The sequence below is a fragment of the Streptomyces sp. NPDC048718 genome (assembly GCF_043198875.1).
Lineage (GTDB): Bacteria > Actinomycetota > Actinomycetes > Streptomycetales > Streptomycetaceae > Streptomyces.
On record NZ_JBICVG010000020.1, the window covers coordinates 1 to 56,476 of the forward strand.

The 56,476-nt window shown below is 72.8% G+C and carries 51 protein-coding genes (1 of these 51 cut by a window edge); 26 read left to right on the plus strand and 25 right to left on the minus strand.

Translation table 11 applies throughout. The features are described 5' to 3' along the window. Positions 1–205: 205 nt before the first annotated feature. Positions 206–397, minus strand: coding sequence for a hypothetical protein (locus ACGFRB_RS29565; protein ID WP_363003766.1), 192 nt, complete (start codon positions 395–397; stop codon positions 206–208). A 521-nt stretch (positions 398–918) separates the two neighbouring features. Here ACGFRB_RS29565 and ACGFRB_RS29570 point away from each other — a divergent pair. Beyond that, positions 919–2,226 carry a M18 family aminopeptidase gene (locus ACGFRB_RS29570; protein ID WP_393247398.1) on the plus strand — a complete coding sequence of 436 codons (1,308 nt, stop codon included), beginning with the start codon at positions 919–921 and terminating at the stop codon, positions 2,224–2,226. 125 nt (positions 2,227–2,351) lie between these two features. On the opposite strand, the gene ACGFRB_RS29575 is transcribed toward ACGFRB_RS29570, so the two are convergent. Then, positions 2,352–4,220 carry a thioredoxin-like domain-containing protein gene (locus tag ACGFRB_RS29575; RefSeq protein WP_393247400.1) on the minus strand — a complete coding sequence of 623 codons (1,869 nt, stop codon included), beginning with the start codon at positions 4,218–4,220 and terminating at the stop codon, positions 2,352–2,354. 262 nt (positions 4,221–4,482) lie between these two features. Here ACGFRB_RS29575 and ACGFRB_RS29580 point away from each other — a divergent pair, with 262 nt between their 5' ends. Genes ACGFRB_RS29580 through ACGFRB_RS29590 form a run of 3 tightly spaced genes read left to right on the plus strand, consistent with a single transcriptional unit; the run spans position 4,483 to position 7,347 of the window. Continuing rightward, entirely contained in the window at positions 4,483–6,057 is a 1,575-nt protein-coding gene (locus ACGFRB_RS29580) for a hypothetical protein (RefSeq protein ID WP_393247402.1), read from the plus strand. A gap of 17 nt (positions 6,058–6,074) precedes the next feature. Continuing rightward, positions 6,075–6,827, plus strand: coding sequence for a hypothetical protein (locus ACGFRB_RS29585; RefSeq protein WP_393247404.1), 753 nt, complete (start codon positions 6,075–6,077; stop codon positions 6,825–6,827). Between the two features lie 28 nt (positions 6,828–6,855). Continuing rightward, a complete protein-coding gene (locus ACGFRB_RS29590) occupies positions 6,856–7,347 on the plus strand; it encodes an LURP-one-related/scramblase family protein (RefSeq protein ID WP_393247406.1) in 492 nt (163 codons plus the stop codon). An 80-nt stretch (positions 7,348–7,427) separates the two neighbouring features. Here ACGFRB_RS29590 and ACGFRB_RS29595 read toward each other — a convergent pair whose 3' ends face one another. Beyond that, on the minus strand, positions 7,428–8,291 hold the full coding sequence (locus tag ACGFRB_RS29595) for a carbon-nitrogen family hydrolase (RefSeq protein ID WP_393247408.1): 864 nt from the start codon (positions 8,289–8,291) through the stop codon (positions 7,428–7,430). A gap of 172 nt (positions 8,292–8,463) precedes the next feature. On the opposite strand from ACGFRB_RS29595, the gene ACGFRB_RS29600 reads away from it, so the two are divergent. Beyond that, entirely contained in the window at positions 8,464–9,291 is an 828-nt protein-coding gene (locus ACGFRB_RS29600) for a maleylpyruvate isomerase family mycothiol-dependent enzyme (RefSeq protein ID WP_363003754.1), read from the plus strand. A gap of 195 nt (positions 9,292–9,486) precedes the next feature. On the opposite strand, the gene ACGFRB_RS29605 is transcribed toward ACGFRB_RS29600, so the two are convergent. From ACGFRB_RS29605 to ACGFRB_RS29615, 3 genes are all read right to left on the minus strand, one after another. Next, a complete protein-coding gene (locus tag ACGFRB_RS29605) occupies positions 9,487–10,833 on the minus strand; it encodes a nitrate/nitrite transporter (protein WP_393247409.1) in 1,347 nt (448 codons plus the stop codon). Then, a complete protein-coding gene (locus tag ACGFRB_RS29610; protein ID WP_393247411.1) occupies positions 10,830–11,513 on the minus strand; it encodes a GntR family transcriptional regulator in 684 nt (227 codons plus the stop codon). Before ACGFRB_RS29610 ends, ACGFRB_RS29605 begins: the two co-directional genes overlap by 4 nt. 211 nt (positions 11,514–11,724) lie before the next feature. After that, positions 11,725–12,135, minus strand: a complete 411-nt coding sequence (locus ACGFRB_RS29615; protein ID WP_393247413.1) for a hypothetical protein — start codon at positions 12,133–12,135, stop codon at positions 11,725–11,727. A 234-nt stretch (positions 12,136–12,369) separates the two neighbouring features. Between ACGFRB_RS29615 and ACGFRB_RS29620 the strand changes: the two genes are divergently transcribed. Then, positions 12,370–12,693: a hypothetical protein gene (locus ACGFRB_RS29620; RefSeq protein ID WP_393247415.1), complete on the plus strand. Its 324-nt coding sequence runs from the start codon at positions 12,370–12,372 to the stop codon at positions 12,691–12,693. Between the two features lie 108 nt (positions 12,694–12,801). Here the strand turns inward: ACGFRB_RS29620 and ACGFRB_RS29625 are convergent, their stop codons facing one another. From ACGFRB_RS29625 to pdhA (ACGFRB_RS29635), 3 genes are read right to left on the minus strand one after another with little or no spacing between them, the layout of a single operon-like run. Next, positions 12,802–14,226: a dihydrolipoamide acetyltransferase family protein gene (locus ACGFRB_RS29625; RefSeq protein ID WP_393247531.1), complete on the minus strand. Its 1,425-nt coding sequence runs from the start codon at positions 14,224–14,226 to the stop codon at positions 12,802–12,804. 31 nt (positions 14,227–14,257) lie between these two features. After that, positions 14,258–15,238 (minus strand): alpha-ketoacid dehydrogenase subunit beta, encoded by a 981-nt coding sequence (locus ACGFRB_RS29630; RefSeq protein ID WP_363003744.1) that lies wholly within the window; start codon positions 15,236–15,238, stop codon positions 14,258–14,260. Between the two features lie 2 nt (positions 15,239–15,240). Next, positions 15,241–16,551, minus strand: a complete 1,311-nt coding sequence (gene pdhA, locus ACGFRB_RS29635; protein ID WP_363003742.1) for a pyruvate dehydrogenase (acetyl-transferring) E1 component subunit alpha — start codon at positions 16,549–16,551, stop codon at positions 15,241–15,243. Between the two features lie 366 nt (positions 16,552–16,917). Here pdhA (ACGFRB_RS29635) and ACGFRB_RS29640 point away from each other — a divergent pair, with 366 nt between their 5' ends. From ACGFRB_RS29640 to ACGFRB_RS29650, 3 genes are all read left to right on the plus strand, one after another. Then, a complete protein-coding gene (locus ACGFRB_RS29640) occupies positions 16,918–17,577 on the plus strand; it encodes a response regulator transcription factor (protein WP_361229144.1) in 660 nt (219 codons plus the stop codon). A 215-nt stretch (positions 17,578–17,792) separates the two neighbouring features. After that, complete coding sequence (locus tag ACGFRB_RS29645; protein WP_363003812.1) at positions 17,793–18,266, plus strand: pyridoxamine 5'-phosphate oxidase family protein; 474 nt, start codon at positions 17,793–17,795, stop codon at positions 18,264–18,266. 28 nt (positions 18,267–18,294) lie between these two features. Beyond that, on the plus strand, positions 18,295–19,356 hold the full coding sequence (locus ACGFRB_RS29650; protein WP_393247417.1) for a phosphotransferase: 1,062 nt from the start codon (positions 18,295–18,297) through the stop codon (positions 19,354–19,356). A 210-nt stretch (positions 19,357–19,566) separates the two neighbouring features. On the opposite strand, the gene ACGFRB_RS29655 is transcribed toward ACGFRB_RS29650, so the two are convergent. Further along, positions 19,567–21,270: a protein kinase gene (locus ACGFRB_RS29655; RefSeq protein WP_363003737.1), complete on the minus strand. Its 1,704-nt coding sequence runs from the start codon at positions 21,268–21,270 to the stop codon at positions 19,567–19,569. 382 nt (positions 21,271–21,652) lie between these two features. On the opposite strand from ACGFRB_RS29655, the gene ACGFRB_RS29660 reads away from it, so the two are divergent. The 6 genes from ACGFRB_RS29660 to ACGFRB_RS29685 all read left to right on the plus strand — a co-directional run bounded on the left by ACGFRB_RS29660 (position 21,653) and on the right by ACGFRB_RS29685 (position 29,748). After that, a complete protein-coding gene (locus ACGFRB_RS29660; protein ID WP_393247419.1) occupies positions 21,653–23,311 on the plus strand; it encodes a protein kinase in 1,659 nt (552 codons plus the stop codon). Positions 23,312–24,130: 819 nt separating this feature from the next. After that, positions 24,131–24,322: a hypothetical protein gene (locus ACGFRB_RS29665; RefSeq protein ID WP_393247421.1), complete on the plus strand. Its 192-nt coding sequence runs from the start codon at positions 24,131–24,133 to the stop codon at positions 24,320–24,322. A 109-nt stretch (positions 24,323–24,431) separates the two neighbouring features. Then, positions 24,432–25,058 (plus strand): PadR family transcriptional regulator, encoded by a 627-nt coding sequence (locus ACGFRB_RS29670; RefSeq protein ID WP_363003731.1) that lies wholly within the window; start codon positions 24,432–24,434, stop codon positions 25,056–25,058. 281 nt (positions 25,059–25,339) lie between these two features. Beyond that, on the plus strand, positions 25,340–26,083 hold the full coding sequence (locus ACGFRB_RS29675; protein WP_393247423.1) for an ABC transporter ATP-binding protein: 744 nt from the start codon (positions 25,340–25,342) through the stop codon (positions 26,081–26,083). After that, positions 26,080–29,034 carry an ABC transporter permease gene (locus ACGFRB_RS29680; protein WP_393247425.1) on the plus strand — a complete coding sequence of 985 codons (2,955 nt, stop codon included), beginning with the start codon at positions 26,080–26,082 and terminating at the stop codon, positions 29,032–29,034. The genes ACGFRB_RS29675 and ACGFRB_RS29680 overlap by 4 nt, the downstream gene beginning before the upstream one ends. 162 nt (positions 29,035–29,196) lie before the next feature. Next, on the plus strand, positions 29,197–29,748 hold the full coding sequence (locus ACGFRB_RS29685) for a bacterial proteasome activator family protein (RefSeq protein WP_363003727.1): 552 nt from the start codon (positions 29,197–29,199) through the stop codon (positions 29,746–29,748). Between the two features lie 135 nt (positions 29,749–29,883). Here the strand turns inward: ACGFRB_RS29685 and ACGFRB_RS29690 are convergent, their stop codons facing one another. From ACGFRB_RS29690 to pdhA (ACGFRB_RS29720), 7 genes are all read right to left on the minus strand, one after another. Continuing rightward, positions 29,884–30,873 carry an NAD(P)H-quinone oxidoreductase gene (locus ACGFRB_RS29690; RefSeq protein ID WP_393247427.1) on the minus strand — a complete coding sequence of 330 codons (990 nt, stop codon included), beginning with the start codon at positions 30,871–30,873 and terminating at the stop codon, positions 29,884–29,886. A gap of 147 nt (positions 30,874–31,020) precedes the next feature. Next, the gene (locus tag ACGFRB_RS29695; protein ID WP_393247429.1) at positions 31,021–32,106 is read right to left on the minus strand and encodes a potassium channel family protein; all 1,086 of its coding nucleotides are present in this window, start codon (positions 32,104–32,106) and stop codon (positions 31,021–31,023) included. Then, on the minus strand, positions 32,103–33,575 hold the full coding sequence (locus ACGFRB_RS29700; RefSeq protein ID WP_393247431.1) for a molybdopterin molybdotransferase MoeA: 1,473 nt from the start codon (positions 33,573–33,575) through the stop codon (positions 32,103–32,105). The genes ACGFRB_RS29695 and ACGFRB_RS29700 overlap by 4 nt, the downstream gene beginning before the upstream one ends. Beyond that, a complete protein-coding gene (locus ACGFRB_RS29705) occupies positions 33,572–34,555 on the minus strand; it encodes a DUF6457 domain-containing protein (protein WP_393247433.1) in 984 nt (327 codons plus the stop codon). The genes ACGFRB_RS29700 and ACGFRB_RS29705 overlap by 4 nt, the downstream gene beginning before the upstream one ends. Before the next feature lie 183 nt (positions 34,556–34,738). Beyond that, the gene (locus tag ACGFRB_RS29710; RefSeq protein WP_393247435.1) at positions 34,739–36,115 is read right to left on the minus strand and encodes a dihydrolipoamide acetyltransferase family protein; all 1,377 of its coding nucleotides are present in this window, start codon (positions 36,113–36,115) and stop codon (positions 34,739–34,741) included. Next, on the minus strand, positions 36,115–37,146 hold the full coding sequence (locus tag ACGFRB_RS29715; protein ID WP_393247437.1) for an alpha-ketoacid dehydrogenase subunit beta: 1,032 nt from the start codon (positions 37,144–37,146) through the stop codon (positions 36,115–36,117). Before ACGFRB_RS29715 ends, ACGFRB_RS29710 begins: the two co-directional genes overlap by 1 nt. Further along, positions 37,147–38,307, minus strand: coding sequence for a pyruvate dehydrogenase (acetyl-transferring) E1 component subunit alpha (gene pdhA, locus ACGFRB_RS29720; RefSeq protein ID WP_393247533.1), 1,161 nt, complete (start codon positions 38,305–38,307; stop codon positions 37,147–37,149). Between the two features lie 177 nt (positions 38,308–38,484). Here pdhA (ACGFRB_RS29720) and ACGFRB_RS29725 point away from each other — a divergent pair, with 177 nt between their 5' ends. Next, positions 38,485–39,102, plus strand: coding sequence for an Lrp/AsnC family transcriptional regulator (locus ACGFRB_RS29725; protein ID WP_393247439.1), 618 nt, complete (start codon positions 38,485–38,487; stop codon positions 39,100–39,102). Between the two features lie 151 nt (positions 39,103–39,253). On the opposite strand, the gene ACGFRB_RS29730 is transcribed toward ACGFRB_RS29725, so the two are convergent. Next, positions 39,254–39,847: a TetR/AcrR family transcriptional regulator gene (locus ACGFRB_RS29730; protein ID WP_363003712.1), complete on the minus strand. Its 594-nt coding sequence runs from the start codon at positions 39,845–39,847 to the stop codon at positions 39,254–39,256. Beyond that, positions 39,847–41,454, minus strand: a complete 1,608-nt coding sequence (locus ACGFRB_RS29735) for a 3-hydroxyacyl-CoA dehydrogenase (protein WP_393247441.1) — start codon at positions 41,452–41,454, stop codon at positions 39,847–39,849. The genes ACGFRB_RS29730 and ACGFRB_RS29735 overlap by 1 nt, the downstream gene beginning before the upstream one ends. Before the next feature lie 124 nt (positions 41,455–41,578). On the opposite strand from ACGFRB_RS29735, the gene paaN reads away from it, so the two are divergent. Beyond that, complete coding sequence (gene paaN / locus ACGFRB_RS29740; protein WP_393247442.1) at positions 41,579–43,276, plus strand: phenylacetic acid degradation protein PaaN; 1,698 nt, start codon at positions 41,579–41,581, stop codon at positions 43,274–43,276. Positions 43,277–43,361: 85 nt separating this feature from the next. Here the strand turns inward: paaN and ACGFRB_RS29745 are convergent, their stop codons facing one another. The 3 genes from ACGFRB_RS29745 to ACGFRB_RS29755 are packed head-to-tail and all read right to left on the minus strand — an operon-like array spanning position 43,362 to position 46,050. After that, positions 43,362–44,030, minus strand: a complete 669-nt coding sequence (locus ACGFRB_RS29745) for a TrmH family RNA methyltransferase (RefSeq protein ID WP_393247444.1) — start codon at positions 44,028–44,030, stop codon at positions 43,362–43,364. Continuing rightward, positions 44,027–45,316 (minus strand): HTTM domain-containing protein, encoded by a 1,290-nt coding sequence (locus ACGFRB_RS29750; RefSeq protein WP_393247446.1) that lies wholly within the window; start codon positions 45,314–45,316, stop codon positions 44,027–44,029. Before ACGFRB_RS29750 ends, ACGFRB_RS29745 begins: the two co-directional genes overlap by 4 nt. Then, on the minus strand, positions 45,313–46,050 hold the full coding sequence (locus ACGFRB_RS29755) for a DUF5819 family protein (RefSeq protein WP_363003702.1): 738 nt from the start codon (positions 46,048–46,050) through the stop codon (positions 45,313–45,315). Before ACGFRB_RS29755 ends, ACGFRB_RS29750 begins: the two co-directional genes overlap by 4 nt. Positions 46,051–46,163: 113 nt before the next feature. Between ACGFRB_RS29755 and paaA the strand changes: the two genes are divergently transcribed. From paaA to ACGFRB_RS29785, 6 genes are all read left to right on the plus strand, one after another. Continuing rightward, complete coding sequence (gene paaA, locus ACGFRB_RS29760; RefSeq protein ID WP_363003700.1) at positions 46,164–47,168, plus strand: 1,2-phenylacetyl-CoA epoxidase subunit PaaA; 1,005 nt, start codon at positions 46,164–46,166, stop codon at positions 47,166–47,168. Then, entirely contained in the window at positions 47,165–47,452 is a 288-nt protein-coding gene (gene paaB / locus ACGFRB_RS29765; RefSeq protein WP_359876504.1) for a 1,2-phenylacetyl-CoA epoxidase subunit PaaB, read from the plus strand. The genes paaA and paaB overlap by 4 nt, the downstream gene beginning before the upstream one ends. A gap of 92 nt (positions 47,453–47,544) precedes the next feature. Next, entirely contained in the window at positions 47,545–48,207 is a 663-nt protein-coding gene (paaC, locus tag ACGFRB_RS29770; protein WP_361237919.1) for a 1,2-phenylacetyl-CoA epoxidase subunit PaaC, read from the plus strand. After that, positions 48,201–48,722 (plus strand): 1,2-phenylacetyl-CoA epoxidase subunit PaaD, encoded by a 522-nt coding sequence (gene paaD, locus ACGFRB_RS29775; protein WP_393247535.1) that lies wholly within the window; start codon positions 48,201–48,203, stop codon positions 48,720–48,722. Before paaC ends, paaD begins: the two co-directional genes overlap by 7 nt. Next, positions 48,723–49,811: a 2Fe-2S iron-sulfur cluster-binding protein gene (locus ACGFRB_RS29780; RefSeq protein ID WP_393247449.1), complete on the plus strand. Its 1,089-nt coding sequence runs from the start codon at positions 48,723–48,725 to the stop codon at positions 49,809–49,811. 165 nt (positions 49,812–49,976) lie between these two features. Continuing rightward, positions 49,977–51,110: an acyl-CoA dehydrogenase family protein gene (locus tag ACGFRB_RS29785; protein ID WP_393247451.1), complete on the plus strand. Its 1,134-nt coding sequence runs from the start codon at positions 49,977–49,979 to the stop codon at positions 51,108–51,110. Positions 51,111–51,185: 75 nt separating this feature from the next. Here the strand turns inward: ACGFRB_RS29785 and ACGFRB_RS29790 are convergent, their stop codons facing one another. The 3 genes from ACGFRB_RS29790 to ACGFRB_RS29800 form a co-directional block, all read right to left on the minus strand. Next, entirely contained in the window at positions 51,186–51,530 is a 345-nt protein-coding gene (locus tag ACGFRB_RS29790) for a rhodanese-like domain-containing protein (protein ID WP_393247453.1), read from the minus strand. Positions 51,531–51,586: 56 nt separating this feature from the next. Beyond that, the gene (locus ACGFRB_RS29795) at positions 51,587–52,399 is read right to left on the minus strand and encodes a hypothetical protein (protein ID WP_393247455.1); all 813 of its coding nucleotides are present in this window, start codon (positions 52,397–52,399) and stop codon (positions 51,587–51,589) included. Positions 52,400–52,561: 162 nt separating this feature from the next. After that, positions 52,562–53,530, minus strand: a complete 969-nt coding sequence (locus ACGFRB_RS29800; protein ID WP_393247457.1) for a LuxR C-terminal-related transcriptional regulator — start codon at positions 53,528–53,530, stop codon at positions 52,562–52,564. Between the two features lie 535 nt (positions 53,531–54,065). Between ACGFRB_RS29800 and ACGFRB_RS29805 the strand changes: the two genes are divergently transcribed. The 3 genes from ACGFRB_RS29805 to ACGFRB_RS29815 form a co-directional block, all read left to right on the plus strand. Continuing rightward, positions 54,066–55,448: a glutamine synthetase beta-grasp domain-containing protein gene (locus tag ACGFRB_RS29805; RefSeq protein ID WP_393247459.1), complete on the plus strand. Its 1,383-nt coding sequence runs from the start codon at positions 54,066–54,068 to the stop codon at positions 55,446–55,448. Positions 55,449–55,825: 377 nt separating this feature from the next. Further along, entirely contained in the window at positions 55,826–55,984 is a 159-nt protein-coding gene (locus ACGFRB_RS29810) for a hypothetical protein (protein ID WP_363003685.1), read from the plus strand. 70 nt (positions 55,985–56,054) lie between these two features. Then, positions 56,055–56,476 carry the beginning of an ATP-grasp domain-containing protein gene (locus tag ACGFRB_RS29815; protein WP_393247461.1) on the plus strand. 865 nt of this gene lie beyond the right edge of the window, so 422 of the gene's 1,287 nt are visible here — the first part of the coding sequence; its start codon is at positions 56,055–56,057; its stop codon lies beyond the right edge, outside the window.

Sequence of the window (56,476 nt, forward strand, 5' to 3'; positions counted from 1 at the left end):
CAGCACCGATCGTGCTCGGCCCACTCGTTCCTCGCGGGCCTGCGCGCGTTCGGCACTGTTCCCCCGACGCACCCCTTCGGCTCACTCGGCCATAGACCAGCCCGCACTCACAGTGCCTCCAGGGCCCGGGCACACAAGAAAGGGTTCCCTCATCCGAATACGGAACGGGGAACCCTTTTCGTCTGCCCGGCAACAGAGGAGGCGGCTACACCGGGGAACTCCCGGAGCCGCCTTCGCTCCTGCCACGCCTGTGATGGCGCACCACGAAGAAGAGGGACGCGACGAACGCCACGAACCACACCACGATCTCAAGGTCGCCGAAGTTCGCACCCAGCGCCACGAGAACAAGGAGGAACAGAAGAACAACGGCGACGATTGACCCGATGAGCGATTTCACTTGTCCACCTCTCAGACCCTGACCTGGAGCCAGGGGCGGGGCTTCTTCGGGGCCCCGACGGATTCGGACACTACACAGAGCAGCCCGGCCCATGCGAGAGGGCCGGGCTTTACCTGAGGAACATCTGAGGTCCACCGGAACCTGGAATCAGACTCATGAATGCAGACCAGAAGTACCCATTTCCTGCCTGAAGCCACGATTCAGACCCCGGGACGTCCCGGCGAAATTCCCGGCCGGCCCGTCTCGAGTACATCAGAATTCCCGCCCGGAAAAGGGAATTATCGATTCCGGTTTCGCTCGCGCGCGGCACGGCCGGCACGGGCGCGGGGAAGAGGAACGTGGTCGTCCATGGGGCATCCACAGCGCATCCGAGGTGAGGGGAGACCGGGGTCGAGACAGGGGCCGGGACTGGGAGGGAAGTCGGAAGCCTCTCGTCGCCACCGCGCCCCGCGCCGGCCCCTTCCCCCGAGGTGTGACAACACCCCACGTCCACATACCGAGAGCTGCGTAAGGTGAACGACATGAGTAGCGCACCCGTCCGCTTCGACCGCGGCCACACCGATGACCTCATGACCTTCCTCGCGGCCTCGCCCTCGCCGTACCACGTGGTGGCGAGCACCGCCGCGCGGCTGGAGGAGGCCGGCTTCCGCAAGGTCGAGGAGACCGATGCCTGGGACGGGACGGCCGGCGGGAAGTACGTGGTCCGCGGCGGCGCGATCATCGCCTGGTACGTGCCCGAGGGCGCCGCCCCGCACACCCCGTTCCGCATCATCGGCGCCCACACCGACTCCCCCAACCTGCGGGTCAAGCCCCGGCCCGACTTCGGCCGCGAGGGCTGGCGCCAGGTCGCCGTCGAGGTCTACGGCGGGCCGCTGATGAACAGCTGGCTCGACCGCGACCTCGGCATCGCCGGCCGGCTGACCCTGCGCGACGGCAGCCACCACCTGGTGAACGTCGACCGGCCGCTGCTGCGTGTCCCCCAGCTCGCCATCCACCTGGACCGGGGCGCCAACGACGGCCTGAAGCTGGAGCGTCAGCGCCACATGCAGCCGATCTGGGGCCTGGGCGAGGTGAACGAGGGCGACTTCGTCGCGTTCGTCGCCAAGGAGGCCGGCCTGGACGCCGAGGACGTCACCGGCTGGGACCTGATGACCCATCCGGTCGAGGCGCCCGCCTACCTGGGCCTGGACGGCGAACTGCTGGCCGGTCCGCGGATGGACAACCTGCTGTCCGTGCACGCCTGCGCCGCCGCGCTCGCCGCCGTCGCGGGCACCGGGGCCGAGGGCCGGGACACCCTGCCGTACATCCCCGTCTTCGCCGCCTTCGACCACGAGGAGAACGGCTCCGAGGCCGACACCGGCGCCCAGGGCCCGCTGCTCGGCAACGTCCTGGAGCGTTCGGTGTACGCGCGGGGCGGCGGTTACGAGGACAAGGCGCGGGCGCTCGCGGGCTCGGTGTGCCTGTCGTCCGACGTCGGTCACGCCGTACACCCCAACTACAGCGAGCGCCACGACCCGACGCACCACCCGCGCCCCAACGGCGGCCCGATCCTCAAGGTGAACGTCAACCAGCGGTACGCCACCGACGGCAACGGCCGCGCGATCTTCGCCGCCGCCTGCGACAAGGCGGGCGTGCCGTGGCAGTCGTTCGTCTCCAACAACGACATGCCCTGCGGCACGACGATCGGCCCGATCACCGCCGCCCGGCACGGCATCACGACCGTCGACATCGGCGTCGCCTGCCTGTCGATGCACAGCGCCCGTGAGATGTGCGGCTCGGACGACCCGCACCACCTCGCGAACGCGCTCGTGGCGTTCCTGGCGGGCTGAAGCCGAGGCCACACCACCGGGCCCGACCACCGGGAAGGGTGGTCGGGCCCGTTCATGTCCGGTTCGAGTCCGGCTCGGGTCCGGGTCCGGGTCCGATGCGGGCTTGAACCTGACGCTGGCTCGGGTCAGCCGTCCATGCCCGCCAGGATCAGCGGCAGCCGGGCCGTCCCCGCGTCGGTGATCCGCACCGGCACACCCCAGTCCTGCTGGTGGACATGGCAGGCCGGGTACTCGTTCGCCGGGTCGTCGTCGCAGGACGCGGCCATCGCCGAGACGTGCAGGACGCCCTCGGTGAGTTCCGGGTTCAGCTCCAGGTCCCGGAACAGGTCCGTGCCCGTGCCCTCGCCGGACAGCAGCAGTTCCGGCGGCGTCGAGGAGACGAGGAGCCGGGTCGACGGCCCGTAGCGCTGATCCAGCTTCTGGCCCTTCGGCGCCTGGAACACCACGTCGAGACGCAGCCGGCCCGGGGCGACCTCGGTGGCCTCGCGCCGGGTGCGGTGGGCGACGGCCTCGACCCGTACCGCCTCCTCCGGCAGCCGCAGCCGGGTCAGCCGGTGCCGGGCCGACTCGACGACCACGACGTCCTCGCCGACGACGACCGCGTCGCTCGGCTCGCGCAGATCCGTGGCCAGGGTGGTGACCTCGCCGCTCGCCGGGTCGAAGCGGCGCAGGGCGTGGTTGTACGTGTCGCAGACGGCTACCGAGCCGTCGGGCAGGACGGTCACGCCCAGCGGGTGCTGGAACAGTGCCTGGTCCGCCGCGCCGTCGCGGTGGCCGAAGTCGAACAGGCCGGTGCCGACGGCGGTGTGCACCACGTCGTCGGTGTCGATGTAGCGCAGGGCGCTGGTCTCCGAGTCCGCGATCCACAGCCGGTCCCCGGCGGCGGCGAGCCCCGACGGCTGCGCGAACCACGCCTCGGCGGCGGGCCCGTCGACCAGGCCCTCGTTGGTGGTGCCGGCCGCGACTTCGACGGTGCCCGTCTCCGGGTCGTACGTCCAGATCTGGTGCACCCCCGCCATCGCGATCCACACCTTGCCGCGCCACCAGGCCACGTCCCACGGCGAGGACAGGTCCACCTCCAGGGCCGGGCCGGAGGTCGGCGAGCCCTGCCACCACTGGCGGCCGGTGCCCGCGATCCGCTCGACCGTGCCGGTGGCCGGGTCGAACAGCTTCAGCGCGTGGTGGACGGTGTCGGCGACGACGACCTGCCCGGACGGCAGCAGCGCGAGGCCCTGCGGCTCACGGAACCCGCCGTCCACGCCAGTAGTACCGTCCGCGCCCGCCGCCGTGCCGCCCGCGCCGCCCGCGCCGTCGATGCGGCGGACGACGGTCTCGCCGTCCTCCGCCAGCTCGACGAGCTGGTGGCGGGTGGTGTCGGAGACGAGCAGGTTCCCGGACGGCAGCACGACCGCCTTGCCGGGGAAGCGCAGATCGGTGGCGGCCGGCTCCGGCGGCACGTACGGTCCGTCGCCGCGCCGCAGCGTCCCCTTCGCCTCGTGCTCCGCCTCCAGCTCCTCCACCAGGGTCCGGATCGCGTTGGCGTGGCCCTCGCCCGCGTGCTGGGCGACGACGTAGCCCTCGGGGTCGATGACGACGAGCGTCGGCCAGGCCCGTACGGCGTACTGCTTCCAGGTCGTCAGCTCCGGGTCGTCGAGCACCGGGTGGTGCACCTCGTAGCGCTCGACGGCGTCGACGACCGCCTGGTGCTCGGCCTCGTGCACGAACTTCGGCGAGTGGACGCCGACGATGACGAGCGTGTCGCGGTGCTTCTCCTCCAGCTCGCGCAGCTCGTCGAGGACGTGCAGGCAGTTGATGCAGCAGAAGGTCCAGAAATCGAGCAGAACGATCTTGCCGCGCAGGTCGGCGAGGGTCGGTTCGTCCCCGCCGGTATTGAGCCAGCCGCCCTTGCCGACGAGTTCGGGGGCGCGGACACGGACCCGGCGGCGGGCCTCGGGAGCGGGGGCGGCAGCGGACGCGGGGGCGGCATCGTTCATGGTTCAAGCTTGCCATTCGTGTGTGAACGGCGGATCACACGCGGATGGCGGCGGGACTCGGCGCCCAGGCAGAGGACAGCCTCGCAAGAGGGACGGAGCCGAGGGAGGGGCCCCGCGAGGGAAACGGGTGAATGCGCGTGTCGTGCCGGGGGCGGGTGGGACGGAGGCGCACAGCATGGCTGTGCGGCACGATCATCCGACTATTAGGCCGGGAGGCTTTATGCGGGACACGCGGGGACCGTGCCCGGCCCGCACGCCCCGCGTGTCTCTCACGTCCCACACATCTCACGCCCCGCGGCGGCCCCTTGTACCGCATCCGCCCCCCGCATCGCTTCCGCCCCTCCTCCCTCTCGCCTCCGCCGCCCTCGCCCTGGCGTTCGTCCTCGCGCTGTGTCCGTATCTGCCCGCGCAGGCGGGCGGCATCGGCGAGAACGCCCTCGGTCTGACCGTCACCGTCGACACCGTCCCCGGACTGCCCGGGCCGCTCGTGCGGACGGGCGCGGCGGTCGTGAAGCGATATCGGCTGGTCAACGGGGGTGAGGCCGATCTGTACGGGGTGACGGTCACCGACGGCCAAGTGCCCGGCGGGCGGATCAGCTGCCCGGCCCGTACGCTCGCCGCGCTCGGCTCCCTGGAGTGCACCGCCCGCTTCCCGGCCCTCGCGGGAAAGCAGGTGGGTACGGTCACCGCCCAGGGCGACGTCCCGTCGCTCGGCCGGCGGCTCACCGCCTCCGCTCGCGCCGGGTACGAGGGGGTGGGCGGCGCGCTCGCCCTCGCCGAGACCGTACGGGTCGCCGGGGACGAGGCGGTCGTCTCGTACACCGTCACCAACCGGGGCGACCGGCCCCTGTACGAGCTCCGGCTCACCGACACGGCCCTCGGCGCCGCCCCCGGCGCGCCGGGGTGCGTGACGGCGCTGGCGCCCGGGGTGTCCGCCGGGTGCACGGCGACGGTACGGCGCCCCCCGGGGTCGTACCGCAGCACCGGACGGGTCACCGGCACCGACCGGATCACGACCCTGGCCGAGGACGGCAGCCGCGTCCCGCCCCCTCTCCTCACCGCCGACGCCACGGCCGCCTTCCGGATCCCGGGCGGCCGGGAGGCCAGATCCGGTGCCGGGGCGGGGGCAGGGGCCGCCGGTGCGGGTGGTGCGGGGGCCGGTGGAGCGGGGGCCGCGGGCGGCACGGGCGGTACGGGTGCGGGTACGCGTACGGGGCCCGGAGCGGCCGTACCGCCCGCGCCGGGAGCCGGGGCCGTGGCCGGAGCCGGAGCAGGAGCCACAGCGGGAGCCGGAGCCGGAGCCACAGCGGGAGCTGGAGCCGGGGCCGGGGCCGCCGGTGCGGCTCCCCCGGGTGCGGGCGCCGGAGCGGGGGCGGGCGCTGCCACCGGAGCCGCCGCCGCCCTCGCGCGGGCCGCCGCGGCGGCTGCCGCCGCTCTCGCAGCCGCCGCCGAAGAAGCCCTGGCCTCCTCGACCGCTCCCACCGGCACCGGCACCGGCCCGTCCGGCGCCGAGGAAGGCCTGCCGGCGGAGGGTCTGGCGCCGGGCGCCGGGACCGGAAACGGGACCACAGCCGGAACCGGGACCGGGACCGGAAACGGGACCACAACCGGGACCGGGACCGGGACCGGAAACGGGACCACAGCCGGAACCGGGACCGGGACCGCCCGTCCGCCCGGTGCCCGTCCCCCCTCGGCCGCCGGAAACGAGGAGGCCCTGCTGCCCCGGCTGCGCCACCGGGCCCGTCAGATCCCCCACCTCGGCATCGCCTGGATCCTGCTCCTGCTCCTCGTCCCCGCCGCCGTCGCCGCCGCCCTGTTCGGCTCCCGCAACCTCTGAACACCCCTGGGAGACCCATGGCTCTGTCCGAGACCCTCGTCCTCACCTTCGTCGTGGCCCTCGTCTCCGCGCTCGCCGTGGTCGTCAAGAACCGGCTGTTCCCGGTCGGGGAGGACGAGGAGCCGCGCGAGGACGTCGCCGAGTACATCGCGATGATGGTCTCGGTCCTCTACGCGCTCGTACTCGGCCTGTGCCTCGTCTCCGTCTGGGACACCCGCTCGGCCGCGTCCGACGCCGTCCAGGCCGAGGCCAGCGCCCTGCACCAGACGTATCTGCTCGCCGATGTCTTCCCCACCGCGCAGAAGCAGGCCGTCCGCAACGCCGCGACCGCCTACGCCGCCCATGTGGTCCATGTCGAATGGCCGGTGATGATCGCCCGCCAGCCCCTCGGCTCCGAGGGCTGGAACCTGCTGGCGCAACTGCGCGACGCCGCCCGCATCAGCGACAACGGCACCACCGAACAGCAGATCGTCTCGCAGGAGTTGACGGCACAGCTCAGCGATGTGGACGACGCGCGCCGCAGCCGGGAGGCGGCCTCCCAGGAGAGTCTGTCGTCGGTGCTGTGGGCCGGTCTGATCATCGGCGGTGTGCTGACCGTCGCGTTCATGTTCCTCTTCGGGATCGAACGCACCACCACCCATGTGGTGATGGTGATGGGCCTGTCCGGCTTCATCGCCTTCACCGTGCTGCTCATCCAGCAGCTGAACGCGCCCTTCGGCGACCTGTTCGGGGCGAACTCGACCCCGTTCACCCGCTACTTCCCCGTCTGAGCGAACCGGCGTTCCACGAGAGGCCACCATGAAGTACCTGGTACGGGACAAGATCCTCGCCATCGGCGACGACTACTGGATCGAGGACGAGTACGGCCGCCAGGCCTTCCTCGTCGACGGCAAGGCGCTGCGGCTGCGCGACACCCTGGAGCTGAAGGACCCGGACGGGCAGATCCTCGCCACCCTGCGGCAGAAGATGTTCAGCCTGCGCGACACGATGACCATCGAGCGCGACGACCGCCCGCTCGCCACCATCCGCCGCAAGCGGCTCTCGCTGCTGCGCAACCACTTCCGGGTGAGCCTCGTCGACGGCACCGAGCTCGATGTCAGCGGGCGGGTGCTGGACCGGGAGTTCACCGTCGAGTACGAGGACGAACTCCTCGCCCACATCTCCCGCCAGTGGTTCCACGTGCGCGACACGTACGCCGTGAACGTCGTCCGTGACGACGCCGATCCCGCCCTGCTCATCGCGGTCGCGGTGTGCGTGATCCGGATGGCCGAGCGGGAACGGGAGGACTGAGGACCGGGGACGGCCCGGGGCCCGCCCCTACGGGTCCTGCGGGTCCCGGGCTCCGGGGCCCGGGCTCCCGGGCCCGTGTTCTACAGCGCCAGCCCCTGGTTCTGCCCCTGACCCCGACCCAGCACGCGGTCCTTCAGGGCCGGGAACTGCTCCCGCGTCGACGCCACCTTCGCCGGGTCGACGACGACCCGCAGGGTCTCCTCACCGGGACCGGCCTCCGCCAGGACCTCGCCCCACGGGTCCACGACGATCGAGTGGCCGGCCTGTTCGACGTCCGCGTGCGTACCGGCGGTGCCGCAGGCCAGCACGTACGCCTGGTTCTCGACGGCGCGCGCCCGCGCGAGCAGCGTCCAGTGCCCTCGGCGGCGGGCGGGCCAGCCGGCCGGGATCACGAACGCCTCGGCGCCGGAGTCGACCAGACCGCGGAAGAGTTCCGGGAAGCGCAGGTCGTAGCAGGTGGCGACGCCGACGGTGAGCCGCGGCAGGTCGACGGTGACGAGATCCTCGCCGGCCGCCATCAGCACGGCCTCACCCTTGTCGAAGCCGAAACGGTGGATCTTGCGGTAGGAGGCGACGAGTTCGCCGTCGGGGGAGAAGACGAGCGAGGTGTTGTAGAGGGCTCCCGCACCCGGACCGGTCGTACCGCCGCCGCTGCTGCTGGTGCTGGTGCTGGTGCCGGGGACCTTCTCGACGATCGACCCCGCGTGCAGCCACACTCCGGCGTCCCGCGCGGCGGCGGCCATCATCCCGTAGGTGGGACCCTTCAGGGGTTCCGCCTCGGCGGCGAACGCCTCATAGGCGAACGCACCGGTCGGCCACAGCTCCGGCAGGACCACGAGGTCGGCGGCGCCCCGTTCCTCCCGCACCAGCCGGGCCACGCGCGCCCGCCTGTCGTCGACTGGTTCGTCCGGGTCTACCGCGATCTGGATCAGCGAGGCGCGCACACTACCACCGTCCTGGCATTCGAGCCGTCAACACCGGCCTACGATCGTCACACGAAAGCACTGCCGGGGTGCCTTCGGGCAGCGTAACTTAGCGTCCGAGCCTCCCACGCAGCCATGTTCCCAGCCCGCCCGCCACTTCAGCCCGCGCACCGAAGAACCGCCGAGGGGTCCCGTGACCGTCCATCCCAGCCTCCAGAACTACGCCGACGCCTGGACCCATGCCGTGGAAGCGATCGCCGAGTTGGTTCAGCCGCTCGCCGAGGGCGAGTGGAACCGCGCCACCCCCTGCCCGAGCTGGTCGGTGCGCGACATCGTCTCCCATGTCATCGGCATGGAGACCGAGATGCTGGGAGACCCGCGGCCGATCCACAGCCTGCCCCGCGACCTGTTCCACGTACGGACGGACCACGCCCGCTACATGGAGATGCAGGTCGACGTGCGGCGGCACCACACCTCGCCGGAGATGACCGCCGAGCTGGAGTACGTGCTGATCCGCCGGGCGCGGCAGCTGCGCAACGAGAACCGGGCCCCCGACGCCATGGTCCGCGCCCCGCTGAGCGCCGAACAGACCCTCGAAGTGGCCTACCGGACCCGGGCCTTCGACTGCTGGGTGCACGAGCAGGATCTGCGGGCCGCGCTCGGCGTGCCCGGCAATCTGGACTCGCCCGGCGCGTACGTCGCGCGGGACTTCCTGCTGGAGGCGCTGCCGGACGTGGTGGCCAAGGAGGCGGGCGCACCGGCGGGTTCGGCGGTGGTGCTGGACGTGACCGGACCGGTGGAGTTCCTGCGGACGGTACGGGTGGACGCCCAGGGCAACGGCTCGATCGACGGCACGCCGTCGCTCGGCCCCGCGGTGACCCTGGCGATGGACTGGGAAACGTATGTACGACTGGCCTGCGGCCGGGTCCGGGCGGCCGAGGTACCCGACCGGGTGAAGATCGAGGGCGACGAGAAGCTGGCGGAGGCGATCCTGGAGCGCTTCGCGGTCACGCCGAAGTAGCCGAGCGGCCGGCAGCCCAGTAGCCGCGTAGCCGCGACGGCCCCGGGCGGACTCACGGTGGGCGTACGGCATGAGCGGGCCCCCTTCCCTGGCGGATGCAGGGGAAGGGGGCCCGCTGACGCCGGTACGCGCCGTCTCTCGCGGCGCGCGCACCCGTACACGCCCGATACGCGCGGGCTCCCCGCACGCGCCCGCTCACGCCGGTACGTGCACGGCCTCCACACGGCTCGCGACCAGGCGCTCGCGCTCACGGCGGGTGGTGCGCGCCTTGAGCCGGACGATCTGGGTGACGCCCAGCGCCTGGAGGACGAACACCGAGGAGAACGCGATCCGGTAGTTGTCGCCGGTCGCGTCGAGCAGGACACCGATGGCGAGAAGGGTCGTCATCGAGGCGATGAATCCACCCATGTTGACGATTCCCGAGGCGGTGCCCTGACGCTCCGGCGGGTTGGCGGGTCGGGCGAAGTCGAAGCCGATCATCGAGGCGGGCCCGCAGGCACCGAGGACCACGCACAGCACGACGAGCAGCCCCATCGGCGCCCGGTCGCCCGGGTAGACCAGGGTGGTGGCCCACAGCAAGGCGGTGGCGGCGACGGTGCCGAGCGCGAGCGGCGCGCGGGCGGCATGGTGGCGGGCGATGATCTGGCCGTACGCCAGTCCGACCGTCATGTTCGAGAGCACGACCAGGGTGAGCAGCTCGCCCGCCGTGCCCCGGGACAGGCCCTGGTCCTCGACGAGGAACGGCAGGCCCCACAGCAGCAGGAACACCATCGCGGGGAACTGAGTGGTGAAGTGCACCCACATGCCGAGCCGGGTGCCCGGCTCGCGCCAGGAGTCGGCGATCTGCCGGCGCACGAACGCGATGCCGCCCGCGTGCGCGGCGGACGCGACCGGCGCGGGCGCCGGCTCGTAACCCTCGGGGTGGTCCTTGAGGAACGCCAGGAGCAGTACGAGGACGACGACACCGGCGAGGGAGCTGCCGACGAAGGTCTCGGTCCAGCCCAGTCCGTGCAGGGTGCGGGAGAGGAAGATCGTCGAGACGAGGTTGCCCGCCATGCCGCACAGGGCGGCGATCTGGCCGACGAGAGGGCCGCGCCGGGCGGGGAACCAGCGGGCGCCGAGCCGCAGCACGCTGATGAAGGTCATCGCGTCGCCGCTGCCGAGCAGGGCGCGCGAACCGAGCGCCATGGCGTACGACGGGGAGAGCGCGAAGCCCAGCTGGCCGAGGGTGAAGAGCACGACGCCGAGGGTCAGCACCTTCTTGGTGCCGAGCCGGTCGACCATGAGGCCGACGGGTATCTGCATGCCCGCGTAGACGAGCAGCTGGAGTATGGAGAAGGTCGACAGGGCCGACGCGTTGACATGGAACCGGTCGGCGGCGTCGAGGCCGGCGACACCGAGGGACGTACGGAAGATGACGGCGACGAAATAGACCGCGACACCGACGCCCCAGACCAGGACGGCGCGCCGGCCGCCGGGCGGGTCACCGGGCAGACTGACGGCGCCGCCGTATCCGTTACGGCCGCGATCGCGGCGGCTCACCGGGCGTCACCGCGCACCAGGTCCTGGACCCGGCCGAGGTGGCGCCGGACGCAGCGGGCGGCGCCCTCGGCGTCGCCCTCCTTGATCCGGTCGAGGATCTCGTCGTGTTCGGCGATGTTCTGGGCGACGCGGCCGGGGTGGGCCTGCATCACGGCGACTCCCATCCGCAGCTGGCGATCGCGTAGCTGGTCGTAGAGACGGGCCAGGATCTGGTTGCCGGCGTGCCGCACGATCTCGGCGTGGAAGCAGCGGTCGGTCACCGACACCTCGGCCAGGTCACCGGCCTCGGCGCGCCGTTTCTGCTCCGCGAGGAGCCCTTCGAGGCGGGTGATCAGCGTGGCGGGGGCGGGCACGGCCCGCCGGACGGCGAACTCCTCGACGAGCAGCCGGGTCTCGACGACGTCCGCGATCTCCTGGGCGGAGACGGCGAGCACCAGGGCGCCCTTCTTCGGGTAGAGCTTGAGCAGCCCTTCCATCTCCAGCTTCAGCAGCGCCTCGCGCACGGGCGTCCGCGACACCCCGACGGCCTGCGCCAGCTCCCCTTCGGTGAGCAGGGTCCCGCCCTCGTAGCGGCGGTCGAGCACCGCTTGTTTGACGTGGGTGTACACGCGGTCGGCGGCGGGCGGCTGCTTGGCGGAGACGGGAGCGGACTCGGGGGCGGGAGCTGGGGCTGATGGCATGCGTACAGCTTAGATACAACAGGTGGACGAAAAAGAACCCGTCCACGATGCGATACGAGGACGGGCGGCCAGGGCTCTGATCCGGCCACGCGAAACACCCGGCCGGAGGCGAGATTCGCCTCCGGCCGGGTGTGTCACGTGAAACAGACGAGTCGCGCGATCGCGTGCGATCCGGGCTGAAGTCTCCCGTTCCCAAGCCCGGAACGCGCGATCAGCTGATCAGGATCCAGGGGCTCCAGGCGGTCGTGTACGCGTTGGGGCCGGTGGCGCCGTCACGCAGCACCAGGCGGAAGCGGACCTTGCCGTCCTCGCGCATGTCGTAGTTGCAGACGCCGGTGGAGCCGGCCCCACCGGTGTGGTGACACTCACCCAAACGCCCGTAGTCCGTCTCCCAGTCCGCGATCACCCGCAGCCCGTCCGCCTTGTAGTCCCCCATGATGAACTTGTCGCCGTAGGCCTGGAAGCAGGCGATGCCTCCGGCGGCCTCGATGCAGTAGTCGCCGTTGATCGCCGTGGCCGCCTTGACCGTCGGCACGACTTCAGTGGCCTGCGCGGGACCCGCCAGGGCCAGCATTCCGGTGAGGCCCGCGACGCCGGCCAGGGCAGCGATGCGCAACTTCATGGTGTTCCCCTTCGAAGGTGTGGGTGGAAGGTGGGTGGAATCCCTTTCCATGCGAAAGCCAACCGCACGGGACCCGGCACCGACCAGGATTCCCGGGCAACCTGTCGGGTTCCCGACACTCCTTGTGGACAAGGCAAGTTGACTGAGAGGGCCCTGTGCAGAGGCTGTGTGACAGGGGCTACGTTGGGCAGGTACGCCAAGGCCGGGGGGCTGGCGAACTGAAGGAGATCCGTCGTGCACCACATGGGGGAGTACGCGAACATCGTCGCCCTGTTGGTCCAGGGATGGAGCGACGACCGTATCTCGCGGGCGCTCGCGCTCAGCGAGCGCACCGTCCAGCGGCGCGTCCGCATGCTGATGGAGGAGTACGGCTGCACCAGCCGTTTCGCTCTCGGATTCGCCCTGGGGCGCCGCGCCGTACCGGGCACGCAAGGGCACGGCGGCCGGAGCACGGGCCGGTCCCCGGGCCGGTCCCCGGGCGGGACTACGGGCCGGTCCTCGGGCGGGACCACGGGCCGGTCCTCGGGCGGGGCCGACGAGCTGAGACGCACCGCGTGAGGCGGTCCGCGCCAGGGGAGAACGGCAACGCGCCCGGTCGGGGACGGTCTCCGTCCCCGACCGGGCGCATGTTTCACGTGAAACAGGCCGATCCGGCCAACTCGGGTGTCAGCCCCAGGTGATGAGCCGCTTCGGCTGCTCCAGGACCGCGGCGACATCGGCGAGGAACTTGGAGCCGAGTTCGCCGTCGACCAGACGGTGATCGAAGGACAGCGCCAGGGTGGTGACCTGGCGCGCCTTCACCTTGCCCTTGTGGACCCAGGGCTGGAGCTTGATCGCGCCGACCGCGAGGATCGCGGACTCGCCCGGGTTGAGGATGGGCGTACCGGTGTCGACGCCGAAGACGCCGACGTTGGTGATGGTGAAGGTGCCGCCCTGCATGGCCGCCGGGGTGGTCTTGCCCTCGCGGGCCGTGGCGACCAGCTCGCTGAGGGACCGCGACAGGTCCGGCAGGGCCTGCGCGTGCGCGTCCTTGATGTTCGGGACGATGAGGCCGCGCGGGGTCGCCGCGGCGATGCCCAGGTTGACGTAGTGCTTGAGCACGATCTCCTGGGCGGCCTCGTCCCAGGCCGCGTTGACACCCGGGTTGCGCTTGATCGCGACGAGAACCGCCTTCGCGATGAGCAGCAGCGGGTTGACCCGCAGCCCCGCCATGTCCTTGTCGGACTTGAGCTCCTCGACCAGCTTCATCGTGCGCGTGATGTCGAAGGTCACGAACTCGGTGACATGCGGCGCGGTGAAGGCCGAGCCGACCATCGCCGCCGCCGTGGCCTTCCGTACGCCCTTGATGGGGATACGGGTCTCCCGGGCGTCCGCCGCGCCGGCCGGAGCGGGCACCGCTGCCGGGGCCGGAGCCTGGGACTCGGCCACCGGCGCCGGAGCCGGGGTCACCGGAGCCTCGGCCGGGGCCGCGGCGCGGTGCACGTCGTCACGGGTGACGACGCCGTCCGGACCGGTCGGGGTGACCGTCGCCAGGTCGACGCCGAGGTCCTTCGCGAGCTTGCGGACCGGCGGCTTGGCCAGCGGACGGTCGGCGGCCGGGCCGTGACCGTTCAGCCGGTCCTGCGCCACCGGAGCCGGAGCCGCGGCGGGCGCCGGAGCAGCGGCCGGAGCGGCGGCAGCGGGTGCCGGGACCGTCTTGCGGGCGCGGCGCTTGGTGGACGTCGCGGCCACGCCGTACCCGACCAGAACAGGCTGGCGGCCCTCCGGCTCGGCCTCCTCGGCGGCGGGCGCCGGGGCGGGGACGGCAGCGGGCGCGGGGGCCGCGGCGGCCGGAGCCTCGGCGGCAGGCGCGGGCGCGGGGGCCGCTTCGCCGCCCACGTTCACCGAGATGATGATCTCGCCGACGTCGACCGTCGTGCCCTCGGGGAAGCGCAGCTCGTGCACCGTCCCGTCGAACGGGATCGGCAGCTCCACCGCCGCCTTCGCCGTCTCCACCTCGCAGACGACCTGGCCGTCGGTGACGGTGTCACCGGGCTGGACGTACCACTTGAGGATCTCGGCCTCGGTCAGGCCCTCGCCCACGTCGGGCATCTTGAATTCGCGGATCGTCACGATGCTCTCCTCAGAACGCCAGCGAGCGGTCGACGGCGTCGAGCACGCGGTCCAGACCCGGCAGATACTCCTCTTCGAGGCGCGCCGGCGGGTACGGCGCGTGGTAGCCGCCGACCCGCAGGACCGGGGCCTCCAGGTGGTAGAAGCAGCGCTCGGTGATCCGGGCGGCGATCTCCGCGCCGGAGCCGAAGAAGACCGGGGCCTCGTGGACCACGACCAGGCGGCGGGTCTTCTCGACCGAGGCCTGGATGGTGTCGAAGTCCAGCGGGGAGATCGAGCGCAGGTCGAGGACCTCGACCGACTTGCCCTCCTCGGCGGCGGCCGCGGCCGCCTCCAGGCAGGTCTTCACCATCGGGCCGTACGCGGCGAGGGTCAGGTCCGTGCCCTCGCGGGCGACCCGGGCCTTGTGCAGCTCGCCGGGGATGGCCTCGGTGTCCAGCTCGCCCTTGTCCCAGTAACGGCGCTTCGGCTCGAAGAAGATCACCGGGTCGTCGCTCTGGATGGCCTGCTGGAGCATCCAGTAGGCGTCCGAGGAGTTCGCCGGGGTGACCACCTTGAGGCCCGCGACATGCGCGAAGAGCGACTCGGGGGACTCGGAATGGTGCTCGACCGCGCCGATGCCGCCGCCGTACGGGATGCGGATGACGATCGGCATCTTCACCTTGCCGAGCGACCGGGCGTGCATCTTGGCGAGCTGGGTGACGATCTGGTCGTACGCGGGGAAGACGAAACCGTCGAACTGGATCTCGACGACCGGCCGGTAGCCGCGCAGGGCCAGACCGATCGCGGTGCCGACGATGCCGGACTCGGCGAGCGGGGTGTCGATGACCCGGTCCTCGCCGAAGTCCTTCTGCAGACCGTCGGTGATCCGGAAGACACCGCCGAGCTTGCCGACGTCCAGGCCCATGACGAGGACCTTGGGGTCGGTCTCCAGGGCCTTGCGCAGCGACTCGTTGAGCGCCTTGGCCAGGGGAAGCTTCTGAACAGCCATGATTACTCGGCCTCTCCGCCCTCGAAGGACGCCTGGTAGGCGGCGAACTGCGCCCGCTCCTCGTCGACCAGCGCGTGCCCGTCGGCGTACACGGTGTCGAACATCGACATGTGGTCCGGCACGGGCATCCCCCGGACGACCTCGCGGACCCGCTTGCCGAGCGCCTCGCTCTCCTGCTCCAGCTCCTCGAAGAAGGCGGCGTCGGCGTGGCCCTCGCGCTCCAGATACGTCTTCAGACGCTGGATCGGGTCCTTCGCCTCCCAGGCCTCGCGCTCCGTGTCACGGCGGTAGCGGGTCGGGTCGTCGGAGGTGGTGTGGGCGGCCATGCGGTACGTGAACGCCTCGACGAGCGTCGGGCCCTCGCCGCGGCGGGCGCGCTCCAGCGCCGCCCGGGTCACGGCCAGGCAGGCCAGGACGTCGTTGCCGTCGACGCGGATGCCGGGGAAGCCGAAGCCGCGGGCGCGCTGGTACAGCGGGACGCGGGTCTGCTTCTCGGTGGGCTCGGAAATGGCCCACTGGTTGTTCTGGCAGAAGAACACGACCGGGGCGTTGTACACCGAGGAGAACACGAAGGATTCGTTGACATCGCCCTGGCTGGAGGCGCCGTCGCCGAAGTACGCGAGCACGGCGGAGTCCGCGCCGTCCTTGGTGATGCCCATGGCGTAGCCGGTGGCGTGCAGGGTCTGCGAGCCGAGGACGATCGTGTACAGGTGGAAATTGTTGGTGCTGGGGTCCCAGCCACCGTTGTTCACACCGCGGAACATGCCGAGGAGGTTGGTCGGGTCGACCCCGCGGCACCAGGCGACGCCGTGCTCACGGTAGGTGGGGAAGACGTAGTCGTCGTCCCGCAGGGCGCGGCCGGAGCCGATCTGCGCGGCCTCCTGGCCGAGCAGCGAGGCCCACAGACCCAGCTCGCCCTGCCGCTGCAGCGCGGTGGCCTCGGCGTCGAACCGGCGCGTGAGGACCATGTCGCGGTAGAGACCGCGCAGCTCGTCGGCGCTCAGGTCGATGTCGTACTCGGGGTGCCGGACGCGCTCGCCCTCGGGCGTCAGCAGCTGGACGAGCTCGGGCTCGTGGGGCTGCGGGGACGCCTGGGACGGCTTCGGCGTACGGGCCTTGGCGCGCGTCGTCTTCTTCGCGGCGGCCTTGCTCGCGCTCGTACTCGCGCTCGCGGCCTTCTTCGCGGCGCCCGCGCCGGCGGCACTGGCGGTCTTCTTGGCGGTGCTCGCGCCCGCGCCAGTGCTTGCGCTGGCGGTGCGCTTGGTGCCGCTGCTGCGCGTCGCCTTGCGCGCGGCAGTGCTCTCCACGGTCACGTGCGTGCTCCTCCGTCGGTCCGGCCCCCGGGTTCGCCGGTAAGGGCCTGGGGTCCCCCCTATCGAAGGTAGGGGGAGGCTCTCCGCCTCATCCGTTCCTTCGCACGGGGTGGGTGCGTCGGTGGCCGGGGTCGGGCGTGACAGGTGCCCCGGCAACGCCGTCATAGGCACGTTACCCATCACGCAACAATTCCGCGAAACCCTCGTTGACCTGCGATTTTGCTTGGATTTCCAAGTAAATCGAGAAATTCGGGACTCTTCGCTGGTCAGCGCACTGGACAACGGCCCGACACCGTCGTCGGAACAAGCCGGAGGTTATCCCGGGGACCCGGGGCACGGGAAGAGCGAATATGTGAGACTGACCCCGTGCGCGAAGAAGGAAAAATCCGGGTATTCCTGCTGGACGACCACGAAGTCGTGCGGCGCGGCGTCCACGAGCTGCTCTCCGTGGAGGACGACATCGAGGTCGTCGGCGAGGCCGGCACGGCCGCGGATGCCCTGGTCAGGATCCCCGCGACCCGCCCCGACGTGGCGGTTCTCGACGTCAGGCTGCCGGACGGCAGCGGCGTCGAGGTGTGCCGCGAGGTGCGCTCGCAGGACGACTCCATCCAGTGCCTGATGCTCACCTCGTACGCCGACGACGAGGCACTCTTCGACGCGATCATGGCCGGGGCCTCGGGATACGTCCTCAAGGCCATCCGCGGCAACGAGCTGCTGCACGCGGTCCGCGACGTCGCCGCCGGCAAGTCGCTGCTCGACCCGGTGGCCACCGCGCGCGTCCTCGAACGCCTGCGGGACGGCAACAGCCCGAAGCGCGATGACCGGCTCGCCAACCTGACCGAGCAGGAGCGCAAGATCCTGGACCTGATCGGCGAGGGTCTGACCAACCGGGCCATCGGCGAGCGGCTCCACCTCGCGGAGAAGACCATCAAGAACTACGTCTCCAGCCTGCTGTCGAAGCTGGGCATGGAGCGCCGCTCGCAGGCCGCCGCGTTCGTCGCGCGCATGCAGGCCGAGCGCCGCTGAGCGACCGCCCCGCCGGCGGGTCCGGGGGCGGTGGTGGCGGTGTGCCGCCACCGGCGGTCGCCCGCCATCGGCCTCCCGCGGCCGTCCCGGGCCCACGAGGGATCCGGGCGAACCGGCCCGGATTTCGGGACTTATGTCCCCGACCATCCGGGGCAGGGGCCCCTTTCCCGACAAGACGCCGGTGTCCGAGAGTGGACCTCATGTCCACCGACCCCATGTCCGCGGAGGAGATCCGCGCCATCGAGCTGCTGCGCCGCGTGTCGTACGGGAGAGTGGCCACGAGCATGCGGGCGATGCCGTTCGTCGCGCCCGCCCGCCACATCGTGACCGACGGATGCGTCCTCATCCGTATGCACCGGGGACTCGGCTACCACCGAGCGTGCAACGGCAGCGTCGTCGCGTACGGGGCGGACAACCTCACCGTGGGCCCCGAGGAGCTGTGGTCCGTCCAGTTCACCGGCACCGCCCGGACCGTCGAACCGACGCCGGAGCACCTGGCGGCCTTCGGCACGATGCCGGACACCGTGGACGGCGAGCCCTACGACCCGGTCTATCTGCGGATCGACCCGCAGTTCGTCACCTTGCACACCATCGACTATCCGCACGCGGCGGCCGGGCCGGACACCTCCGCGAACGACGACCGCGGTGACGGCTCCGACGAGCGGCGGGCCGGCCACACAGAGCACTAGGGCCCCTCCCGGCACTAGCATTTTCGGGGTGCCGCGCTCCTCGGTCCCCTCGGCCGCCCCTCCGGCCCCGCCCGTCGGCGCCCTGCTGCGCCGTTACGCGGACGCGGGCGAACCACTGTCCTGCGAGCCGGTCGCCCAGGGACTGCTCAACCGCGGCTACCGGCTGACCACCACCCGCGGCCCCTACTTCCTCAAGCAGCACCTCGACACCCTCACCGCCGACCGGGACACCATCGCCCGCCAGCACCGGGCCACCCACCGGCTGCACGCCCTCGGGCTGCCGGTCGCGCCGCCGCTACCCGACGCGGCCGGCCGTACCGTCGCCGTCGCCGGCGGCCACTGCTACGCCCTGCATCCCTGGATCGACGGCCGGCACCGCGACGGCGCGCACCTGGGCACCGCCGGTTCACGACGCCTTGGCACCCTGCTCGGACACGTCCACACCGCCCTGGAACAGGTCATGGACCCGCCTGTCCCGGCCCCGCCGGGAGCGGACGCGGGGCCCGGCTCCGGACCGGGAGCCGTAAGCGCCCGGCCGGAGGACACCTTCGCGCTGATCGACGAGCTGCTCCGGCTCGTCGCCGCCCGCCCCGCGCGCGACGGCTTCGACGAACTGGCCCGGCACCGGCTCCAGGAGCGCAGGGCGCTGCTCGCCGCCCACGCCCACCGGCGCCCTTCGGTCCCCGCCCCGCCCGGCTGGGTGCACGGCGACTTCCACCCGCTCAATCTGCTCTACCGGGGCACCGAACCCGCCGCGATCGTCGACTGGGACCGGCTGGACGTCCGCCCGCGCGCCGAGGAGGCCGTCCGGGCCGCCGCGATCTTCTTCGTACGGCCGACGGGGGAACTGGCGCTGGCAGAGGTACGGGCCTACGCGCGGGCGTACCGGCGGGCGACCGGCGCGAGCTGCGCGGAGCTGGCCGTGGCGGCCGACCGAGTCTGGTGGGAACGGCTCAACGACTTCTGGACCCTGCGCTGGCGCTACCAGCTGCACGACCGAAGGGCCGACCCGCTGTTCCCGGCGGTGTCGGCCCTGGTGGTGTGGTGGACGCGCGAGTACGCGGCGGTACGCGACGCGTTCACGGACTGACGCTCCCGGCCCGCGGCCCGACGGCCCGTGGACTGACGGTCCGTGGACTGACGGTCCGTGGACTGACGGTCCGTGGACTGACGGTCCGACAGGCGGACCGGCCGTACCGAATGGCGGACCCCCCGGATCGACGCATTCGCGAACCGGCGGCCCGGCGGACGGCGATCCGGGGAGCCGACGGCCGGCGAACCGGCGGTCCGGGGTGGTGGATTACGGAGTGGCGCCGGCCGGGCCGCCCGCGCCGGCCGCGGCTCCGCCCGGAGCACCCGGACCGGCCGAGGTACCGCCCGCGGCACCCGAACCCGCCGACGTGCCGCCCACGGCGCCGGGACCGGCCGACGTACCGCCGCCCGACGTGCCCGGACCCGCCGAGGTGCCGCTCGACGTGCCATTCGAGGTGCCGCTCGAACCGCCGTCGCCGGTGCCCTCCGAGGAGCCGCCGTCGGAACCCTCGCTGGAGCCCGTGCCCCCGTCCGTCGAGGACGTCGGCGGCTCCGTCGGATCCGTGGTCTCCGGCGTGGTCGTCGGCTCGTGCGACGGCCGGTAGGTCGGCTTCTGCCAGCTTCCCTGGCCGCCGCCGGTCGACGAGGAGCCGCCGGAGTTCTGCGAGTCGGTCGTCGGCTCTTCCGAAGGCTCCGCCGACTGCTCGTCGGACGGAGTCGGCTTCTCGGTGCTGGTGGGCGTCTTGGTGTCGCCCGTGGACTGGTCGGGCGGCATGGCGTACACGATGCCCGCGACGATCGCGATCAGCGCGAGCGCCACGAACAGCACCACCTTGCCGCGGCCGCCCCGGCGGCCCTGGCCGCCCTGCGGGCCGTAGCCACCGGCCGGCGGATAGCCGCCGGCCGCGCCGTCGTCCGGGTTCATCGGCGGCAGGATCGGGCCCTGCGCGGTGTCGTGGTGCATCGGGTGGGCCATCGCGGTCGTCGCGGCGACGCCGCCGACCGGGGTGTGCGCACTCTCGTGGCCCATGACCGGACCGGTGTTCCACATGCCCGTGTGGCCGCCCCGGTCCTGGAGCATCGAGATGCCGTACTGGACCAGACCGCGCATCTCCTCGGCGCTCTGGAACCGGTCGTCCGGGTCCTTGGCGAGGGCGCGCATGGCCAGCCCGTCCAGCTCCGGCGGCGCCCCATGGGCGACCTCGGACGGCGGGATCGGCATGTCCTGGACGTGCTGGTAGACCACCGACAGCGGGGTCTCGCCGGTGAACGGGGGCCGCAGCGCGAGCAGTTCGTAGAGCAGGCAGCCCGTCGCGTACAGGTCGGAGCGGTGGTCGACGGCCTTGCCGAGCGCCTGCTCCGGGGAGAGGTACTGCGGCGTGCCCATGACCATGCCGGTCTGGGTCATCGTCGACTGCGCGCCGTGCAGGGCGCGGGCGATGCCGAAGTCCATGACCTTGACGGCACCGGCGTGGGTGATGATCACGTTGGCCGGCTTGATGTCCCGGTGCACGATGCCGTGCTGGTGGGAGTAGGCCAGCGCCTCCAGGACACCGGAGACGATGATCAGCGCTTGCTCGGGACCGGGCGCCTCGGCGCTGATCAGCAGGTCGCGGATGGTGCGGCCCTCGACCAGCTCCATGACGATGTACGGCACCGACTGGTTGCCGACGACGTCCTCGCCCGAGTCGTAGACGGCCACGATGGCGTGGTGGTTGAGACCCGCGACCGACTGCGCCTCGCGCGTGAAGCGGGCCTTGGAGACGGGGTCCTCGGCGAGGTCGGGACGCAGCAGCTTCACGGCGACGGTACGGCCGAGCCGTACGTCCTCCGCCGCGAACACCTCGGCCATGCCGCCTCGGCCCAGCCGGTGGGTCAGCCGGTAACGGCCGTCACCGACGACTCCGCCGAGGCCAAAGGACTCGACCGCCGCGTCCGGCACACCGCCGCCTGCTCCGGATTCGGATGCCATCAGTCCTCGCCGTCGGTCGTCTGTCGTGCCGTGTCCAGTCGTCACGCTACAGGCTCCGCACGCCCTCACGGTCCGCGATGGACGGGCCATCCCACCAGTCGAACGTACGCCTGTGCAAATTCCCTGGCGTCCCCACGCCAAGCGCCTGCCGCTTCTTTCGTCTTCCGCTCCCCTCGCGCTCCTTCGCGCTCCCCGCCCGGCGGTCACCCATCGCCGGGGCCGCCCCACGCAGGGTCACGGTTCGGGGGCGGAACGGGCACCGAACCCGTACCGAAGCGGGCACCGGGCCGGTGCCGAGCTTGACGTGACACCGCCCTCGGGCAGACTTGGCCAGGAAATTCCGGGATCAGCGCCGCCACGCGCGCGTAGGGGGAAGCTACAGATGAGCCAGGACGGCGCACAGGGCCGCTATGCGGGCGGTTCGGTCGCGGGTGGCCGCTATCAGCTGCGCGACCTGCTCGGCGAAGGCGGCATGGCGTCGGTGTACCTGGCGTACGACAGCGCCCTCGACCGCCAGGTCGCGATCAAGACCCTGCACACCGAACTCGGCCGCGAGCAGTCCTTCCGCGAACGTTTCCGCCGTGAGGCGCAGGCCGTCGCCAAGCTGTCGCACACCAACATCGTCTCGGTCTTCGACACCGGCGAGGACACCCTCGACGGCGCCGTCATGCCGTACATCGTCATGGAGTACGTGGAGGGGCAGCCGCTCGGCTCGGTGCTCGCCGCGGACGTCCAGCGGTACGGCGCGATGCCGGCGGACAAGGCCCTCCAGGTGACCGCCGACGTGCTCGCGGCCCTCGACGTCAGCCACGAGATGGGCCTGGTGCACCGGGACATCAAGCCGGGCAACGTGATGACGACCAAGCGCGGTGTCGTCAAGGTCATGGACTTCGGCATCGCCCGCGCCATGCAGTCCGGCGTCACCTCGATGACCCAGACCGGCATGGTGGTCGGCACCCCGCAGTACCTCTCCCCCGAGCAGGCCCTGGGCCGGGCCGTGGACGCCCGCTCCGACCTCTACTCGGTCGGCATCATGCTGTTCCAGCTACTGACCGGCCGGCTGCCGTTCGACGCCGACTCGCCGCTCGCCATCGCCTACGCGCACGTGCAGGAGGAGCCGGTACCGCCCTCCTCCGTCAACCGCTCAGTGACCCCGGCGATGGACGCGCTGGTGGCCCGCGCCCTGAAGAAGAACCCGAACGAGCGCTTCCCCAGCGCCACCGCCATGCGTGACGAGTGCCTGCGAGTGCTCGGCGCCGGGCAGACCGGCGCGCCCGTGATCGTCGCGGGCGGCCCGGTCAGCAGTGGCGCGGGCGTCGGTTCGGCGGTCTTCCCGCCGATCGGCCAGACCCCGCCGCCGGCCACGCACGGAGTGCAGGCGCCGTACGCGCCGCATATGCCGCACACCCCGCAGCCCGGCCCTTACGGGGCGCAGACCCCGGCGCCCGGCCCCACGCCGTACGGCTACCCGCAGCCCGGCCCGGCTCAGGCCCCCGCCTACCGGACCCCGGCGCCCGCGCCCGTCTACCAGGCGCCGCCGCCGGCCCCCGCGCCCGCGCCGTACGGCATGGGGCAGAACCCCGGCCCGACGGGCGGCGGGCGGAACGGGACGAACAAGATCGCGCTCGGGGTGATCGCCCTGCTGGTCGTCGCCGGTGTGATCACGGGCATCACGCTCCTGAAGAACAAGGACACCACGGACCCCGCGGCCGCCGACCCGAGCCGGACCACCGGCACCGCGCCCGGTCACCGGGGCCCGGACCTCACCAAGACCATCAGCACCCAGAAGTGCACCGATCCGAGCGAGTCGGGCTCGGACCCGGACAAGATCGTGGTGCCGGACTTCACCTACAAGAACATCCAGTCGGTGAAGGACTGCCTCCAGGCCGCCGGGTGGAAGGTCAAGGCCGAGACCTCGTACGACGAGAACACCTACGGGCAGGGCACGGTCATCACGCAGTACCCGCGCCAGGGCACGGAGATCTCGGAGGACGACGCGTCGTTCACTCTTGAGGTGTCCACCGGCAACCCCGCGCAGTAGCGGTAGCGGCCGTACCGGCGGGGCGGGGCCCCGGTCGGACCCGTCCCGGATGCCCGGTTTCTCCCGTCATGTGACGCTGAGTCCACCGACTCGGCGACACCGGACGGGAGAAGGTCCTCCGTGCCTCCAGGAGCACCACACCCTCGCGCGCGCGGCCTCGCGCCCGTCCTCGCCCACTGCCTGGCGACGAGCACGGCGCGGATCGCGGTGGCGGGGGTCCTGGCAACGGCGGCATATGCCGGACCGGCCGGCGCGACCGGCGCGATCACGGCCCCCTGGAGGGCCGCCCCGGCGGCCTCGGTGACGCATATGCCAGACCTGCCGAACCGCAGCGACGACGACGGAGCCGGTGACGGCGCGAGCGGTACGGACCGCACGAGTACACGTACGAGTACGAGTGCCGCAGACCCCGTGGATACGGACCGGGCGGACGCCACGGGCCCGGGAAGCACCGCCCCGGCACCCGCCGCCGGACCGCCCGCGCACCCCTCCTCCGCCCCGGCCGCCGCGCCCGCCGCCACTCCGGAGGAGCCCGAGGAACCCCCCGACCCGGCCGAGCCGCCCGGCGAAGGAGAGTTCCCGGACGCGACCGTCCCCTCCGACGCGCCCGCGCCCAGCCGGACCCCGGCCCTGGCCGGGACCCCGGCGGGCGAGGGCCGCCCGCGCCCCGGCCGGCCCGCCCCCGCACCGCCCGTCCCGGCTCCCTCCCCGGCCCCTGTTCGTACCGAAACGGCAACAGAACCCGGCCGGGATACGCCCGGGGAGAGGCCCGGAGAGGCTCCGGCGGACCGGCCCGGGGGTCTTGGGGAGGACACGGAAGTGGCACCCGAGAGGGACGCACCCGTAGCCGTTCCCCCGCGCACGTCCCCGCCGGGCGCCGCCTCGCGCACCCGCCCGGAAGCCGCTCCAGGCCTCGTCGAACGCCGGATCCCCGTGCTCACCCTGGGCATCGGGCTCGCCCTCGTCGGACTCGGCATCGGCTTCTTCGGACTGCGGATGCGGCGTCGTTGAGCAGGCCCCCGGCCGGCTCGTCTCCGCCCGGGTCCGTCGCAAGGAGGACCCCGGTGATCCGCCCTGAGTGCACTTGGCAATGCCGACATACTCGGTATACATACTGAGTATGTCGATCCGCCACGGGCTCCTCGCCCTCCTCGAACACGGGCCCCGCTACGGCTCCCAGCTCCGTACGGAGTTCGAGTCACGCACCGGTTCCACCTGGCCGCTCAACGTGGGCCAGGTCTACACGACCCTCAACCGCCTGGAACGGGACGGCATGGTCGCGCAGGACGGGGAGGACGAGGGCGGTCACGCGCTCTACGCGATCACCGACGCGGGGCGCGGCGAACTGCTCACCTGGTTCGAGAAGCCCGTGGACCGGACCAGCCCGGCCCGTGACGAGCTGTCCATCAAGCTCGCCATGGCGGTCGGGATGCCGGGGGTCGACATCCGTGACGTCATCCAGTCCCAGCGCCGGCACACCGTGAAGGCCATGCAGGACTACACCCGGCTCAAGGCGCGGGCGATCACCGCCGTCGAGGAGAACGGGCCCGGGGCCCGCGACGACGTCGCCTGGCTGCTCGTCCTGGAGCAGCTGATCTTCCAGACCGAGGCCGAGACGCGCTGGCTCGACCACTGCGAGGCCCGCCTCATCCGACTCTCGGCGGCCCAGGCCGCCGAACCGCCCGCGACACCCCCGGAGCCCGTGTCCCGGCCCAGGATCGGGACCGGATCCGCCCGGCGGCGCTGAGCCCCGCCCACACCCGCACGACCGCGCCACCGGTACGCATCACCGTTGCGCATCACCGGTGCGAGCGAGCGTCCGCGCGGCGCGCGGCCCGGCGCCCAGCGCGCCGCACCGCGCCCGTACGCCACCCGTACGCCGCCTGCACTCCATGAACACCGCGCGACCGCGCCACCGCACGACCCGCGTGACCGCGCCACCCGACCCAGCCAGAACGTACGCCCGGCACCGCCGGCGGCCGCGCACCGCGCGGCCGTCCCGCGGGCGTACCCCGAGGGGGAACTCCCATGTCCGTACCCCAGCGGCACGAGCCCGTGCTGCGCCTTCAGAACCTGACCCGTGTCCACGGCACGGGCGCCACCGAGGTGCACGCCCTGCGCGGTGTCGACCTCGACGTCCACCCCGGCGAACTCGTCGCCGTCATGGGCCCGTCCGGCTCCGGCAAGTCCACCCTGCTGACCATCGCGGGCGGCCTGGACAAGCCCACCTCCGGCCAGGTGATCGTCGAAGGCACCGACATCACCGCCGCCGGCCCCAAGCAGCTCGCCGCGCTGCGCCGCCGCAGCATCGGCTACGTCTTCCAGGACTACAACCTCATACCGGCGCTCACCGCCGCCGAGAACGTCGCGCTGCCCCTCGAACTGGACGGCGTCTCCGCCCGCAAGGCCCGCGGCCAAGCCCTCGCCGCGCTCGGCGAGATGAGCCTCGGCCACCTCGCCGACCGCTTCCCCGACGAGATGTCCGGCGGCCAGCAGCAGCGGATCGCCATCGCCCGCGCCCTGGTCGGCGACCGCCGGCTCGTCCTCTCCGACGAGCCCACCGGCGCGCTCGACTCCGAGACCGGCGAGTCCGTGCTCGCCCTGCTGCGCTCCCGCTGCGACGCGGGCGCCGCCGGCATCCTGGTGACCCACGAGCCGCGGTTCGCCGCCTGGGCCGACCGGGTCGTCTTCCTCCGGGACGGTTCCGTCGTCGACCAGACCGTACGCAGCGAGGCCGACTCGCTCCTGGCAGGCGGGACGACGCACCCGTGAGGAACTGGTTCCACTCCTGGCGGGCCGCGATCCGGATCGCCCGCCGCGACGCCTGGCGCTCCAAGGGCCGCAGCCTGCTCGTCCTGTCGATGATCGCGCTGCCGATCCTCGGCGTGAGCGCCTTCGATCTGACCTACCGCAGCTCCGAACTCGCCCCCGCGCAACAACTCCAGCGCGACATCGGCGCCGCCGACGCCCGCTTCAAGGACGCGCAGGTCGAAGGCCAGCCGATCCTCCAGGACCCGCAGGGCGATCAGAGCGACACCGTCGAGGACTTCTCCAAGGGCGACAAGCCCTGGCCCAACGGCCCGACGGACGTCAAGAAGGTCCTGCCGGCCGGAGCCACGATCCTCACCGACGCCTCCGGCTCGGCCAAGCTGACCACCGCGTACGGGCTGCTCACCACCGAGGTCCGGGAGCTGAAGGCCGCCGACCCCGTCGCCGAGGGCATCATGCGGCTGCGTGAGGGCCGCTTCCCCGAGAAGTCCGGCGAGGTCGCCGCGACCACCCGGTTCCTGGAGGACAGCGGGCTCGTCGTCGGCTCCACGCTCAGCGCGCGCGGCTTCGACCGCGAGTACCGGATCACCGGCGCGTACGAACTGCCCAGCGAACTCAAGACGCAGCAGATCAACGCCCTGCCCGGCGACTTCCTCTCGCCCTACGGCAAGGCCGTCGAGAAGTCCGGCCTCTCCGCGCCCGGTTACTCCACCACGTATCTGGTGAAGCAGGCCGGTGGTTTCACGTGGAACATGGTCCAGCAGATCAACACCAAGGGCGTGAAGGTCACCTCGCGTCTGGTGGTCCTGAACCCGCCGCCGAGGTCCGAGATCCCGCTGTACGAGCGCGGCGGCTACGGCGACTACGCCCAGAGTGCCGCCGCCCAGGCCGGTGCGATGGTGCCCGTCGTCACCATCGTCGGTCTGGCGATGCTGGAGATCTGTCTGCTCGCCGGCCCCGCGTTCGCGGTCGGCGCCCGCCGCTCCCGCCGCCAGCTCGGCCTGGTCGGCGCCAACGGCGGTGCCCGCAGTCACATCCGGGCCATCGTGCTGAGCGGCGGTCTCGTCATCGGCGTCGCCGCGGCGCTCGCCGGCACGGTCCTCGCCCTCATCCTGACCTTCGCGCTCCAGCCGCTCCTGGAGACGTACATGGGGCAGCGGTTCGGCAGCTTCACGGTCCGGCCGCTCGAACTGCTCGGGATCGCCGCGCTCGCCGTCCTGACCGGTCTGCTCTCCGCGATCGTGCCCGCCGTCACCGCCTCCCGGCAGACGGTCCTCGCCTCCCTCACCGGCCGCCGCGGCGTGCGGCGCGCCAGCCGCGTCCTGCCCCTGATCGGCCTCGGCGCCCTGCTGCTCGGCGGCGCGCTCGCCCTGTACGGCTCGCTCGCCACCGACCAGGTCGTCGTCGTCGCGGGCGGCTCGGCCATCGCCGAGCTGGGTGTCGTCGCGATGACGCCCGCCCTGGTCGGCCTCTTCGGCCGCACCGGACGCTGGCTGCCGCTCTCGCCGCGCCTCGCGCTGCGCGATGCCGTGCGCAACCGGGGCCGTACGGCACCCGCCGTGGCCGCCGTGCTGGCCGCCGTCGCGGGCACCGTCGCCGTCTCCACGTACGCGACGAGCGTGGAAGCCCAGAACGAGGCCGAGTACCAGCCGGACCTGCCGAACGGAGCCGTCTCCACCTTCGTCATGGAGGAGGGCGGCCGGGACGCCGCCACCGCCGTGGAGGCCGTGGAACGCACCCTGCCCGTCGATGTCCGCGCCGATGTGCGGCGGCTCGTCGTCGGCCGGCCGGGCTGCTCCCCCTGGGGCGACGAGAAGGGCTGCGGCTCGTACGAGATTCTGGTCCCGCCCGCCAACCAGTGCCCGCTGTGGCGCGCGGCCCAGGACGGATCCGACCCTGGCGACAAGTTCACCACCGAGCAGCGGCGCGCCCTCGCCAAGGACTGGCGCTGCGACACGGGCAACCGGGGCGGTAGCGTCCCCACGCAGGACGGGCTGCTCGTCGCCGACGCCCCGCTGCTGAAGGTGCTCGGAATCGACGACCCCGGGGCCGCCCGGGCGCTGGCCGAGGGGAAGTTCGTCGGCTTCGACCGGACCCAGGTCGTGGGGAACAGCAAGGACCCCAAGGAGGCGAAGGAGACGAAGGACGCCGCCCTGAAGGCCGGCGCCCGTCCGGGCACCAAGGCCGGTGAGCCGGGCACGGTCAGCATCAAGCTGATTCCCGACAACAAGGCCGCCATCCGCGCCGCCGAGATGAGGAAGGACCTGCCGGGCGAGGTGAAGACCTTCACCGCCTACGAGGTCCCCGGCTCACCGAAGTCCTACGGCATCGAGGGAGTGATCAGCCCGGCCACGGCCAAGGCCGCCGGGATGACCACCGCCCCGCTGGGCGCCTACTTCACCACCGACCGGCTGCCCAGCGCTGAGCAGCAGCAGAAGCTCGACGCCGAACTGGCCAAGCTCGGCGGCTCGATCGACCTCACCCTGGAGCGCGGCTTCGTCAGCTCGTACAGCCTCGTGCTGCTCGCGCTGACCCTCTTCGCCGGCCTGGTCACCATCGGTGCGGCCGGTATCGCGACCGGCCTCGCCCAGGCCGACGCGGAGGCCGACCTGAAGACGCTCGCCGCCGTCGGCGCCCCGCCGAGGGTCCGCCGCACGCTGAGCGGATTCCAGTGCGGTGTCGTCGCCGCGATGGGTGTGGTGCTCGGCTCGGTCGCCGGTGTGCTGCCCGCGATCGGCCTGCGGCTCACCGACGAACGCCAGCAGACGGCGTTCTACAACAAGGCACTCGACGAGGGCTGGGGGATGGTCTCCGACAACCCGCCCGATCTGATGATCGTCATCCCGTGGGGGACCCTGGGCGCGCTCCTGGTGCTCGTGCCGCTCGGCGCGGCCCTGCTCGCGGCCCTGGTGACCCGCTCGCGCGGCGCGCTGGCCCGCCGCGCCGCGCACTAGGGGGCTGTCCGGACAGGCGGGACGTACGGGGGCGTACGAGGCGTACGCCCGCGTCCGTACGGGGGCGTACGCGTCCGGATGCCGTGCCCCGGAAGGAGGGTGGATCACTCTCCTCCCGGGGCACACCGTGTGGTGACGCATGGGTGCGAGAGAATGGGCGGCATGGAGATGCCGAGGAATGACAGGTCGCAGGAGAGCCCCCCGGTCCTCGTCGTGGGCCAGGACGGGATGGCACTCGGCGGCACGCCAGGTGACGACGAATCCCGTGAGGTGCCGGTGACGGACATGGTCGAGCAGCCCGCGAAGGTCATGCGCATCGGCAGCATGATCAAGCAGCTGCTGGAAGAGGTCAGGGCGGCACCTCTCGACGAGGCCAGCCGCGTCCGGCTCAAGGAGATCCACGCCAGCTCGGTCAAGGAGCTGGAGGACGGCCTCGCCCCGGAGCTGGTGGAGGAGCTGGAGCGGCTCTCGCTGCCGTTCACCGACGACGGCATTCCGTCCGACGCCGAGCTGCGGATCGCCCAGGCCCAGCTGGTGGGCTGGCTCGAAGGGCTGTTCCACGGCATCCAGACGGCGCTGTTCGCCCAGCAGATGGCGGCCCGCGCCCAGCTGGAGCAGATGCGCCGGGCGCTGCCGCCGGGCGCGCCGCACGACGACGAGGGCCCCGGCGGCCCGAAGCACGGCCGGGCGGTCGGCTCCGGCCCGTATCTGTAGGACTCGCCTGTCCGGCTTGCGGCCGGGCTCATGTACGTACGGAAGGGGCCCGGCCCCGCGGTCCGATCACCGCGGGGCCGGGCCCCTTTCCGCTGTGCGGGGCGGGCCTGATTCCGCTCAGGCCCCCGGGTCCGCTCAGTCCCCGGCGGGGGCCAGCAGCAGCACCTTGCCGACGTGGGCGCTCGACTCGACGGCCCGGTGGCCCTCCGCCACGTCCGCCATCGGAAGCGCGCGGTCCACGACGGGGGTGACCGTGCCCGCCTCGACCAGCGGCCAGACATGCTCGCGGACGGCGGCGACGACGGCCGCCTTCTCCTCCAGCGGGCGGGCCCGCAGCGTGGTCGCCAGGACGGCGGCGCGCTTGGCCATCAGCGCGCCCAGGTTCAACTCGCCCTTGACGCCGCCCTGGAGGCCGATGACGACCAGCCGGCCGTTGACGGCGAGCGCCTTGACGTTCCGGTCCAGGTACTTGGCACCGACGATGTCCAGGATGACGTCCGCGCCCGCCCCGTCCGTCGCCTTGCGCAGCTCCTCGACGAAGTCCTGTTCGCGGTAGTCGACGAGGATGTCGGCGCCCAGTTCGGCGCAGCGGGCGAGCTTCTCCGGGCTGCCGGCGGTGACCGCCACCCGGGCGCCGATCGCCTTGGCCAGCTGGATCGCCATGGTGCCGATGCCGCTCGAACCGCCGTGCACGAGCAGTGTCTCACCCGGCCGCAGATGGGCCAGCATGAAGATGTTCGACCAGACCGTGCAGGCCACCTCGGGCAGCGCGGCGGCCGTCACCAGGTCGACGTTGGCCGGTCGGGGCAGCAGCTGGCCGACGGGGACGGCGACCTTCGTGGCGTACCCGCCGCCGACGAGCAGCGCGCACACCTCGTCGCCGACGGACCACCCCGACACACCGGGGCCGAGCGCGGCGATCCGGCCGGAACACTCCAGGCCGGGATACGGGGAGCTGCCCGGCGGCGGATCGTAGAAGCCCTGGCGCTGGAGCACATCGGCTCGGTTGACGGCGCTCGCCACCACCTCGACGAGCACCTCGCCCTCGGCGGGTACGGGGTCGGGCACCTCGGCCCAGACCAGCGCTTCGGGCCCGCCGGGTTCGGGAATCGTGATCGCATGCATGGCGGCGAGGCTACTCCCGGGACCGGGCCGGAGCGTCCCGGCCCGGCACGGTCACCAGCCCCTGTGTGCCCTGGCCCCGAGTGCCCGGCCCGGCCCGGCCCGGCCTTGCCGGGTTCGGCCGGGTCCGGTCTGTCCTCGCCGGGCCCGTCAGTCCTTGTCGGGCGTGGTGAGCGGGGTGACGGGTGCGGCGCGCACGATCGTGATGACCCGGTCGGTCAGCTGGAGCGGGCTGGCGGCGGGGTCGTCGTAGCCGAGCAGCCGGTGGCCGCGCAGCACGCTCACCACCAGATCCTTGGTCTCCCGCACGCTCTTGCCCGCCTCCGCCTTGGTCACCGGCCGCTCGACGAGGTCGAGGCCGGAGCCCTGCTGGATGAGGTCCTCCATCACCGTGCCCGCGCTGGGGCTGAGGACGGAGAGGCCGAGGAGCCGGCCGGCGGCGCTGGCGCTGGTGATCACGGCGTCGGCCCCGGACTGGCGCAGCAGCGGGGCGTTCTCCTCCTCGCGGACCGCGGCGACGATCTTCGCGCCCCGGTTGAGCTGGCGGGCGGTCAGGGTGACCAGCACGGCGGTGTCGTCGCGCTGGGTGGCGATGACGATCTGACGGGCCTTTTGCACCTCGGCCCGGAGCAGGACGTCGCTGCGGGTCGCGTCGCCGATCACGCCGACGAACCCGTCCGCGTTCGCCGCCTCGATGACCTTGCTGGACGGGTCGACGATGACGATGTGGTCCTTGCGCAGCCCGGTCGCGCACAGCGTCTGGATCGCCGAGCGCCCCTTGGTCCCGAAGCCGACGATGACGGTGTGGTCACGCAAGGTGGCCCTCCAGCGGTGGAGCCGGAACTCCTCCCGGGTCCGTTCCGTGAGGACCTCGAGAGTGGTGCCGACCAGGATGATCAGGAACAGCACGCGCAGCGGCGTGATCAGCAGGATGTTCACGAGCCGCGCCGAGTCGCTGTACGGGACGATGTCGCCGTAGCCCGTGGTGGAGAGGGTGACGGTCGCGTAGTAGGCGGCGTCGAGGAAGTCGACCGTCTCGTCGGCGTTGTCGTGGTACCCGACACGGTCGAAATAGACCAGGAAGATGGTCACGACGAGCACGCCGAGCGCCATCATCAGGCGCTTGGCGACCTGGCGCAGGGGCCGCTCGACCTCCCGGCGGGGCAGCTTGATGCGCGGACCCGCGATCTTCTCGTCCGCCTGCCGGGCCATGACGTCACGGCTGGGCAGTTTCACGTGAAACACACTCCTTGGCCCGCGGTCGGGGCCGTCCAGGGAAGGTCGAGAACATCGAGGGGCTGTCCGGGCCGCGCCCCGCCGGGCGGGACCACGGCCATGGCGTCGGCGGCGGCGACACCGCGGAGCATCGCGGGCCCGCTGTAGCGCAGCGGGACGGCCTCGCCGTCGCGGACGAGGACGGGGACCAGCCGGGTGTCGTGCGGATGGCCCTGGATCCCGTCGCGTACGGGGACGCGGCAGGACACCGTATCCGGGTCCGAGGCCGGGGTCGGGTTCGGGGCCGGGTTCGGGTACGAGTACGGGTCCCGCGTCGCGGTGGGAATCGATGCCGGGGCCGCGGCTGATGCCGGGCCCGGGCGCCCGGCGAGGGCGCTCAGCAGCGGCGCGGCGAGCGTGAGCAGCCCGGAGACGGCGGCGAGCGGGTTGCCGGGCAGGCCGACGAGATACCGGGAGCCCGGGTCGCCGAGCGCGGCCAGCAGCATCGGGTGGCCGGGGCGGACCCGTACCCCGTCGACGAGCAGGGTGGCACCGGCCTTCGCCAGGACCGGGTGGACATGGTCGACGGGACCGGACGCCGTGCCGCCGGTGGTGACGACCACGTCGGCGGCGGAGCCGGTGACCGCCTCGTAAAGCTCCTCGGCGTCGTCGCCGATCCGGCGGATGCCGAGGACGTCGGCGCCGAGCGCCCGCAGCCAGGGGCCGAGCAGCGGGCCGAGGGCGTCGCGGATCAGACCGTCGTGGGGGAGCCCGGAGGCCAGCAGCTCGTCGCCGAGGACCAGAACCTCCACGCGGGGGCGCGGGTACGTGGTCAGTTCGTCGTAGCCGGCCGCGGCGGCGAGCCCGAGGACCGCGGGGGTCACCGCGGTCCCGGCGGGCATCAGCCGGTCGCCGGCCCGGCACTCCTGGCCTCGGGGACGGATGTCCTGGCCCTGGCCGACCTCGCGCCGGGCGTGCAGCTGACCGGTGGCGTCGGTACGCGAGTGCTCGGCGCGGACGACGGCGGTCGCCCCGGCCGGTACCCGGGCGCCGGTAGCGATCCGGACGGCGTGGCCGTCGGCGAGTTCGGCGGTGGGGGCGTGCCCGGCGAGCACCGAGCCTTCGGGGAGGGCGCGCCAGGGGCCGGGCCCGGCGACCGCCCAGCCGTCCATGGCCGAGGTGTCGAAGGAGGGCAGATCGGTGAGTGCGCGCAGCGGCTCGGCCAGGACCCGGCCGAGTGCCTGTCCGAGCGGCACCGGGGCGGGGCGGCGGGTCCGGGCGGCGGCGGCCCCGGCCCGCGCGGCGGCGGACCGGGCCTCGGGCCACGCGACACCGTGCCGGTGGGCCGGCGGCGCCTGCGGGTCCGGGGCCTGGGCACCCGGCGCGGAATCCGGGCGGGGCGTACGGGGCGCCCGGGTCGCGCGCGGGCGGCCGACGAGTGCGAGCGCCTCGTCCATGCCGTCGTCGGACCCGCGTTCTTCGCCGGTCATCCGGCGTCGTCCTGTTCGGCGGCCCAGCGCTGGGCGAGCGCGGCGGCCTTGCGGGCGGCCTCCGCGACGGCGTCCGGGCCGCCCTCGGCCCGTGCCGCCGCGTAGCCGACCAGGAACGTGGTCAGCGGCGCCGCGGGCCGCGCGACCCCGTGCGCGGCGTCCCGGGCGAGGTCGAGCAGCACGGTCGTGTCGACGTCCAGGTCGATGCCCAGTTCGTCCTTGACTGCGGTGATCCATTCGTTCAGCACGTGCCCATGCTCCCTGATGCGTGCGCGGGCCGCCGCGACGTCCCCCCAGGTGTCGCAGTCGAAGGACGCGTCGAGCGGACCGGAGTCCCCCGGAGCGGCCGGAACGGGTGCCGTCGGCGGCACGGGTACGACGTTCAGGGCGCCGGTCACCCGGCGCAGCGCGAGACCGTCCAGGGTGCCGCCGTGTTCGGCGGCGGCCCGGTCGAGGGCCCGGCGCAGCGCTCCGGCCCGGTACGCCGCGACCAGCGGCTGGTGGCGCCCGCCGGCGTCCACCGCGCAGACCCCGTCGGCCTCCGGTGCCGTCTCCAGCGCGGCGACGAGCCGGCGTGCCCCGGCCGCGTCGAAGAACGGCAGATCGGCGGAGAGGACGAGCACGACGGACGCGGGGTCGGCGGGCGCGGGGCCGGGGGCGGACGCGGGGTCGGCGAAACCGCCCGAGGAAGCGGGAGGAGCGGGAGGAGCGGGAGGAGCGGAAAGGTCGGCGAGCCGGCGCAGGCCGGCGCCCAGCGCGGCGACGGGTCCGCCGCCGGGCGGCTCCTCCCGGGCCCAGTCGACGGGGCGGGAGGTGGCGCGGGGCGCGGCGACGACCACGGTGCGCCGGGCGTCGCGGCAGCCCGCGAGGACCCGGTCGAGCAGCGGCCGTCCCCCGACCCGGACCCCTGGCTTGTCGGCCCCGCCGAGCCGCCGGGCGGAGCCGCCGGCCAGCACGACGGCGTCAAATGCGCTCGTCATGCCAGCAGTATGCGCGCCGCGCCGGACGGTCCGGGGCCCGGCATGGGAGAGGGCCCCGGACAAGGCCGCCGGGTACCGGCCCGGGCCCCGTGCCCAGGCCGGTGTGGAATCCCGGCGGAGTCTTCCGTACGGTCGGCGCGGCCGTACGGTCAGGAGATCCGTACGGTCGGGGAATCCGTACGGTCAGAGGGTGCGCAGCAGCACCGCCGGGTTCTCCACGCAGTCCGCGACATAGCGGAGGAAGCCGCCGGCCGTGCCGCCGTCGCAGACCCGGTGGTCGAAGGTGAGCGAGAGCTGCACCACCTGGCGTATCGCCAGCTCGCCCTCGTGCACCCACGGCTTGGGGACGATCCGGCCGACACCGAGCATGGCCGCCTCGGGGTGATTGATGATCGGCGTGGAGCCGTCGACCCCGAACACCCCGTAGTTGTTGAGCGTGAACGTGCCGCCGGTCAGGTCCGCGGGGGTCAGCGCCCCCTGCCGGGCCGCCTCGGTCAGCCGGGCGAACTCGGCGGACAGCGACTCGGCCGTCCGCCCGCCCGCGTCCTTGACGACGGGCACGACCAGGCCGCGCTCGGTCTGGGCCGCGAAGCCGAGGTGTACGGACGGCAGCCGGACGATCTCCCGCGCGGCCGTGTCGACGGTGGAGTTGAGCTCGGGGAACCGGCCGAGGGCATGGACGCAGATCCGGGCGAGCAGCGCGAGGACGGAGATCTTCGGTCCGCCCGCCGCGTTCATCCCCGCACGCGCCGTCATGAGCCCGGTCGCGTCGGCGTCCACCCAGCAGGTCGCGTCCGGGATCTCGGTCCGGCTGCGCGACAGCTTGTCGGCGACGGCGCCACGCACCCCGCGCAGCGGGATCCGCTCCCCGGCGACGGCCGGGGCGGCCGGAACGGGGGCCGGTGCGGCGACGGCCGGGGCGGGCCGCTCCCGTACGGTGAGCGCCGTCTCCACGTCGGCCCGCAGGATCAGGCCCTCGGGGCCGGAACCGCGCACCTCGCGCAGGTCGAGCCCGCGATCCCGGGCGAGCTTGCGCACCAGCGGAGAGATGACGGCCACCGGTCCGCGCGGCGCCGCCGGAGCGGCGGGCGCGGGTACGGCGGCGGCTGCGGCTGCGGCTGCGGGCGCGGCCGGCGTCGCGGCGGCCGGGTTCTCGCGGCGGACCCGGCGGCGCCGGGCCGCGGGCTTGGTGGTGCCGTAGCCGACGAGCACATTGCCCGAGTACTCGGAGGAGACGGCGTCCGCGGCGTCCGCCGCGGCCCCGGTCCCCTGCGCCGCCGGTGCCGGGGCCGGTGCCGCCGCGGGCTTTGGGGCACCGTCGACGGCGACGGTCAGCAGCGGGGCGCCGACCGGCAGCTCGGTGCCCTCCTCGCCGAAGCGGGCCGTGACCACCCCTCCGTACGGACAGGGCACCTCCACCATCGCCTTGGCCGTCTCGACCTCCACGACCGGCTGATCGATGGCGACGACATCGCCGACGTCGACCAGCCAGCGCACGATCTCGGCCTCGGTGAGCCCCTCGCCGAGGTCGGGCAGCTTGAACTCCAGGACCTGCGCCATCAGCTCCCCGCCTCCCACTGGAGCCGCGCGACCGCGTCCAGGACCCGGTCCACGCCCGGCAGGTGGTGCCGCTCCAGCATCGGCGGCGGATACGGGATGTCGAAGCCGGCGACCCGCAGCACCGGAGCCTCCAGGTGGTGGAAGCAGCGCTCGGTGATCCGGGCGGCGATCTCGGCGCCCGGACCGGCGAAGCCGGTCGACTCGTGCACGACGACGGCCCGGCCGGTGCGCCGCACGGACGCGCAGACGGTCTCCTCGTCGAAGGGCACGAGCGAGCGCAGGTCGACGACCTCCAGGTCCCAGCCCTCGGCCCGGGCCGCCTCGGCGGCCTCCAGGCACACCGGCAGGGACGGGCCGTAGGTGACGAGGGTGGCGCTGGTGCCCGGGCGGCGCACCACGGCCTTGCCGATCGGCTCGACGGCGGCGGGCGCCTCGGGCGACCAGTCGGACTTCGACCAGTAGAGCCGCTTGGGCTCCAGGAAGACCACCGGGTCGTCGGAGGCGATGGCGGCGCGCAGCAGCCCGTACGCGTCCTCGACGGTCGCCGGAGTGACGACGTGCAGGCCCGGGGTGGCCATGTAGTAGATCTCGGAGGAGTCGCTGTGGTGCTCGACGCCGCCGATCCCGCCGCCGTAGGGCACGCGGACGACGAGCGGCATCGGCATGGCGCCGCGGGTGCGGTTGCGCATCTTCGCGACATGGCTGACGAGCTGCTCGAACGCCGGGTAGGCGAACGCGTCGAACTGCATCTCCACTACCGGCCGCAGCCCGTACATGGCCATGCCGACGGCCGCGCCGAGAATGCCGGCCTCGGCCAGCGGCGTGTCGGTGCAGCGGTCCTCGCCGAACTCCTTCGCGAGTCCGTCGGTGACCCGGAAGACGCCACCGAGGGTGCCGACGTCCTCACCCATGACGTGGACGGTGGGGTCCTCGGCCATGGCATCGCGCATGGCCCGCTGGAGGGCCTGCGCCATGGTGGCCGGCTTGGCCGCGGTCTTCGCGGCCGGCCGTGCGGTCGTGTGCGTGGTCATCTACGCCTCGCTCTCGGCGTCGAGTTCCGCCCGCAGCTGCTCCGCCTGCTCGCGCAGCTGCGCGGTCTTCTCGGCGTACACGTGGGCGAAGAGGTCCATCGGGTCGAGCACGGGGTCGGCGTTCATGCGCTCGCGCAGCCGGGCCGCCATCTCCTCGGCGTCCTCGGCCGCCGCGCGCCGGCCGTCCTCGTCGAGGATTCCGCGCTCGGTCAGCTCGCGCTCCAGGATCACGATCGGGTCGTGCGCCCGCCAGGCCTCGACCTCGGCGTCACCGCGGTAGCGGGTGGCGTCGTCGGCGTTGGTGTGGGCGTCCATCCGGTAGGTGACGGCCTCGACGAGGGTGGGCCCGCCACCGCGCCGGGCGCGGTCGACGGCCTCGGTGAGCACCTGGTGGACGGCGATCGCGTCGTTGCCGTCGACGAGCCGGCCCGGCATCCCGTAACCGACCGCCTTGTGGGCGAGCGACGGGGCGGCGGTCTGCTTGGCGAGCGGAACGGAGATCGCGAAGCCGTTGTTCTGGACGAGGAAGACCACGGGGGCCTGCCAGACGGCGGCGAAGTTCAGCGCCTCGTGGAAGTCGCCCTCGCTGGTGCCGCCGTCGCCGACCATGGCGAGCGCGACGACGTCGTCGCCCTTCAGCCGAGCCGCGTGGGCGAGGCCCACGGCGTGCGGGAGCTGGGTGGCGAGCGGGGTGCTGAGCGGCGCTATGCGGTACTCGCGCGGGTCGTAGCCGGTGTGCCAGTCGCCGCGCAGCAGCGTCAGGGCCTGCACGGGGTCGAGGCCGCGGGCGACGGCGGCGAGCGTGTCGCGATACGAGGGGAAGAGCCAGTCCCGCTCCTCCAGGGCCAGCGCGGCGGCGACCTCGGAGGCCTCCTGGCCGGTGGTGGAGGGGTAGACGGCGAGCCGGCCCTGCTTGGTCAGGGCCGTGGCCTGCGCGTTGTAACGGCGGCCGCGGACCAGCTCGGCGTAGAGACGGAGCAGCAGCGCGGGGTCCGCGTCGGCCACCGCGTCCGTGCCGAGCACGCGCAGCGGCTCCGCGTCCGGCAGCAGCGGGGCGGGGTCGGTGCGGGGCTGCCAGGCCGGCGGCGGGGTGAGCCGGTAGTCACGGGCGGCACCGGGGGGCTCTTGGACTGTCGAACTGCGCCGTCGCAACGAGTCCACCTCCTCGTGGGAGCGGGCATAAGCCCGAGGGCGGGCGGCGCGCGATGTGGCGCGCCTCACCTACCGATTGTTCGGTCGTGGAGGCATTTTGGCTACAGGCACCTCCAGCCTGTGGACAAACGGTTCTCCACAGCCTGGGATAGGCGCAGGGCGTCCACAGGAGAGAGGCGGGGGGACATGGCGGATGAACAAATGGCCGATGCCGTGCGGGACGCGGATGACACACACCTGAACGCGGCCCCTGGCGCCGCCCTCCCGGCACCGGCCGACGGGGCGCCCGGCGCCGTCGCCGGGACACCGCCCGGTCCTGCCGTCATGGTCCCTCCGCAGGGCCCGGCCCGCCCGCTGGACTCCATCGACCGCGCGATCCTGCGGCTCCTCCAGGCCGACGGCCGCGCCTCGGTCCGCTCGGTCGCCGAGCGGGTGCACGTCTCGCGCGCCAACGCGTACGCGCGGATCAACCGGCTTCTCGACGACGGGGTGATCCGCGGCTTCGGCGCCCGCGTCAACCACGAGCGGGCCGGGCACGGCGCGTCCGCCTACATCACGCTCAAGATCGTCCAGAACTCGTGGCGGACCGTCCGCGAACAGCTCCAGGCCCTGCCGGGCGCCGCGCACATCGCCCTGGTCAGCGGCGATTTCGATGTCCTGCTGCTGGTGCACACCCCGGACAACCGGACCCTGCGCGAGCTGGTGCTCACCCGGCTCCAGTCCATGCCCGAGGTACTGTCCACCCGCACACTGCTGGTCTTCGAGGAGACCGATCTCGACCCTGGGCCCGCCCCCGGGGACTGAGCCCCACGGCCCCCACGGCCCCCGCGGCCCCCGCGGCCCCCGCGGCCCCTGCGGCCCCCCTGCGCGTACATACGCCGAAGCCCGCCCCGACCGGTTCGGATCGGGGCGGGCTTCGGCGTACAAGCGAGGGGGCCGGGGCCGGGCGGCGGGCTCAGAGGGTCGCGCGCAGCCCGTCGAAAGCCATCCGCGCGACAGTGTCCGCCAGCTGGTCCCGCTCCGCGGGGGAGTCGTGGTGCGGCCGGTACCACTCCACCAGCGAATTGATCATCCCGAAGAGCAGCCGGGTGGCGAGCCGGATGTCCACGTCCGCGCGCAGATCGCCGTCGGCGGCCGCCGCCTTCAGCAGCGCGGCCACCCGGTGGTCGAACTCGCGGCGCCGCTCCATCGCCCACCGCTCGGTCGTGGTGTTGCCGCGCACCCGCAGCAGCAGCGTCACGTAGGGCAGCTCGTCGATCAGCACCTCGACGGTCCGCCGGGTCACGTACTCGACCCGCTCGACGGCCCTGCCGCTGCCCGCGGCCGGCTCGTCGAGGATGGCGAACAGCCCGTCGAGCGCCCGGCTGACGGCCCGCCGCAGCAGTTCCTCCTTGCCGGCCACGTGGTGGTAGATCGACGACTTGGAGATGCCCGCCGCCTTGGACAGGTGCTCCATGGAGGTGCCGTCGTAGCCACGCTCGTTGAAAACCTGGACGGCGACCGAGAGCAGTGTCTCGGGGGTGTACGTGTCGCGTCGCGCGGTGGTCATCACAGCTCTCCCTCCTCGTCGTCCCGGCCCCGCCGCGCGAGCGCGAGCGACGGCGCGTAGCGCCCGTTCGGGCAGCGCTCGTGCAGCGACTTCAGCAGGTCGCGTACGCGTGCGTACCCGACGCGCTCCGCCCACTCCAGCGGGCCCGCCGGATAGTTGACGCCCAGCCGCATCGCCGTGTCCACGTCCTTCGCGGTGGCGACACCCCGGTCCACCGCGTCGGCGGCGAGGTCGGCGAGCATCGCGACCGTACGGGCCACGATCATGCCCGGCACGTCGCCGATCACGGATACCTTCTTGCCCAGCGCCTGGAAGAGTCCCACGGCCTCGGCGAAGACCTCGGGAGCCATCCCGGCGCGGGTCGACAGGACGATCCGGCTCGCCTCGGCGTAGTCGAGCGCCAGGTCGAAGTAGACGATGTCGTCCCTGCGGTACTCGAAGGACGTCTCGCCGTCGGCGAGGCCGAGCCTGGCCCCCGCGGGCAGGTCGACGTACCCGCCCCCGGAGGTGCGCCGGACCTCGATCCCGGCCTCCTCGAACAGCTCCACCAGCGGCTCGGCGGGCCCGAGCGACCCCCGTACGGTGACCCGCGCGGGCGCCTCGGCGGGCGGCGCGGTGTGCGGCTCGGGGCGCTTCGCGCCCTGCGCGTACGAGAACCAGCCGTGCCCCGTCTTGCGGCCGAGGCGGCCCGACTCGACGAGCCGCCGCTGGGCGAGCGAGGGGGTGAACTTGGGGTCCTGGAAGAAGGACTCCCACACCGAGCGGGTCACGGCCTCGTTGACGTCCTGGCCGATGAGGTCGGTCAGCTCGAAGGGGCCCATCCGGAAGCCGCCGGACTCGCGCAGCGCCGCGTCGATCGTGGCCGGGTCGGCGCCGCCCTCCTCGAAGACGCGCAGGGCCTCCGCGTAGAAGGGGCGGGCGATCCGGTTCACGATGAAGCCGGGGGTGTCCGCGCAGCGGACCGGCGTCTTGCCCCAGCTCCGCATCGCCTCGTACGCGCGCGTGGCGGTGGCCGGGTCGGTGGCGTGGCCACTGACGACCTCGACGAGCGGCAGCAGCGGGGCGGGGTTGAAGAAGTGCAGGCCGACGAACCGGCCGGGCCGGCGCAGTCCGCCCGCGATGGCGGTGACGGAGAGGGAGGAGGTGTTGGTGGCGAGCACCGTGTCCTCGCCGACGACCTTCTCCAGGTCCGCGAAGAGCCCCTGCTTGACGTCGAGCCGTTCGACGATCGCCTCGATCACCAGGGCGGCGTCCGCGAGACCGGCGAGTTCGGCGGCGGGGTGCAGCCGGGCGAGTGCCGCGTCGCGCTCCGCCGGGCCGAGCCGGCCCTTGGCGACCAGCCGGTCCAGCCGGCCGGCGACGGCCGTCACGGCCTCCTCCGCCCGACCGGGCGCGCTGTCGTACAGACGTACGAGATGACCTGCGGTCAGGGCGACCTGGGCGATGCCCTGCCCCATGGTGCCGGTGCCGACGACGGCGACCGTACTGCCTGGTGAGAGGCCCGGCTCGGCGCCGGGGCCCGCGCTCGGGCCGGTGTCCGGGGCAAGAGGTCCGGCTTCGTCGGCCGGCACCGCGTCGCTCCCCTGGACCGTCGTGTTGGCGCTCATAGGAGTGATCCTCCCCGATGGGTTTTCCACAGGATCGACGGACCCCCTTGTCCCGACCGATCGTTCGGTTACTCTAACTCCGTATACGTCTCCCTGCCCAGCTCGACGAGGAGTTGGTCCATTCATGGCCACCACTCAGCTGACCACCGACGTTCTGGCCGAGAAGCACCGGTCCACTCTCGATCAGGCCCTCGCCACCATCCGCACCCGCGCCTACTGGTCTCCGCACCCGGAGCACCCCAAGGCCTACGGGGAGAACGGCTCGCTGGACGCCGCCGCCGGACTCGCCGCCTATAAGGACCTGCTGGGCAAGCGCTTCGAGCTCGACCAGCCCGGCACCGACGGCTGGACCGGCGCCGAGGTCTCGCCGTACGGCCCGGAGCTCGGCGTGGAGTACCCGCACGCCGACCTCGACGTGCTGCTTCCCGCGATGCGCGCCGGCATGGCCGCCTGGCGCGACGCCGGGCCCGAGACCCGCGCCCTGGTGTGCCTGGAGATCCTCGCCCGGATCTCCGCCCGCACCCACGAGTTCGCCCACGCCGTCATGCACACCAGCGGCCAGGCCTTCATGATGGCGCTCCAGGCCGGCGGCCCGCACGCCCAGGACCGCGGCCTGGAGGCCGTGGCCTACGCGTACGAGGAGCAGACCCGCACCCCGGCCGGCCGCACCACCTGGTCCAAGCCCCAGGGCAAGCGCGACCCGCTGGAGCTGACCAAGGAGTTCACGGCGGTCGGCCGCGGCATCGGCCTCGTCGTCGGCTGCAACACCTTCCCGACCTGGAACGGCTACCCGGGCCTGTTCGCCTCCCTCGCCACCGGCAACCCGGTGCTGGTCAAGCCGCACCCGCGCGCGGTGCTCCCGCTGGCCCTCACCGTGCGGATCTCCCGTGAGGTGCTCGCCGAGGCCGGCTTCGACCCCAACCTGGTGGCGCTGGCCGTCGAGCGTCCCGGCGAGGGCATCGCCAAGACGCTGGCCGTCCGCCCCGAGATCAGGATCGTCGACTACACCGGCGGAGCCGCCTTCGGCGACTGGCTGGAGGCGAACGCCCGCCAGGCGCAGGTCTACACGGAGAAGGCCGGCGTCAACACGGTCGTCATCGACTCCACCGACGACTACAAGGGCATGCTCGGCAATCTGGCCTTCTCGCTGTCCCTGTACAGCGGCCAGATGTGCACCACCCCGCAGAATCTGCTGATCCCCCGCGACGGCATCACCACCGACCAGGGCCCGAAGTCCTACGACGAGGTGGTCGCCGACGTCGCGGCGGCGGTGGGCGGTCTGCTCGGCGACGACGCCCGGGCGAACGCGCTGCTCGGCGCCCTGGTCAACCCCGATGTGAAGGCGCGCCTGGAGGCGGCGGCGGGCCTCGGCGAGGTGGCGCTGGCCTCCCGCGAGGTGGTCAACCCCGACTTCCCGGACGCCGTCGTACGGACGCCGGTCATCGTGAAGCTGGACGGCTCCAAGCCGGACAGCGAGGCGGCGTACTTCTCGGAGTGCTTCGGCCCGGTCTCCTTCGCCGTCTCGGTCGAGTCGACCGCCGACGCGCTGGAGCTGCTGCGGCGCACGGTCCGTGAGAAGGGCGCGATGACGGTCGGCGCGTACACCACCTCGGCCGAGACCGAGCGGGCCGTCGAGGAGGTGTGCCTGGAGGAGTCGGCGCAGCTCTCACTGAACCTGACGGGCGGAGTGTTCGTGAACCAGACGGCCGCGTTCTCCGACTTCCACGGCTCGGGCGGCAACCCGGCGGCGAACGCGGCGCTGTGCGACGGCGCCTTCGTCTCCAACCGCTTCCGGGTGGTGGAGGTCCGCCGCCAGGCCTGACGGCACACCGTCCCGCGCGGGACGGACGAGCGGTGCCCCCGGGACTCCCGGGGGCACCACCGCGTCTTCGGCGCTTCTACGGGTCCTACGCCCCGGTGGGCTCGGCCGGGATGTCGGCGTAGCGCTGCACCCAGGCGTGCATGGCGATCGCGGCGGCGGCGCCGGCGTTGATCGAGCGGGTCGAGCCGAACTGGGCGATCGAGCAGACCATCGACGCGTGCTTCCGGGCCTCCTCGGTGAGACCGGGGCCCTCCTGCCCGAACAGCAGCACACAGCGGCGCGGCAGCACGGTCCGCTCCAGCGGCACCGCGCCGGGCAGATTGTCGATGCCGATGATCGGCAGGTCCTCGGCGGCCGCCCACGCGGTGAGCTCCGCCGTGTCCGGGTGATGGCGCACATGCTGGTAGCGGTCGGTGACCATCGCCCCGCGCCGGTTCCAGCGGCGGCGGCCCACGATGTGCACCTCCTTCGCCAGGAAGGCGTTGGCGGTGCGCACCACGGAACCGATGTTGAAGTCGTGGCCCCAGTTCTCCACGGCCACGTGGAAGTCGTGGCGGCGGGTGTCCAGGTCCGCGACGATCGCCTCGCGCGTCCAGTAGCGGTAGGGGTCGACGACATTGCGCCGGTCGCCCTCGGCCAGCAGCTCGGGGTCGTAGCGCTCGCCCTCGGGCCACGGCCGCGGGTGCGGACCGACGCCGATCTCGGGGGCGAAGCCCTCGTCGTACTGGAGCGGCTGTTCTTCGGTGGTGCTCACCCGACGAGGGTACGGGGACCGGCGCCGGTCCCCTCATCCGTACGGCCCTGCTCCGGCAGGCGGACGGCCTCCGGGTCCTCCGGGCCCTCCGGGACCGGCGGTGCGGCGGGCGGGCGGCGCAGCAGCCGGTCGCGGCCCCATGCGGCCTGGCCGCCCAGCCACACCAGGAAGACCGTGGGCAGGAAGACGGCGTCCGCGGCGATCATCGCGAGCGAGAAGAACGGCAGCCCGAGCAGGACCGCGATACCGGCGTGCTCCAGCATCATCGCCGCGAGCAGCACGTTCTTGATCCGGCGGTGGAAGAGCGTGAAGGGGAACGCGACCTGGACGATCACCGTGCCGTAGCTCACCAGCAGCACCAGTACGCCGCTGCCCGCCAGCAGGGCGGAGAGGGCCGGCCAGGGGGTGAAGTAGTCGAGGTGGAGCGGGTAGTAGAGCGCGGTCCCGTCCTGCCAGCGCGAGCCCTGGACCTTGTACCAGCCGGCCGTGGCGTAGATCAGGCAGACCTCCGCCATGATCACGACGAGGGTGACGTTGTGGGTCAGGTTGGCGATCACGTCGAGGAGAGTGCGCGGCTCGCCGGGCGCGTACCGGCCGACCAGCCACCACAGCGCGTGGCCCAGCCACAGCACCCAGAACAAGGCGAGCAGCCAGCCCTCGCCGCTGACGCCGGAGAACCAGGTGGCGGCCATCAGGAAGCCGCCGAGCACGATCCACAGCAGCGGGCCGGCGGGCCCGTCCGCCCCCGCCGTGCCCGGCGTCTCCTCGGCGCCTTCAGAGTCCTCGGAGGTACGGGCACGAGCGCGGGCCGCGCGGCGGGCGTCGAGCGACCAGACCTGCCCGCAGCGGACGAAGACCAGATAGAGCGCCATGAGGTGGAGGACGTTGTCGCCGCCGTCGCCCATGAAGATGGAGCGGTTCTGCAGGGACAGCACCCCGGCCATGAAGAGCACCGAGACGGCGCGAGTGTGCCAGCCGAGCAGCAGCAGGGCGGCGGAGAGCACCGCGAGCCCGTAGACGATCTCGAACCAGAGCCCGCCGTCGGACCACATGAGCGCGCTGAAGGAGTGGTTGTCGGCGATCAGCCGCCGGCCCATCTCCCACGACCAGGGGCCGTCGGGTCCGTACAGCTCGTGGCGGTGCGGCCACTCGCGCAGCAGGAACAGCAGCCAGGTGAGCGAGAAGCCGATCCGGACGACCGCCGACTGGTAGGGGCCGAGGGCGTGCGCGGTGACCTTCTGGACGGCGGCGGCGAGGCGCGGGGCGGGCGAGGAGGGGTATTTCATCGGGCGGTGCTCTCCGTCCCGGAGGCGGTGGTCCGTGCGGCGGCGGGGGCGCCGGGCCGGTCGGCGTCGGTGATCGTCCACCAGCGGTAGGCGCGGTAGGCGGGGCGGGTGTCGGTCTTCTCGGTGCTCCACGCGGGGGCGGGCACGGCCCGGGTCACGGAGCGCACCTGGATCTTCCGCACGGTGCCGCCGAGGTCCCGCTCGGCGAGCCGGGAGACGACGATCCGGCGCAGATAGCCCTCGGACAGTTCGCCGCGCATGCCGATGGGGAGCCGGTCCTCGTTGTGGAAGTTGAGGAAGAACTCCCAGGCCCGGCGCAGCTCGTTCTGTTCGGTGTGGCTGGGCACGAGGCTGCCCCGGATCCGCTCGGCCTCACGGGCGGTGAGGTCGATCCAGCCGGTGGTGCGGACGCCGCCGTCCGGGCCGGCGATCTCGGCACGGGCCTCGACGGCGATGTTCTGCTGGAGCGGGTTGGGGGCGAACAGTTTCCAGTTCTGTTCCAGCTCGGGGTAGATCCAGTCGTCCACGGCCGTCCCGTGCTGCTTGGTGAGCGTGTTCGAGGGCGCGACGTGCAGAAAGACCATCGCGAGGTGGACGCAGCCGAACACGCCGAGGACGGCGAGGGCGACGGCCGCGACGACCTGGTACCGCAGCGAGAGTCCGGCGATCCCGGGGCCCCGGGGCCCGGTCGATGAGGGCGGCTCGGCCGCTTCCGTGCCGTCATACGCGTCCATCGCGCCCCGTTCCCCGCTCGGCGTAAGGAGTTATCCACAGAGGTTGACACCATACGGGCCCCCGAACGACCATTGAAGTCATTCAACCGAACGATCGGTCGGTAGGGGGTCCGATGACCGCAGGTACGGCAGAGACGACGGCGACGGAGCGGGCGGAGGTGCCCCAGGACGCCCTCGAAGCGGTGTTCGACGCCGCCATCGCCGCCGACGAGCGGATCGAGCCGCGCGACTGGATGCCCGACGCCTATCGGGCGGGCCTGATCCGCCAGATCGCGCAGCACGCCCACTCCGAGATCATCGGCATGCAGCCGGAGGCCAACTGGATCACCCGCGCGCCCTCCCTGCGGCGCAAGGCGATCCTCATGGCCAAGGTGCAGGACGAGGCCGGCCACGGCCTGTATCTGTACAGCGCGGCCGAAACCCTCGGCGTCAGCCGCGACGAGCTGCTCGACAAGCTCCACTCCGGCCGCCAGAAGTACTCGTCGATCTTCAACTACCCGACGCTGACCTGGGCCGACGTCGGCGCCATCGGCTGGCTCGTGGACGGCGCGGCGATCACCAACCAGGTCCCGCTCTGCCGCTGCTCCTACGGGCCGTACGCCCGCGCGATGGTCCGGGTCTGCAAGGAGGAGTCCTTCCACCAGCGCCAGGGATACGAGGCGCTGCTCGCCCTCTCGAACGGCACCGAGGCCCAGCGCGCCATGGCCCAGGACGCGGTGAACCGCTGGTGGTGGCCCTCGCTGATGATGTTCGGCCCGGCGGACGACGCGTCCACCCACTCCGCGCAGGCCATGGCCTGGAAGATCAAGCGGCACTCCAACGACGAACTGCGCCAGCGGTTCGTCGACTACGCCGCCCCGCAGGCCGAGTCCCTCGGCCTCACCCTGCCCGACCCCGACCTCAAGTGGAACGAGGAGCGCGGGCACTACGACTTCGGCCCCATCGACTGGGACGAGTTCTGGAACGTCCTCAAGGGCAACGGCCCCTGCAACGAACAGCGGCTCACCAAGCGACGCCAGGCCCACGAGAACGGCGCCTGGGTCAGGGACGCCGCCGCGGCCTACGCCGCCAAGCACCAGCACACGAACGCGCACGAGAACGGGGAGGCACGGGCATGACCACCGACGGATGGCCGCTGTGGGAGGTGTTCGTGCGCTCGCGCCGCGGACTGTCCCACACCCACGCCGGCAGCCTCCACGCCCCCGACGCGGAGATGGCCCTGCGCAACGCCCGCGACCTCTACACCCGCCGCAGCGAGGGTGTGTCGATCTGGGTCGTCCCCTCCAGCGCCGTCACCGCCTCCTCCCCGGACGAGAAGGACCCCTTCTTCGAGCCCGCCGCGGACAAGGCCTACCGGCACCCCACGTTCTACGAGATCCCGGACGGGGTGAAGCACCTGTGACCAGCCCCCGGCCCACCACCGTCACGCCCACCGTCACCGTCACGCCCGGCGCGCCCGCCGCGGCGCTCCCCCTCGGCGACGACGCCCTCGTCCTGGCCCAGCGCCTCGGCGAATGGGCGGGCAACGCCCCCGCCCTCGAAGAGGACGTCGCGCTCGCCAACATCGCGCTCGACCTCCTCGGCCAGGCCCGCCTCCTGCTCTCCCTCGCCGGCGACGAGGACGAACTCGCCTACCTCCGCGAGGAACGCGCCTTCCTCAACTGCCAGCTCGTCGAGCAGCCCAACGGCGACTTCGCGCACACCATCGCCCGCCAGCTCTACTTCTCCACCTACCAGCGACTGCTCTACGCCGCGCTGGCCGAGGGCGACAGCCCCCTGGCCCCGCTCGCGGGCAAGGCCGTCAAGGAAGTGGTCTACCACCAGGACCACGCCGAGCACTGGACCCTGCGCCTGGGCGACGGCACCGACGAGAGCCACCGCCGGATGCAGGAGGCCTGCCAGGCCCTGTGGCGCTACACCGGCGAACTGTTCCAGCCGCTCGACGGCCTCGACCTCGACACCGAGGCCATGGAGCGCGCCTGGCTCGACTCCGTCACCGCCGTCCTCGAACGCGCCACCCTCACCGTGCCCACCGGCGCCCGCACCGGCGCCTGGAGCGCGGGGGCCGGACGGCAGGGGCTGCACACCGAACCGTTCGGCAGGCTCCTCGCCGAAATGCAGCACCTGCACCGCAGCCACCCCGGAGCGTCCTGGTGACCGCCACCCACGACCCCGCCCCGGCCCCGACCGCCCTGGAAGCGGAACTGGCCCGGATCGCCGGCGCCGTCCCCGACCCGGAGCTGCCCGTCCTCACCCTCGCCGACCTCGGCGTGGTGCGCGGCGTGCACCTCCAGGGCCCCGGCCGCGTCCAGGTCGACCTCACCCCGACGTACACCGGCTGCCCCGCCATCGAGGCGATGTCCACCGACATCGAGAACGCCCTCCACGCGCACGGCATACCCGACGTCACCGTCGTCACCGTGCTCACCCCCGCCTGGTCCACGGACGACATCAGCGAGGAAGGGCGCCGCAAACTCACCGAGTTCGGCATCGCCCCGCCCCGGCCCCAGGGCCCCGCCGGCGGGCCCGTATCGCTGACCCTCGCCATCCGCTGTCCCCACTGCGGCTCCACCGACACCGAACTCCTCAGCCGCTTCTCCTCCACCACGTGCAAGGCGCTGCGCCGCTGCGCCGCCTGCCGCGAACCGTTCGACCACTTCAAGGAGTTGTAGATGCCGACCCCCAGCACCGGACGGGCCGGGTTCCATCCGCTCCGGGTGAGCGCGATCGAGCAGCTCACCGACGACTCCGTGGCCGTGACCTTCGCCGTCCCGCCCGAGCTGCGCGACGCCTACCGCCACATCCCCGGCCAGCACCTCGCCCTGCGCCGCACCGGACAGGACGGCGAGGAGATCCGCCGTACCTACTCGATCTGCTCCCCGGCCCCCGCCGAGGGCGAGCCCACGGCCCCGCGGGTCGGCATCCGGCTGGTCGACGGCGGCGAGTTCTCCACGTACGCGCTCAAGGAACTGGCCGTCGGCGACACCGTCGACGTCATGGAGCCCACCGGCCGCTTCGTCCTCGAACCGCGCCCCGGGCACTTCGCCGCCGTGGTCGGCGGCAGCGGCATCACCCCGGTCCTGTCGATGGCCGCCACCCTGCTCGCCCGCGAACCCGAGGCCCGTTTCTGCCTCATCCGCGGCGACCGCACCGCGGCCTCCACGATGTTCCTCGACGAGGTCGCGGATCTGAAGGACCGCTTCCCCGACCGGTTCCAGCTCGTCACCGCGCTCTCCCGCGAGGAGCAGCAGGCCGGGCTCCCGTCCGGCCGGCTCGACCACGCCCGGCTCGCCGAACTGCTGCCGGCGCTGCTCCCGGTCGGCGAGATGGACGGCTGGTTCCTGTGCGGTCCGTTCGGCCTCGTGCAGAGTGCCGAGCAGGCCCTGCGCGACCTCGGTGTCGACCGCTCCCGGGTGCACCAGGAGATCTTCCACGTCGACGACGGCTCGGCACCCGCCCCGGCCCCCGCGACGGACGCCCCCGCCGACGCGACGCTGTCCGCCACCCTGCACGGCCGGTCCGGCAACTGGCCGGTCCAGCAGGGCGAGACGCTGCTCGAAACGGTGCTGCGCGCCCGGGCGGACGCCCCGTACGCCTGCAAGGGCGGCGTCTGCGGAACCTGCCGCGCCTTCCTCGTCTCCGGCGAGGTGCGGATGGACCGCAACTTCGCCCTGGATCCCGAGGAAACCGAAGCGGGCTACGTCCTGGCCTGTCAGTCCCACCCCGTCACCCCGGACGTCGAACTCGACTTCGACCGCTGAGGACCGCTGAGGCCCACTGAGGCCCGCTCAGGCTCACCGGGGACCGCCGGAGACCACTTGGGCAGAGCTCCCGCCCGGCCATTCCCTTCCTTCCACGGCTGCCCTATCTTGACGATCCGTCAGATCGAAACGGGGCAGCCGGGAAGCCAAGGGAAGGGCAGGACAGTGGACTTCACCTTCACCGAAGAACAACGAGCCGCCGCCGAAACGGCCCGGGCCGTCTTCGCGGACGTCGCCCCCGACGCCGTACCCAGCCCCGCCCTCACCTCAGGGGCGGTCGCCGACGACCTCGACCGTGTCCTGTGGCACCGGCTCGCCGCCACCGACCTGCTCGGTCTCGTCCTCGACCCCGCCCACGGCGGCTTTGGCCTCGACCCCATCGCGCTCTGCCTCGTCCTGCGCGAATCCGCCCGGGCCCTGGCCCGCGTTCCCCTTCTGGAGACCAGCGCGGTCGCGCTCACCCTCCAGCGCCACGGCCCGGCCAAGACCGCCGCCGCCCTGCTGCCCCGGGTCGCGCGCGGCGAACTCGTCCTCACCGCCGCCGCCCACGGCCGGACCGGCCATGAACCGCCGCCGCTCGCCGTCACCGCCCGCCGCGACGACACCGGCTGGACGTTCGACGGGCACACCGGCGCCGTCCCCTGGGCCCAGCGGGCGGACCGTATCGCCATACCCGCGCACACCGCCGACGGCCGCACCCTCGTCGCCCTGGTGCCCCGCGATCAAAGCGGTCTGACCCTCGCCGACCAGTACGGCACCCATGGCGAGCTTCTCGCCGACCTGCGGCTCGACGGCGTCCGTCTCGGCCCCGACGACGTCGTCGACTCCGACGGGGCGTGGCCCTGGCTGCACGGCCTTCTCACCACCGGCACCTGCGCTCTCGCCCTCGGGCTCGGCGAACAGGCGCTCGCGATGACCAGCCGGTACACGGCCGGGCGCCGGCAGTTCGGGCATCCCGTGGCCACGTTCCAGGCCGTCGCCGTCCAGGCCGCCGACCGCTACATCGATCTGCGTGCCATGGAGGTCACGCTCTGGCAGGCCGCCTGGCGGCTGGCCACCGGCGCCACGACCGCGCTCCCCGCCGCCGCGGACATCGCCGTCGCCAAGATCTGGGCGGCGGAGGGGGTACGGCGGGTCGTCCAGACCGCCCAGCACCTGCACGGCGGCTTCGGCGCCGACACGAGCTACGCCCTGCACCGTTTCCACGCCTGGGCGAAGTACCTCGAACTGTCCCTCGGCCCGGCCGGCCGGCACGAGGAGGAACTGGGCGACCTGCTCGCCGCCCATCCCGTCGTCTGACCGGCCCGGTCGTCTGCCGGCCCGGTCGTCTGCCGGCCCGGTCGGTCTACCGGCCCGCGAAGAGGCCAGGGTTTGTCAGATCACCTGCGCGGCGCTGTCGCCGTCCGCCACCATGGGGCGCCCGGCGCCGGCCCAGGCCTGCATGCCGCCGTCGATGTTCACCGCGTCGACGCCCTGCCCGATCAGGTACTGCGTGACCTGCGCCGAACGGCCACCGGAACGGCACATCACATACGCCCGCCCGCTGTCGCCGACCGCGTCGCTCACCGCGCCGAACCGGGCCACGAAGTCGCTCATCGGCACGTGCAGCGCGCTCTCGATGTGACCGGCCGCCCACTCGTCGTCCTCGCGGACGTCCAGCACGAGGGCGTCGTCGGGCACCAGGGCCGCGGCGACCGACGGCAGCGGGGCGAGATTCATGGTCCAGGCCTTCCCTCGGCAACGTCGCGCCCTGTGCGGGCGCACTTGTCACGAACCTACTGCACGAGCTCGGCGAGTTCCGCCTCACGTTCGGCGACCTGTGCCAGCAGCTGCCCGGCGATCTCCTCAAGGAGGCGGTCCGGGTCGTCGGGAGCCATCCGCAGCATCGCGCCGATGCCGCTCTCCTCCAGTTCCCGGGCCACCCGCGACAGCATCTCCTTGCGCTGGGACAGCCACTCCAGCCGCGCGTACAGCTCCTCGCCCTCGCTGAGCCGCACCTCGGGCACCGGGCCGGCCGCCCACTCCTTGGTGAGGGCGCGCAGCCGCGTCTCGTCCCCGAGGGCGTAGGCGGCGTTCACGCGCGCGACGAACTCCTCGCGGCGCCTGCGCTCGTCGTCGTCCCGCGCCAGGTCCGGGTGCGCCTGGCGCACCAGATCGCGGTACAGCTTGCGGACCTCGTCCGACGGACGGACCCGCTTCGGCGGCTGCACCGGGCGCTCGGTCAGCATCGCCGCCGCTTCCTCGGACAGGCCGTCGGAGTCGAGCCAGTCGTGGAAGAGTTCCTCGACCCCGGGCAGCGGCGCCAGCGAGGCGCGCGCCTCACGCGCCCGCCGCAGCTCCTCCGGGTCCCCGCTGCGGGCCGCCCGGGCCTCGGCGATCCGGACGTCCAGCTCGTCGAGCCGCGCGTACACCGGACCGAGCCGCTGGTGGTGCAGCCGGGAGAAGTTCTCCACCTCGATCCGGAAGGTCTCGACCGCGATCTCGAACTCGATCAGGGCCTGCTCGGCCACCCGGACGGCTCTCTCCAGCCGCGCCTCGGGCCGCTCGTCGGACTCGCCACCCACGCCCTGGTCCACGCTCACGTCCACGCCTGCCCACGTCCTCGTTCCGGCTCGTCCGAACCACCCTACGGCCCTTCGGGGACCCGCTCCCGCCGCCGTCGGCCGGCACCGCGCCACCGGACCCGCCGGGAAGAGCGGAAGCGGCCGGCATCGTGACGCGATGCCGGCCGCTCCCTCCCCAAAGCGGCGCTATCGCGCCACCTCACGCCCCTCGGCCGGTTGTGCCTCGGTGGCCAGCAGATAGCCGAGATGAGTGCGGTTACGGGCGCCGAACCGCGCCATGAGTTTCGCGATGTGCTGACGGCACGCCCGCTCGCTGATGCCGAGCCGGCGGGCGATGGAGGCGTCCTTGTCCTCAAGGAGCAGCAGGCGGGTGATCGCCTGCTGGGTGTCGGAGACCACGTACTTCTGCCGGCGGGTCTCGTAGGCCGAGGCGAACGGCATCGCCGCCTGCCAGGCCGTTTCGAAGGTGCTCAGCAGGAACGCCACGAGGTCCGGCTGCCGCAGACACACGGCGCTCGCGCCGTCCCTGGTGGGGACGAAGGCGACCTGCCGGTCGAAGATGATGAGCCGGGGAAAGAGCGTGTGGAGGGTGCGGAACTCCGCACCGGACCGCATCAGCCGCTCGGCATATGCCTCGGTGGCGGGGTCGAAGCGGGCGCTGTGCTGGTAGAGAGTCCGCATCCGCACGCCCTTCTCCAGCATCGCCAGATCGCGCGACTGGGCCTCGGCGAGGATCTCCACGGGGCGGGATCCACCCGGCTGGGCCGTGATCAAGTCGGTACGGCACTCCGACGCCGCCTGGTCCAGCAGGGCGTTGACGTCGGCCGGGTCGACCGCGAGGACGACGCCGTCCGCCTCGCGGGCCTCCCGCCCGGCCGTTTCGTACACCTCGCGAAGGACGGTGAACGCGGCGCTCGCCCGGCTCAGGACCTCCTTGGTGTCCTGGAGCTCCCGGCGGAGCGGACCCAGCGCGAGTGCCTCCGCCACGTCGGGGGAACGGCAGACGTAGAAGCCGGGTCGCTGCTCGGCAGGCTGCAGCATGCCGAGTTCGCGGAGCCTCATGAAGGCGTTCTTGACCACGGCTTCGGGCAGGCCGACCGACTTGCAGAGCTCCCCGCAGGAGACCCGGCCCCGGCGCAGAGCTTCCTCGTACACCCGCCGCAGACCCTCAGCGCCCTGGTCTTGATCGCTTTTGGCACCATCCCGTCGTTCAGGATCCATTTGTTCTGCCTTCATGTTCCTGCATCACCTATCCATGATCCCTACCGTGAATAGCGTTCGACGGGCGGCCACGGCGAGGATGCGGGTGACGCCGGATACAGGAGCAGGCTCCGCAGTCTGGGGCATCCGTGCGATGGCGTTGTGTCACACGATAAAGCGGGGCAATCGAGGCAGTTTCCTTCGCTCGCCCCCTCACCCGCATCCGCACCCGCCGGAGCCGCTCCGGGCACGCCACACGACCGGCCGGCCCACCGGCCCACCGGCCCACCGGCATCGCGCGGACATCGGCGGCGCGGCCGCCCCTTCCCTCGGTACGCGAGGCACCGGCCGGAGGGGAAGGGCGAGCGGGCCGGTCGCTCCGCCGGCGTCCGGACTTCCCCACCACCGTTCCGGGGGCCCGCGCGGGGCCGCCCCGCCCACGCCGCTCACCACGCGGCCCGCGCGCGGCGGCCCCGTGAGGAGATTCGCCATGTTCGCCATGAACGCCGCCACCGCGGCCCCGGCCGACCTCGTCGACACCGACTTCGTCCAGCTGCTGTTCACCGATGTCGCGGGACGCCTGCGGAACGTGGAGATCCCCACCGCCCGCTGGGCCGCGACGCTCGCCTCCGGCCGGCCCCTCGACAGCGCGGCGATCCTCGGGGAGACGGGTCCCGACGAGGAGGAACTCCGGCTCGTCCCCGACCCCGGCAGCTTCGTCCTGCGCCCCTGGCGCACTCCCGCCGGGCGCGGCATCGGCATGGTGTTCTGCGAGGTGCTCGACCGAAGGGGACGGCCCTTCGCGGGTGACCCGCGAGCCGTTCTGCGACGCGCGGGCCGGCTGTCCGCGGCCCGCGGACAGCGGGCGCGCTTCGGTGTGACGGCGGAGTTCGGGCTGCTGCCCGCCGAGAGTCTTCCCCCCGGGACGGTTCCTCGCGCCGGGGCCGGCCACCCGGCCGCCGGAGAAACGGGAGAGGACGAGCGGACCGCCGAGATCTGCCGGGACATCAGCGAGGCGCTCGGCCTCATGGGCCGCACCGTCACCGGGCATCACCAGGATCTCCGCACCGGACGCTGGAAGATCACCTTCGAGGAAGGGGACGCGCTCGACGCCGCCGACCGCCTCCTGCTGTTCCGGCACACCGCCGCCACGATGGCGCGCCGCCGGAACATGACGGCGGTGTTCTCCCCCGGGCCCCAGGCCCTCCCGTGGAGCGACGGACCTCGCGTCCAGGTGTCCCTCATCGGTGCGGGAGTCGGTGCGGGAGCCGGTACGGGAATGGATTCCCGTCCGTCGTTCCACGACCCCGAGGAGTCCCTCGGGGTGCCCGGGCCGCCGAACCGGGCACTCGCCGGACTCCTGGCCCACGCACCGGGCTTGAGCGCCCTCGACACCCTGAGCGCCCCGGGCGTCCCGGGCTTCCCGGACGCCGAGGCCGCCGAGGCCGCCGAGGCCGCCGAGGCCTGCCCTTGCCCGGCGTGCACCGGAGAGGGAACTCCGGGGCCGCGGGCCGGGGTTCGCGCGTGCGGCTCCGCGACGTTCAAGGCCGCGGGCGATCCCGGGACACCGGAGTCGACGCGGCTGGAGATCCGCGTTCCCGGCCCGGCCGGGAATCCGTACCTGCTCTTCACCGGAATCCTGGCCGCCCTCGCCGACGAGGGGCAGGGCCGCGCGCCGGCAGGGGCCTCGTCCCCGGCGGCGGACGGTCGCGCCCCGGCTCCCACCCCTGCCTGCGTCGCCTCCGTTCCCACCGGCCTCCCGGCCGCGATACGCGCTCTCGAGAACGACGACGTCCTGTGCGCCGCGCTGGGCGAGCCCCTCACCCGAGCCGTCGTCCGGGCAGGCCGGGAGCGCGGCGGTGAACCGAGCTGAGTGGTCGCGGGCGGCCCCCGGAGGGGCCGGCCGGCCGCGTATCCGGGCACCCTCCCCCTCCCGGCTCGCCCCCTCCTCGGCCCGGTCGGCGAACGGCGAAAAACAGCCGGTTCGACAGCGTCGGCCACCCCTGAACGCCACCGCGCGAACACGGACCGAAACATCGGGCACTCTCCGGCGGGTCACTATCACCCGCTATGGGGCGTTCACCACCTGTTCGTCCACCGTTCATGTTTCGTCACTTCCTATTCATGAACCTTCGCCGCTGTGGTGCCCGCCGCCGACCGACGAAACGATCGAGATCAAGCCGGGCAACCGAAAAATCTCCTGCGACCCGGCCATAAATGTGTCGATCACACCGAACGGGGGCCGGGCACATGCGCAAGGTCAAGCTCTGGATTCTTCTGCTGACGACCGCGGTCGCGGTCAGCACCGGACTGGCGGGCGCGGCAGCGGGCGCCGGCGACCTCCACACCACGGCCGCCGGCCGGACCGTGGGCATCAGCGTCCTCGCCCAGGACACCGGCTGGGGCTGATCCGTCCGGGGCCCCCGAGGGGTCCCGACGGCGAAGGTCGATGGTTCTCTACCGAACGAAGGTCGTAGCAATGGACGCGAAAGCCCTCCTGCTGCTGGTCCGGGTGGGGTGTCTGCGCGAGCAGGCGCTGACCTCCTGGGCCGCCCGGACGGATTTCGGACTGGCGATGGCGGAGAGCGCCACCGCCGCCTACCTCAGACTGGCGGACCAGCAGATTCCGCTCTCCCCTGAGCGCCCCGCCGACGAGGTGTACGAGGCTTGTCGTGCCGCGCTCGCCGCGGCACCTGGCGAGAAGGGCGTGATCGGCTTCCTCGACTCGACGCTGCCTCTGGTGGCCCGGCTCGCGGAGGAGTTCGGTCTGCCGGGCTGCTCTCCCCGTACGCTCCGGTCGCTCACGGACAAGACGTGGGCACGGGCCCGGTTCGCCGAGTCGGGCGTGCCCGGCCCCCGGTTCCGGGTGCTCGACGCCCAGGCCGCCCCGGCGGACCGGCC

Excerpts from the sequence above, each read along its gene's own strand:
- ACGFRB_RS29780 (WP_393247449.1), top strand. The coding sequence starts at position 48,723 with ATGCCGACCCCCAGCACCGGACGGGCCGGGTTCCATCCGCTCCGGGTG.
- ACGFRB_RS29660 (WP_393247419.1), top strand. The coding sequence starts at position 21,653 with ATGAGCCAGGACGGCGCACAGGGCCGCTATGCGGGCGGTTCGGTCGCG.
- ACGFRB_RS29810 (WP_363003685.1), top strand. The coding sequence starts at position 55,826 with ATGCGCAAGGTCAAGCTCTGGATTCTTCTGCTGACGACCGCGGTCGCG.
- ACGFRB_RS29710 (WP_393247435.1), bottom strand. The coding sequence starts at position 36,115 with ATGGCGCAGGTCCTGGAGTTCAAGCTGCCCGACCTCGGCGAGGGGCTC.
- ACGFRB_RS29725 (WP_393247439.1), top strand. The coding sequence starts at position 38,485 with ATGGCGGATGAACAAATGGCCGATGCCGTGCGGGACGCGGATGACACA.
- ACGFRB_RS29790 (WP_393247453.1), bottom strand. The coding sequence starts at position 51,530 with ATGAATCTCGCCCCGCTGCCGTCGGTCGCCGCGGCCCTGGTGCCCGAC.
- ACGFRB_RS29700 (WP_393247431.1), bottom strand. The coding sequence starts at position 33,575 with ATGACCGGCGAAGAACGCGGGTCCGACGACGGCATGGACGAGGCGCTC.
- ACGFRB_RS29715 (WP_393247437.1), bottom strand. The coding sequence starts at position 37,146 with ATGACCACGCACACGACCGCACGGCCGGCCGCGAAGACCGCGGCCAAG.
- ACGFRB_RS29630 (WP_363003744.1), bottom strand. The coding sequence starts at position 15,238 with ATGGCTGTTCAGAAGCTTCCCCTGGCCAAGGCGCTCAACGAGTCGCTG.
- ACGFRB_RS29585 (WP_393247404.1), top strand. The coding sequence starts at position 6,075 with ATGGCTCTGTCCGAGACCCTCGTCCTCACCTTCGTCGTGGCCCTCGTC.
- ACGFRB_RS29615 (WP_393247413.1), bottom strand. The coding sequence starts at position 12,135 with ATGAAGTTGCGCATCGCTGCCCTGGCCGGCGTCGCGGGCCTCACCGGA.
- ACGFRB_RS29675 (WP_393247423.1), top strand. The coding sequence starts at position 25,340 with ATGTCCGTACCCCAGCGGCACGAGCCCGTGCTGCGCCTTCAGAACCTG.
- paaN (WP_393247442.1), top strand. The coding sequence starts at position 41,579 with ATGGCCACCACTCAGCTGACCACCGACGTTCTGGCCGAGAAGCACCGG.
- ACGFRB_RS29610 (WP_393247411.1), bottom strand. The coding sequence starts at position 11,513 with ATGCCATCAGCCCCAGCTCCCGCCCCCGAGTCCGCTCCCGTCTCCGCC.
- paaB (WP_359876504.1), top strand. The coding sequence starts at position 47,165 with ATGACCACCGACGGATGGCCGCTGTGGGAGGTGTTCGTGCGCTCGCGC.
- ACGFRB_RS29805 (WP_393247459.1), top strand. The coding sequence starts at position 54,066 with ATGTTCGCCATGAACGCCGCCACCGCGGCCCCGGCCGACCTCGTCGAC.
- ACGFRB_RS29645 (WP_363003812.1), top strand. The coding sequence starts at position 17,793 with ATGTCCGCGGAGGAGATCCGCGCCATCGAGCTGCTGCGCCGCGTGTCG.
- ACGFRB_RS29590 (WP_393247406.1), top strand. The coding sequence starts at position 6,856 with ATGAAGTACCTGGTACGGGACAAGATCCTCGCCATCGGCGACGACTAC.
- ACGFRB_RS29750 (WP_393247446.1), bottom strand. The coding sequence starts at position 45,316 with ATGAAATACCCCTCCTCGCCCGCCCCGCGCCTCGCCGCCGCCGTCCAG.
- ACGFRB_RS29755 (WP_363003702.1), bottom strand. The coding sequence starts at position 46,050 with ATGGACGCGTATGACGGCACGGAAGCGGCCGAGCCGCCCTCATCGACC.
- ACGFRB_RS29575 (WP_393247400.1), bottom strand. The coding sequence starts at position 4,220 with ATGAACGATGCCGCCCCCGCGTCCGCTGCCGCCCCCGCTCCCGAGGCC.
- ACGFRB_RS29625 (WP_393247531.1), bottom strand. The coding sequence starts at position 14,226 with ATGCCCGACGTGGGCGAGGGCCTGACCGAGGCCGAGATCCTCAAGTGG.
- ACGFRB_RS29690 (WP_393247427.1), bottom strand. The coding sequence starts at position 30,873 with ATGCATGCGATCACGATTCCCGAACCCGGCGGGCCCGAAGCGCTGGTC.
- ACGFRB_RS29570 (WP_393247398.1), top strand. The coding sequence starts at position 919 with ATGAGTAGCGCACCCGTCCGCTTCGACCGCGGCCACACCGATGACCTC.
- ACGFRB_RS29705 (WP_393247433.1), bottom strand. The coding sequence starts at position 34,555 with ATGACGAGCGCATTTGACGCCGTCGTGCTGGCCGGCGGCTCCGCCCGG.
- paaA (WP_363003700.1), top strand. The coding sequence starts at position 46,164 with ATGACCGCAGGTACGGCAGAGACGACGGCGACGGAGCGGGCGGAGGTG.
- ACGFRB_RS29730 (WP_363003712.1), bottom strand. The coding sequence starts at position 39,847 with ATGACCACCGCGCGACGCGACACGTACACCCCCGAGACACTGCTCTCG.
- ACGFRB_RS29685 (WP_363003727.1), top strand. The coding sequence starts at position 29,197 with ATGGAGATGCCGAGGAATGACAGGTCGCAGGAGAGCCCCCCGGTCCTC.
- ACGFRB_RS29735 (WP_393247441.1), bottom strand. The coding sequence starts at position 41,454 with ATGAGCGCCAACACGACGGTCCAGGGGAGCGACGCGGTGCCGGCCGAC.
- ACGFRB_RS29655 (WP_363003737.1), bottom strand. The coding sequence starts at position 21,270 with ATGGCATCCGAATCCGGAGCAGGCGGCGGTGTGCCGGACGCGGCGGTC.
- ACGFRB_RS29670 (WP_363003731.1), top strand. The coding sequence starts at position 24,432 with ATGTCGATCCGCCACGGGCTCCTCGCCCTCCTCGAACACGGGCCCCGC.